At 73.2% G+C, this 56191-nt stretch carries 49 protein-coding genes (2 of these 49 cut by a window edge); 20 read left to right on the top strand and 29 right to left on the bottom strand.

What is annotated here, in order from left to right:
- On the bottom strand, positions 1-537 hold the 5' portion of the coding sequence (locus NLX94_RS23540; protein WP_254385002.1) for an amidohydrolase family protein. 465 nt of this gene lie to the left of the window's left edge; the window shows 537 of its 1002 coding nt (coding positions 1-537); the start codon lies at positions 535-537; the stop codon falls past the left edge of the window.
- 223 nt (positions 538-760) lie between these two features.
- Here NLX94_RS23540 and NLX94_RS23545 point away from each other — a divergent pair, with 223 nt between their 5' ends.
- Positions 761-2434 carry an AMP-binding protein gene (locus NLX94_RS23545; protein WP_308402502.1) on the top strand — a complete coding sequence of 558 codons (1674 nt, stop codon included), beginning with the start codon at positions 761-763 and terminating at the stop codon, positions 2432-2434.
- Between the two features lie 102 nt (positions 2435-2536).
- Here NLX94_RS23545 and NLX94_RS23550 read toward each other — a convergent pair whose 3' ends face one another.
- Complete coding sequence (locus NLX94_RS23550; RefSeq protein ID WP_254385003.1) at positions 2537-3235, bottom strand: hypothetical protein; 699 nt, start codon at positions 3233-3235, stop codon at positions 2537-2539.
- A gap of 132 nt (positions 3236-3367) precedes the next feature.
- On the opposite strand from NLX94_RS23550, the gene NLX94_RS23555 reads away from it, so the two are divergent.
- Positions 3368-4045, top strand: coding sequence for a response regulator transcription factor (locus tag NLX94_RS23555; RefSeq protein WP_254385004.1), 678 nt, complete (start codon positions 3368-3370; stop codon positions 4043-4045).
- Entirely contained in the window at positions 4038-5450 is a 1413-nt protein-coding gene (locus tag NLX94_RS23560; protein WP_308402503.1) for a HAMP domain-containing sensor histidine kinase, read from the top strand. Before NLX94_RS23555 ends, NLX94_RS23560 begins: the two co-directional genes overlap by 8 nt.
- A gap of 31 nt (positions 5451-5481) precedes the next feature.
- Here NLX94_RS23560 and NLX94_RS39415 read toward each other — a convergent pair whose 3' ends face one another.
- From NLX94_RS39415 to NLX94_RS23580, 4 genes are all read right to left on the bottom strand, one after another.
- The gene (locus tag NLX94_RS39415) at positions 5482-6081 is read right to left on the bottom strand and encodes a 5'-nucleotidase (RefSeq protein WP_308402505.1); all 600 of its coding nucleotides are present in this window, start codon (positions 6079-6081) and stop codon (positions 5482-5484) included.
- A complete protein-coding gene (locus tag NLX94_RS23570; protein WP_254385005.1) occupies positions 6078-7424 on the bottom strand; it encodes a bifunctional UDP-sugar hydrolase/5'-nucleotidase in 1347 nt (448 codons plus the stop codon). The genes NLX94_RS39415 and NLX94_RS23570 overlap by 4 nt, the downstream gene beginning before the upstream one ends.
- A gap of 175 nt (positions 7425-7599) precedes the next feature.
- A complete protein-coding gene (locus NLX94_RS23575) occupies positions 7600-8286 on the bottom strand; it encodes a TetR/AcrR family transcriptional regulator (RefSeq protein WP_254385006.1) in 687 nt (228 codons plus the stop codon).
- Between the two features lie 100 nt (positions 8287-8386).
- The gene (locus NLX94_RS23580; RefSeq protein WP_254385007.1) at positions 8387-9217 is read right to left on the bottom strand and encodes a hypothetical protein; all 831 of its coding nucleotides are present in this window, start codon (positions 9215-9217) and stop codon (positions 8387-8389) included.
- Between the two features lie 124 nt (positions 9218-9341).
- Here NLX94_RS23580 and NLX94_RS23585 point away from each other — a divergent pair, with 124 nt between their 5' ends.
- From NLX94_RS23585 to NLX94_RS23600, 4 genes are all read left to right on the top strand, one after another.
- Positions 9342-9833, top strand: a complete 492-nt coding sequence (locus NLX94_RS23585) for a GNAT family N-acetyltransferase (protein WP_254385008.1) — start codon at positions 9342-9344, stop codon at positions 9831-9833.
- Positions 9834-10342: 509 nt separating this feature from the next.
- Entirely contained in the window at positions 10343-12220 is a 1878-nt protein-coding gene (locus NLX94_RS23590) for a galactose oxidase early set domain-containing protein (RefSeq protein ID WP_254385009.1), read from the top strand.
- Positions 12221-12326: 106 nt separating this feature from the next.
- Complete coding sequence (locus NLX94_RS23595) at positions 12327-14336, top strand: peroxidase (protein ID WP_254385010.1); 2010 nt, start codon at positions 12327-12329, stop codon at positions 14334-14336.
- A gap of 9 nt (positions 14337-14345) precedes the next feature.
- Positions 14346-15305: an aldo/keto reductase family oxidoreductase gene (locus NLX94_RS23600; protein ID WP_254385011.1), complete on the top strand. Its 960-nt coding sequence runs from the start codon at positions 14346-14348 to the stop codon at positions 15303-15305.
- Positions 15306-15313: 8 nt separating this feature from the next.
- Here the strand turns inward: NLX94_RS23600 and NLX94_RS23605 are convergent, their stop codons facing one another.
- Positions 15314-16204, bottom strand: a complete 891-nt coding sequence (locus NLX94_RS23605) for a triacylglycerol lipase (protein ID WP_254385012.1) — start codon at positions 16202-16204, stop codon at positions 15314-15316.
- A gap of 163 nt (positions 16205-16367) precedes the next feature.
- Between NLX94_RS23605 and NLX94_RS23610 the strand changes: the two genes are divergently transcribed.
- Positions 16368-17690: a CdaR family transcriptional regulator gene (locus NLX94_RS23610; protein ID WP_254385013.1), complete on the top strand. Its 1323-nt coding sequence runs from the start codon at positions 16368-16370 to the stop codon at positions 17688-17690.
- 24 nt (positions 17691-17714) lie between these two features.
- On the opposite strand, the gene NLX94_RS23615 is transcribed toward NLX94_RS23610, so the two are convergent.
- On the bottom strand, positions 17715-19001 hold the full coding sequence (locus tag NLX94_RS23615; RefSeq protein WP_302170402.1) for an Ig-like domain-containing protein: 1287 nt from the start codon (positions 18999-19001) through the stop codon (positions 17715-17717).
- Positions 19002-19369: 368 nt separating this feature from the next.
- Positions 19370-19900 (bottom strand): FBP domain-containing protein, encoded by a 531-nt coding sequence (locus NLX94_RS23620; RefSeq protein WP_254385015.1) that lies wholly within the window; start codon positions 19898-19900, stop codon positions 19370-19372.
- Positions 19901-19971: 71 nt separating this feature from the next.
- Here NLX94_RS23620 and NLX94_RS23625 point away from each other — a divergent pair, with 71 nt between their 5' ends.
- The 3 genes from NLX94_RS23625 (at position 19972) to argG (ending at position 23367) form a co-directional block, all read left to right on the top strand.
- Positions 19972-20562 (top strand): TetR/AcrR family transcriptional regulator, encoded by a 591-nt coding sequence (locus NLX94_RS23625; RefSeq protein WP_254385016.1) that lies wholly within the window; start codon positions 19972-19974, stop codon positions 20560-20562.
- A gap of 43 nt (positions 20563-20605) precedes the next feature.
- Positions 20606-21784, top strand: a complete 1179-nt coding sequence (locus NLX94_RS23630) for a GDSL-type esterase/lipase family protein (RefSeq protein WP_254385017.1) — start codon at positions 20606-20608, stop codon at positions 21782-21784.
- Between the two features lie 134 nt (positions 21785-21918).
- Positions 21919-23367, top strand: coding sequence for an argininosuccinate synthase (argG, locus tag NLX94_RS23635; protein WP_254385018.1), 1449 nt, complete (start codon positions 21919-21921; stop codon positions 23365-23367).
- An 84-nt stretch (positions 23368-23451) separates the two neighbouring features.
- On the opposite strand, the gene NLX94_RS23640 is transcribed toward argG, so the two are convergent.
- On the bottom strand, positions 23452-23691 hold the full coding sequence (locus tag NLX94_RS23640; RefSeq protein ID WP_254385019.1) for a DeoR family transcriptional regulator: 240 nt from the start codon (positions 23689-23691) through the stop codon (positions 23452-23454).
- A gap of 179 nt (positions 23692-23870) precedes the next feature.
- Here NLX94_RS23640 and NLX94_RS23645 point away from each other — a divergent pair, with 179 nt between their 5' ends.
- The 3 genes from NLX94_RS23645 (at position 23871) to NLX94_RS23655 (ending at position 25331) form a co-directional block, all read left to right on the top strand.
- Positions 23871-24647 (top strand): GntR family transcriptional regulator, encoded by a 777-nt coding sequence (locus NLX94_RS23645; protein ID WP_254385020.1) that lies wholly within the window; start codon positions 23871-23873, stop codon positions 24645-24647.
- A 100-nt stretch (positions 24648-24747) separates the two neighbouring features.
- On the top strand, positions 24748-24954 hold the full coding sequence (locus NLX94_RS23650; protein ID WP_254385021.1) for a hypothetical protein: 207 nt from the start codon (positions 24748-24750) through the stop codon (positions 24952-24954).
- 23 nt (positions 24955-24977) lie between these two features.
- Positions 24978-25331, top strand: a complete 354-nt coding sequence (locus NLX94_RS23655; RefSeq protein WP_254385022.1) for a VOC family protein — start codon at positions 24978-24980, stop codon at positions 25329-25331.
- A 9-nt stretch (positions 25332-25340) separates the two neighbouring features.
- Here the strand turns inward: NLX94_RS23655 and NLX94_RS23660 are convergent, their stop codons facing one another.
- The 6 genes from NLX94_RS23660 to NLX94_RS23685 form a co-directional block, all read right to left on the bottom strand.
- Positions 25341-26666, bottom strand: a complete 1326-nt coding sequence (locus NLX94_RS23660; protein ID WP_254385023.1) for an MFS transporter — start codon at positions 26664-26666, stop codon at positions 25341-25343.
- A gap of 58 nt (positions 26667-26724) precedes the next feature.
- Entirely contained in the window at positions 26725-27273 is a 549-nt protein-coding gene (locus NLX94_RS23665; RefSeq protein ID WP_254385024.1) for a hypothetical protein, read from the bottom strand.
- Between the two features lie 202 nt (positions 27274-27475).
- The gene (locus NLX94_RS23670; RefSeq protein ID WP_254385025.1) at positions 27476-28309 is read right to left on the bottom strand and encodes a hypothetical protein; all 834 of its coding nucleotides are present in this window, start codon (positions 28307-28309) and stop codon (positions 27476-27478) included.
- A gap of 35 nt (positions 28310-28344) precedes the next feature.
- Positions 28345-28959, bottom strand: coding sequence for an RNA 2',3'-cyclic phosphodiesterase (gene thpR / locus NLX94_RS23675; protein WP_254385026.1), 615 nt, complete (start codon positions 28957-28959; stop codon positions 28345-28347).
- Between the two features lies 1 nt (position 28960).
- A complete protein-coding gene (locus tag NLX94_RS23680) occupies positions 28961-29473 on the bottom strand; it encodes an isochorismatase family protein (RefSeq protein WP_254385027.1) in 513 nt (170 codons plus the stop codon).
- Between the two features lie 35 nt (positions 29474-29508).
- Positions 29509-30417, bottom strand: a complete 909-nt coding sequence (locus tag NLX94_RS23685; protein WP_254385190.1) for a GlxA family transcriptional regulator — start codon at positions 30415-30417, stop codon at positions 29509-29511.
- A 139-nt stretch (positions 30418-30556) separates the two neighbouring features.
- Between NLX94_RS23685 and NLX94_RS23690 the strand changes: the two genes are divergently transcribed.
- From NLX94_RS23690 to NLX94_RS23700, 3 genes are all read left to right on the top strand, one after another.
- Positions 30557-31186 carry an MBL fold metallo-hydrolase gene (locus NLX94_RS23690; RefSeq protein ID WP_254385028.1) on the top strand — a complete coding sequence of 210 codons (630 nt, stop codon included), beginning with the start codon at positions 30557-30559 and terminating at the stop codon, positions 31184-31186.
- Between the two features lie 144 nt (positions 31187-31330).
- The gene (locus tag NLX94_RS23695) at positions 31331-33862 is read left to right on the top strand and encodes a discoidin domain-containing protein (RefSeq protein ID WP_254385029.1); all 2532 of its coding nucleotides are present in this window, start codon (positions 31331-31333) and stop codon (positions 33860-33862) included.
- Between the two features lie 103 nt (positions 33863-33965).
- On the top strand, positions 33966-34445 hold the full coding sequence (locus tag NLX94_RS23700) for a diadenosine tetraphosphate hydrolase (RefSeq protein ID WP_254385030.1): 480 nt from the start codon (positions 33966-33968) through the stop codon (positions 34443-34445).
- Between the two features lie 30 nt (positions 34446-34475).
- Here NLX94_RS23700 and NLX94_RS23705 read toward each other — a convergent pair whose 3' ends face one another.
- Positions 34476-35546, bottom strand: a complete 1071-nt coding sequence (locus tag NLX94_RS23705) for a S9 family peptidase (protein WP_254385031.1) — start codon at positions 35544-35546, stop codon at positions 34476-34478.
- A complete protein-coding gene (locus NLX94_RS23710; RefSeq protein WP_254385032.1) occupies positions 35543-36466 on the bottom strand; it encodes a zinc-binding dehydrogenase in 924 nt (307 codons plus the stop codon). Before NLX94_RS23710 ends, NLX94_RS23705 begins: the two co-directional genes overlap by 4 nt.
- Positions 36467-36555: 89 nt before the next feature.
- Here NLX94_RS23710 and NLX94_RS23715 point away from each other — a divergent pair, with 89 nt between their 5' ends.
- The gene (locus tag NLX94_RS23715; RefSeq protein WP_254385033.1) at positions 36556-37524 is read left to right on the top strand and encodes a LysR family transcriptional regulator; all 969 of its coding nucleotides are present in this window, start codon (positions 36556-36558) and stop codon (positions 37522-37524) included.
- A 33-nt stretch (positions 37525-37557) separates the two neighbouring features.
- On the opposite strand, the gene NLX94_RS23720 is transcribed toward NLX94_RS23715, so the two are convergent.
- The 5 genes from NLX94_RS23720 to NLX94_RS23740 form a co-directional block, all read right to left on the bottom strand.
- Entirely contained in the window at positions 37558-38814 is a 1257-nt protein-coding gene (locus NLX94_RS23720) for an MFS transporter (protein ID WP_254385191.1), read from the bottom strand.
- A 157-nt stretch (positions 38815-38971) separates the two neighbouring features.
- Positions 38972-42340 carry a S8 family peptidase gene (locus NLX94_RS23725; RefSeq protein ID WP_254385034.1) on the bottom strand — a complete coding sequence of 1123 codons (3369 nt, stop codon included), beginning with the start codon at positions 42338-42340 and terminating at the stop codon, positions 38972-38974.
- A 168-nt stretch (positions 42341-42508) separates the two neighbouring features.
- Complete coding sequence (locus NLX94_RS23730; protein WP_254385035.1) at positions 42509-42832, bottom strand: putative quinol monooxygenase; 324 nt, start codon at positions 42830-42832, stop codon at positions 42509-42511.
- Positions 42829-43902 carry an oxidoreductase gene (locus NLX94_RS23735; protein ID WP_254385036.1) on the bottom strand — a complete coding sequence of 358 codons (1074 nt, stop codon included), beginning with the start codon at positions 43900-43902 and terminating at the stop codon, positions 42829-42831. Before NLX94_RS23735 ends, NLX94_RS23730 begins: the two co-directional genes overlap by 4 nt.
- Positions 43903-44033: 131 nt before the next feature.
- The gene (locus tag NLX94_RS23740) at positions 44034-44732 is read right to left on the bottom strand and encodes a TetR-like C-terminal domain-containing protein (protein WP_254385037.1); all 699 of its coding nucleotides are present in this window, start codon (positions 44730-44732) and stop codon (positions 44034-44036) included.
- Between the two features lie 117 nt (positions 44733-44849).
- Between NLX94_RS23740 and NLX94_RS23745 the strand changes: the two genes are divergently transcribed.
- The gene (locus NLX94_RS23745; protein ID WP_254385038.1) at positions 44850-46274 is read left to right on the top strand and encodes a cytosine permease; all 1425 of its coding nucleotides are present in this window, start codon (positions 44850-44852) and stop codon (positions 46272-46274) included.
- Positions 46275-46306: 32 nt separating this feature from the next.
- Here the strand turns inward: NLX94_RS23745 and NLX94_RS23750 are convergent, their stop codons facing one another.
- The 4 genes from NLX94_RS23750 to NLX94_RS23765 all read right to left on the bottom strand — a co-directional run bounded on the left by NLX94_RS23750 (position 46307) and on the right by NLX94_RS23765 (position 51229).
- Entirely contained in the window at positions 46307-47746 is a 1440-nt protein-coding gene (locus tag NLX94_RS23750; protein ID WP_254385039.1) for a GH1 family beta-glucosidase, read from the bottom strand.
- A gap of 58 nt (positions 47747-47804) precedes the next feature.
- The gene (locus NLX94_RS23755; protein WP_254385040.1) at positions 47805-48734 is read right to left on the bottom strand and encodes a carbohydrate ABC transporter permease; all 930 of its coding nucleotides are present in this window, start codon (positions 48732-48734) and stop codon (positions 47805-47807) included.
- Between the two features lie 4 nt (positions 48735-48738).
- Positions 48739-49701 carry a carbohydrate ABC transporter permease gene (locus NLX94_RS23760; protein ID WP_254385041.1) on the bottom strand — a complete coding sequence of 321 codons (963 nt, stop codon included), beginning with the start codon at positions 49699-49701 and terminating at the stop codon, positions 48739-48741.
- A 154-nt stretch (positions 49702-49855) separates the two neighbouring features.
- The gene (locus NLX94_RS23765; protein WP_254385042.1) at positions 49856-51229 is read right to left on the bottom strand and encodes an ABC transporter substrate-binding protein; all 1374 of its coding nucleotides are present in this window, start codon (positions 51227-51229) and stop codon (positions 49856-49858) included.
- 446 nt (positions 51230-51675) lie between these two features.
- Between NLX94_RS23765 and NLX94_RS23770 the strand changes: the two genes are divergently transcribed.
- Positions 51676-52728: a LacI family DNA-binding transcriptional regulator gene (locus NLX94_RS23770; RefSeq protein ID WP_254385043.1), complete on the top strand. Its 1053-nt coding sequence runs from the start codon at positions 51676-51678 to the stop codon at positions 52726-52728.
- A 127-nt stretch (positions 52729-52855) separates the two neighbouring features.
- On the opposite strand, the gene NLX94_RS23775 is transcribed toward NLX94_RS23770, so the two are convergent.
- Together NLX94_RS23775 and NLX94_RS23780 are read right to left on the bottom strand one after the other, a co-directional pair.
- Positions 52856-54667 carry a glycoside hydrolase family 6 protein gene (locus NLX94_RS23775; protein WP_254385192.1) on the bottom strand — a complete coding sequence of 604 codons (1812 nt, stop codon included), beginning with the start codon at positions 54665-54667 and terminating at the stop codon, positions 52856-52858.
- Between the two features lie 17 nt (positions 54668-54684).
- Positions 54685-56191, bottom strand: partial view of a cellulase family glycosylhydrolase gene (locus tag NLX94_RS23780; protein WP_254385044.1) — the 3' portion only. It continues 17 nt past the right edge of the window; the window shows 1507 of its 1524 coding nt (coding positions 18-1524); its start codon lies off the right edge, out of view; the stop codon is at positions 54685-54687.

A 56191-nucleotide genomic window follows, 5' to 3' on the forward strand; every position in this document is an offset into this window, starting at 1 on the left:
GCTGCCGGCGCCCTCGCCCGCCGGGTGGACGTACAGGACCGCGCCGCGCCGGTCGAGCTCCTCGTACAGGGGGTGGAAGAGCGGGTCGGCCAGGGGCAGGCCGCGCACGGTCGTGGTGACGGCGGCGCCCACCATGCCGAGTTCGTCCAGGGCGTACGAGAGCTCGCGCAGCGCGGCGTCCACGTGCGGGAGCGGCAGCGCGGCGAAGGCCCGGAGCCGCCCGGGCCAGCGGGCGACCAGCCCGGCGTAGGACTCGTTCACCGCGCGGGCCAGCTCCACCGCGTCGGCCTCCCGGGGCAGGTGCGGCGACTGCGGGGGCACGGAGAGCACCTGGAGGGAGATCCCCGTCCGGTCCATCAGGGCGAAGCGGTGCGCGAGGTCGGCCGGTGTGTCGTCCGCGCCGATCCCGCGCTGGGTGTCCGTGCCGGTCAGGCCCAGCCGCTCCAGCCGGTCCAGGTAGGAGGGGGTCCAGAGGTGGGCGTGCACGTCGATGCGCCCGACCGGTGGCGCGGGCGGCGGCGCCGTTGAGGGGCTCACCCTTCGATGGAACGCCCTGCCCGCGGGCCCGGCCAATCGGGGCCGCCGCACACCGCCCCTGCGGGGGCTGGTCCCGGCCGCGGGCCGCGTGGATCATGAGGAGGCGCCGGAGCGATGGGGCCCCGGTGCCCGCCACCGAGCCCTGGGGGTCCATGTGCCGTCCGTGCCGCCGTCCGAGTTCGTGCCCGCGTCGTCGTCCGTGCCCGTGCCCGCGTCGTCGTCCGTGCCCGTACCCGCTCTCGTGCCGTCGTCGTCCGTGCCGCCCGCGTCCTCCGCCGAGCCGAGCTACGCGTCCGGAGCGTCCGAGGTGCCGCTGCTGGGCGACACCATCGGCGAGAACCTGGACCGCGCCGTCCGCGCGTTCCCCGGCCGCGACGCCCTCGTCGACATGGCCTCCGGGCGCCGGTGGACGTACGCGGAGTTCGCCGCCGACGTGGACGCCCTCGCCCTCGGCCTGCTGGACCTCGGGATCGCCAAGGGGGACCGGGTCGGGATCTGGGCCCCCAACCGCCCGGAGTGGACGCTGACTCAGTACGCCACCGCCCGGATCGGCGCGGTCCTCGTCACCGTGAACCCGGCCTACCGGTCCCACGAGCTGGAGTACGTCCTGCGCCAGTCCGGGATCCGGCTGCTGGTCGCCGCGGACCGGTTCAAGACCTCCGACTACGCGGCCATGATCGAGGAGGTCGGACCGCGCTGTCCGGACCTGGAGTTCACCGCCCTGCTCGACGGCCCGCTCTGGAACTCCCTCCAGGAGCGCGGCCGATGCGCCGACCGGGCCGGACTGCTGCGCGCCCAGGCCGCACTGAGCCCGGACGACCCGATCAACATCCAGTACACCTCGGGGACCACCGGCTTCCCCAAGGGGGCGACCCTCTCGCACCACAACATCCTCAACAACGCCTACTTCGTGGGCGAGTTGCTGCACTACACCGAGCAGGACCGGGTCTGCATCCCGGTCCCCTTCTACCATTGCTTCGGCATGGTCATGGGGAACCTCGCCTGCACCAGCCACGGCGCGGCCATGGTCATCCCCGCACCCGCCTTCGACCCCGGCGCCACCCTGGCCGCCGTCCAGGCGGAGGCCTGCACCTCGCTCTACGGGGTCCCCACCATGTTCATCGCCGAGCTGGCCCACCCGGACTTCGGGAGCTACGACCTCTCCAGCCTGCGCACCGGCATCATGGCGGGCTCGCCCTGCCCGGTCGAGGTGATGAAGGAGGTCATCGACCGGATGGGCATGCGCGAGGTGTCCATCTGCTACGGCATGACGGAGACCTCCCCGGTCTCCACCCAGACCCGCGTGGACGACTCAGTGGAGCGCCGCGTCTCGACCGTGGGCCGGGTCGGACCGCACCTGGAGGTCAAGGTGGTCGACCCGGCCACCGGCCGGACCCTCCCGCGCGGCGAGCCCGGCGAACTGTGCACCCGGGGGTACTCGGTCATGCTCGGCTACTGGGACCAGCCCGAGCGCACCGCCGAAGCCGTCGACGCGGCCCGCTGGATGCACACCGGAGACCTCGCCGTCATGGACGGGGACGGGTACCTCAGCATCACCGGCCGGATCAAGGACATGGTGATCCGCGGCGGCGAGAACCTGTACCCGCGCGAGATCGAGGAGTTCCTGCACGCCCACCCCGACGTCATGGACGTCCAGGTGATCGGCGTCCCCGACCCGAAGTACGGGGAGGAGCTCATGGCATGGGTCCGGATGCGCGAGGGCGCCGAGCCGCTGACCGCGGCCGCCGTGCGGGCGTTCTGCGAGGGCCGGCTCGCCCACTTCAAGATCCCGCGCTACGTCCACGTCGTGGAGGAGTTCCCCATGACCGTGACGGGCAAGATCCGCAAGGTCGAGATGCGGGAGACGGCGGCCCGGCTGCTCGGCCAAGTGCTGTGACGGGCGCTCACCGGCGGCCGGCCCGCCCGGTGTCCCGTACCGCGGTCGAGGCCGCAGCCGCGGTCGCCGCGGTACGCGGCACCGGGCGGGTGCCGCAGCCGCTCAGCGGGCCGCTCCGGCGCCCCTCCCCGCGACCGTGTTGCCCGTGACCGTCCCGTCGGTGCCGGACAGGGTCACGGCGTGCCGGACCCCGTCGGAGCCGAGGACCACCACGCGCCAGGCGCTCCCGCCGCCCTCCTGGGCGACCACGCGCAGCGCCTCGGCCTTGCCGCCCGGCACGGCGGCCTCCGCCTTCGCCAGGGCCTGGGCCGCAGGCAGCGCGGGCAGCGGTACGGGGGCCCGGCCGGGCCCGTCAGCAGCGAACCCCTCCCCGCCGTCGGGGAGTCCCGGCGGCACCGCTCCGTCCGGCGGGAAGGCGTACCGCTCGCCCTTCTGACCGCGCAGGCCGGGCTTCCCGGGTTCGCCCGGCTTTCCGGGGCGCGCGGGAACCGGAGCCGTCATCTCGCCGCCGCGCTCCCGCTCGACGTCGAAGCGGTCCCACACCCGCTCCGCACGCGTGCGGCGCACATCGTGCTCGTGGCCCGCCGCGGCCCCCACCGCGACCCCGGCCCCGGCCGACGCCACCACCACGAGCCCGAGCGCCACCCAGCGCCCGCGCCCCTCACGGGCGAACCGGGTGAAGCGGGCGATCCGGGCGCCGCGCCCCGCCGCCTTGCCCGCCGGGCCGCCGCCCTCGCCGTTGCCCGCGGGGGACACGGCGGCCGGGGGGTATTCGGGCGGCTGCGGACTGGAATCGGTCATCTGGATGCTCCTCGCGTTCTCCGGGCGACGCGCCCGGCTCGGCCGATCCTGCGAGCAGGATGCTGAAGCCCCGCTGAAGCGACCTGAAGAACCCTTCAGCAAGCCGGCGGCGCGACCTGAGAACCTTGCCCCATGCGCGTACTGGTGGTCGAGGACGAGCGGCGGCTGGCCGCCGCCCTGCAACGGGGTCTGCGGGCCGAGGGCTTCACCGTGGACACGGCACACGACGGCCCGCAAGGCCTGTGGATGGCAGGAGAACACGACTACGACGCCATCGTGCTCGACATCATGCTGCCCGGCCTCAACGGCTACCGGGTCTGCGCCCGGCTGCGCGCGGCCGGCTGCGAGTCCGGCATCCTCATGCTCACCGCCAAGGACGGCGAGTACGACGAGGCCGAGGCCCTGGACACCGGGGCCGACGACTTCCTGTCCAAGCCCTTCTCCTACGTGGTCCTCGTGGCCCGGCTGCGGGCCCTGATCCGGCGCACGGGCCGCCGCAGCCCGCAGGTCATGGAGTTCGGCGACCTGGTCGTCGACCCGGCCCGGCAGCGCTGCACGCGGGGCGGCGTCGAAGCCCGGCTGACCGCGCGCGAGTTCGCGGTGCTGGTGCACCTGGCGCGCCGGGCCGGCGAGGTCGTACCCAAGCGGGACATCCTCGACCACGTCTGGGACACCGCCTACGAAGGCGACCTCAACGTGGTGGAGGTCCACGTCAGCGCCCTGCGCCGGAAGATAGACGCGCCCTTCGGGCGGGCCGCCGTGGAGACCGTCCGGGGCGCCGGATACCGGCTGGCGGCCGACGGTGGCTGAGACCGGCCCGGACCGCCCGCGCGGGGCGGCGCACCGGCTGCGCGCGGCCCTGTCCCGGCTCCGCCCGCGGTCCGTCCGCGCCCAGGCGACCCTGGGCGCGTCGGCCGTGGTGGCCCTGGCCCTCGGCGTGGCCTCCTTCGCCCTGCTCGGGGCCCTGGAGACCAACATGACCATGAGCGCCCAGGAGGATGCCGAACGGCAGGCCGTCAGGGTGGCCGCGCTGGCCGCCACCGGCCGGCTGGACCCCGTACCGCCCCCCGGCCGCGGCACGGACTTCGTCCAGGTCGTCGATGCGCAGGGCCGCGTCCTCGCGGCCAGCCCCAACCTCATCGGCCGCCCCGCCCTCGTCCCCCGACCACCCGTCGCACCCGGCACGGTCCGCGACACCTGGAAGGGCGGCCGGGTCCGCCAGGAACACCGCCAGCGCGTCGTGCAGGTCACCACCGTCACCGAGAAGGGCCTGGTCACCGTCTACGCCGGCACCTCGCTCCGGGACGCCGACACCGCCGACGCCACCATCATGGCGGTGCTGGCCGTCGTGGTCCCGCTGCTCGTCCTGGTCGTCGCCCTGATCACCTGGCGGGTCACCGGGTGGGCCCTGCGGCCCGTCGAGGCGATCCGCGCCGAGGTCGCCGAGATCGGCGACCGCGAACTGCACCGGCGGGTGCCCGTTCCGCCCACCCGCGACGAGGTGGCCCGGCTCGCCGTCACGATGAACGCCACCCTGGACCGGCTGGAGGCCGCCGGCATCCGCCAGCGCCGCTTCATCGCGGACGCCTCGCACGAACTGCGCAGCCCGATCACGGTGCTCCGCACCCAGCTGGAGGTCGCACAGGCCCATCCGGATCCCGAGCTGTGGGGCGAACTGGTCAGCGGCGCCCTGGAGGACACCGTACGGCTCCAGGACCTGGCGGCCGATCTGCTCCTCCTGGCCCGCCTCGACACCTCGGAACCGCCGCCGGCCGCCGCCGTCGACCTCACCGGGGTGGTCCGCGAAGCGGCCCGTACGCGCAGGGGGGAACGCGTCCCCGTCCGTGCGGACATCGCCCCCGGGATCACGGTCCGCGGCAGCAGCATCTGGCTGTCGCGGCTCGTCACCAACCTGCTGGACAACGCCGGCCGCCACGCCGAGGAGTGCGTCGGCCTCGTCCTGCGCGTGGACGGGCCCCGGGGCGAGGCCGTCCTCGAAGTGACCGACGACGGGGCGGGCATCGCGCCCGCCGACCGCGAACGGGTCTTCGAACGCTTCACCCGGCTCGACGACGCCCGCGCCCGCGACGAGGGCGGCACGGGCCTGGGCCTGGCCATCGCCCGGGACATCGCCCTGCGCCTCGGCGGCACGCTCGCCGTCCGGGACTCCCCGAAGGGGGCCCGGCTGGTCGCCACGCTCCCGCTCGGCCCCTGACGGCGCCCGGGACCCCGGCAGCGGAGCCCGCTCAGCAGACCGGCCGGCGTCCCGCGTCCCGGGCGGCCTCCTCCTCCGCCGCGACGGGCGCGGGCAGCCCCGGGACCGGATCGGCCGGTGTCACCAGCAGGCCTTCACTGCCCGGGGGGCCGAAGAGCGGGGCGGGCTTCACGGAGACCCGGCCCGTGGAGACGGCCACCAGGGTGCCGAGGGCCGCGACGTACGCCGGGAAGCTGTCCGTGTCCCGCCGGTGGCGGGCCGGCTCCCGGTAGTCGCCGAGGGCCGGGTACCCGTCCTGCCCGGTGAGCGTGTACGAGGTGGTCACGACCCGGTACGAGGCCTCCTGCCGCAGCGGTGCACCGTCGACGAACACGTCGCCCGGCGCCACCCGGTCCCCGACGGGCCCCGCCGCGTCGAAGGAGTACCGGACGTTGCCCGACACCGCGAGCGGGGCGTAGGTGAGCACGCCGGAGGAGTCCAGGGCCCACTGCTGCTCCAGGGCGTCGTGCAGCCGGCGCCCGGTCACCTCGGCGCTGACCAGCGGGCATCCGTAGCCGACGGACCGCCAGGCCCGCTCGAAGCTGACCGGGTCGTTCAGGGCGGGGCCGGCGAGCAGATCGGTGTTGATCACGCTGCGGCCGACGCGCGGGGCGACCGCGATGAGCGCCAGGTCCGCGCCGGCCGGGGGCTGGTGTCGAAGGAGTCGGGCGCCTGGCGGGCGGCCCACAGCGCCCAGTCGGCGACGAGGTTGCCCATGGTGGACTCCCCGGCCGCGGAGAGCCGGCGGCGGAAGGAGGCCCGCTGGCGTGCGATGACGGCCGCCCCGTGCTGCTGGGCGTAGCCGGCCCAGTGGTCGACGACCTCCTTGAGTACCGGATCGGGGGTCACGTCACGGGTGTTGGGGTGGTTGACGGAGCTGGTGAGCGCGCGGACGACCGTACCGGTGTCGGGGTCGAGCCGCAGGGTGATCTCGCCGATGATCTGCCCGTGGCAGCCGGCCTCGACGAAGGGCCGCGGCCGCCCGAGGGGATCCGGGAGCATCATGTTGAAGGCGCAGTGCCAGTGGCCGGTGACGATCGCGTCGATGTCGGGGGAGACGCACAGCGCCAGCTCGTAGGCCGGACCGCTGGGCTCGCTCCCGGAATCGAACTCGCTGCCCGCCACGGCCCCGTCGTGCATGCTGAGCACGATGGCGCCCACCCCGAGCTCCTTGAGCCGGGCGGCGCAGAGGTTGGCGGAGGTGAGCTGGTCCAGGGTGGTGAGGCCGGGCTGGAAGGAGTTCCCGAAGGACTCCGTGCCGACGACCGTCAGGTGGATGAACCCGATGGGCAGCCGCCGCCCGTCCGGGGCGTCCACCCACTCGATGTGGTACGGGGGGAGCACGCTCTCCCCGGTCTCCGTGGCAACGGCGTTGGCGCTGTACCAGCGGAACTCGGCGCCGTGGAAGGGGGCGCCCGTCGAGTCCGGGAACGAGTTGGTGAGACCCGCCCCGTCGTAGGGGAGCCCCTGCTCCATGTGCCGGCGCAGGAAGCCGGGCGTGCGGTCGAACTCGTGGTTGCCGGCGGTCGCGAAGTCCAGGCCGAGCCGGTTCAGGGCCTCGACGGTCGGCTCGTCGGCGAGGGTGAAGGCGGGGAACTCCCAGCCGGAGAGGAGGTCGCCCGGCGCGAAGAAGAAGGAGTTGGCCCGGCCGGCCCGCAGCCGGGCGAGATGGGTGGCCATGTAGGCGACCCCGCCGACCGCGTACGTACGGCCGCCCGCGCCGGTGATGACGGAGTCCCGGGCCGGGGCGGCGGAAAGGTAGCCGTGCAGGTCGGTGATGTGCAGCAGTTGCACGTCCACGTACCCGGCCGCGCTCGCGGCATCGCCCGCCGCGCCGGTGGCGGCCGCCGCGGTGCCGGTGAGCGCCTTGAGACCGACGGCCCCGGCGGCCCCCGCGGCCCGGGCCAGGAACCGGCGCCGGCCGAACTCCTCCATCTGCGCCCCCGTTCCGCCGGCGGGCCAACTCCCGCACGCTCAGCAGCAGTCTGTGCGCGCCCGGTGACCGTCCGTAGCGCGGCATTCGTCACCGCGGCGAAATTCCGGGGAACTTCACCCTGTCGGCGAAGGGTCCCGCTCCGTACGGCACGGAGCGGGGCGCGCGGCGGCGCGGTCACGGAGCGGCGTAGCGGGCCAGGAAGAGGTCGACTCCCGAGGTGACGACGCGGGTCAGCTCCGCCGGGTCGGGCGCGGTGCCGGGCGCGAAGGTGTGCACCAGCTGCGGGACGCCGACGGTGGCGGCGACGAGCTGGCGGACGGCGAGCTCGGGGTCCGGGACGCGGAGCCTTCCGCGGCGGCCCAGTTCGGTGACGGCCTCGACGAGGGGCCCGTCGTACAGGTCGTACGTGATCCCGTACCAGAGCCGGCCGATCTGGGGGAAACGGTCGGCCTCCCCGATCACCAGGCGGCGCAGCCGCATGATGTCGGGGCGCAGCAGGAACGCGGACCGGTCGCCGGTGAGGCCGATCAGGGCGTCTCGGAGATCTACGGCCTCCACGAGGGCGGGGCCACCGGGTGGGAGGGCGCCGGGCCCGAGGCCGGCGCAGGCTTCGCGCACGCTGCCGCCGATGGCGGCGAGGAACAGCCGCTCCTTGGTGCCGAAATGTTTGTAGACCGTCGCCTTGGAGACTCCCGAGCGGCTGGTGACCGCGTCCATGGAGGCGGCCGCGTACCCCTCGGCGAGGAACTCCGCGACGGCCGCCTCGAGGATTGCCCGGCGCTTGCGCAGGACGGAGCCGGAGGACGCGGGGACGACCGGGATGCCGTACTCGTCGGTGGCGTTCGCCGTCTCGGCTTCCATGGGGGAGTCCTTCGTACCCGTGGGGCTGCACGCGGGGGAGGTGCGTACCGGGCTCAGTGTATGAACCGCGCCGCCCGGTACGCACCGCGTGCGGCGCGCGTCAGCCCTGCGCGCCGCCGCCCTCCCTGACGGCCTCGGTGATGTCGGCCGTGTCGGCGGCCGGCGGGACCGCGATGTCCTTCGCGACGCCGAAGGACAGGAAGTCGATGTGGACGGTGACGTTCCCGAAGACCTGGTTCAGCCGCGAGGGCATGCCCTTGTCGTCGACCCACACGTCCGAGACGAGCTCGGTCGCACCGCCCCCGTCCGCCGTGCCGAACACCGCCTTGGCGTCGCCCATCTTCTCCGCCGGGACCGTGGCCCGGTAGTGCACGGAGCTCTTCCCGTTGACGTCCTCCCGGCCGACCTCGGTGACGTTGCCGGCCCACTTCAGCGACTTCAGCCCGATCGTCGGGTCGTTGTTGCCCGCGCTCATCGCGGCGGCGCCCTGCTCGCCGAGCACGGCCGAGGCCTCGATCTTCAGCCAGGTCTTGCCCGCGAAGGGGCCGCTGGTCGCCGGATCGATGCCGTAGTAGTACGCGCCCTGGACGAGCCGGTACGTGACCGTGCCATCGGCGACCAGGTCCTGCATCTCGAGGTCCGCGGCCGGCATCTCGGCTTCCATCGCGAGGCCGTTGCCCCAGGAGTAGGTGCCGTTCACCTGGACCGGTTTTCCGCCCGTGCCGGGCATCGTCACGCTCATCTCGACCTCGGCCGAGCCCGCCTTGGAGGCCTCGTCGGAGGCCTTCGTGAGCTTCGCGACCAGGGCCTCCGCCGAGTCCGCCGCCTTCTCGCCCACGGAGGCGCCGGCGGTACACCCGCTCAGGCCCGCCGTCACGATCACGGCCGCCGCGATGCTCGCCCCGACCGTCCCTACTGTCCCTGCCTTCATTTCCCCACCCCTTGGTCCCTCGGTTCCTTGGTCGGTTGCGCCGGTCCCAGTCCCCCCGGACGGGACCCGAGGCCGGCGGAAATGTGCGGGCACACGTCCGAACGGCCTGTATATCCTGCCCGGCATGCTGCGAGTCGAACGCCTGCGGGCCGATCACGAGGAAGCCCTGCTGGCCTTCGAGCGGGACAACCGGGCCTACTTCGCCCGCTCCGTACCGGACCGCGGTGACGCCTACTTCGCGGAGTTCGCCGCCCGGCACCGCGCGCTGCTCGCCGAACAGGACACGGGCGCGTGCCGGTTCCACGTGGTGCTGGACACCGCCGGGGAGCTGATCGGACGCGTCAACCTCGTGGACCTGGCGGACGGTGCGGCCGACCTCGGCTACCGGATCGGCGAACGGGCGGCGGGCCGCGGCGCGGCCACCGCCGCCGTCCGGGAGATCTGCCGACTCGCCGCCACGGAGTACGGCCTCGAGGCCCTGACCGCCTCCGCGGCCGTGGCCAACCCGGCATCGGCGGCAGTCCTGCGCCGAACCGGATTCACAGTGACGGGCGAGACCCTCCTGGACGGCCACCCCGCCCTGACGTACCACCGATCCCTCACCCCCGACGCCTGACCCCGCCCGCCTCCCGGCCCCGGGGCTGGTGCGTACGGGTGACGGTCCGACAGAGGCTGATCACCCCATCGGGGTCCTCGGCGCGCGCGCACGGCATTGATCACCGAGTGTGTTGATCACCGGCAGCGCGCGCTGCCCGTCGGCCCCCGCACTGAGGAGTCCCCGTCCCCATGGCTGTCGCCGCCGCAGTCCCCGCAGTCCGCGTAGTCCGCGCCGCCCTCGGCGCGCTGATAGGTCGTGGGCTCGCGGCCGGACCGGTGGCCTGCCTAATCCTGGTAGGTCGGTAGGTCGGTAGGTCGGTAGGTCGGTCTGCCGGGCCTGCTGCGCGGCCCCCCGCACGGCCGCGCCCGGCGGCATCCGCCGGACGACGTCGGGCCGGCCCTCCGGCCCGATCACGCCCACGCCCGCGAACACGCGGGCCACGCACGGCGTAGTGACCGCGCAGGGCCACGGCCACCCGAGGCACCCGTCAGCGCACCCCCTCCCTTCCCCCCACGTAAGGGTTCCCCATGTCCCGTCCCGGAGTCGCCCGCGCCCTGGTCGCCGGCACCCTGCTCGGTCTGCTCCCCGCGGGCCCCGCGGCCGCGCACGAAGCCCCGTACGATCCGGGTGCCGTCCGCCCGGCAGCGCCGTACGCCGCCCCCGAGCGCGTGCGCCGCGAGATCCGCGCGGACGAGCGGCGCACCCTCGGTGAGGACCACGCCGAGGAGCACGCCCGGACCCGCCTCGCGCTGCGGGACGCCGCCGACTACCCCGACACCACCCGGCGCGCCCGCCTGAAGGCCCTCACCGAGTCGCAGGCCGAGGCCAATGCCGGTCTGGCGCCCGAGAAGTACGGCGTGTTCAGGGAGTACTTCGACTCCCCGGACTTCGCCGCCCACATCGCGCTGTTGCCCACCGGCAAGGTGCTGCTCTTCTCCTTCGAGCGGATCGAGACCAACCCCACCAAGGAGCCCGCCCCCACCAACATCATCGGCGCCACGAACGCCGGCCGCGCCTTCCTCTGGGACCCGGCCAAGGGCACCGGCGCGGAGGCGTTCACGAAGGTCACTCCGCCGGTGGTGGACATGCCGGACGGCACCGGCTCCCCGCGCCCCGCGCCGTTCTTCTGCTCCGGGCACTCCTTCCTGCCCAACGGCATGCTGGGGGTCTTCGGCGGCAACCTCGGCTCCAACGGAGGCAGCGGCGCCAAGCTCTCGCTGGTCTTCGACCCGTGGACGGAGACCTGGAGCCGCAACCAGGACATGGCCACCGGGCGCTGGTACCCCTCCGTGGTGACCGCCGCGGACGGCCGCCAGCTCATCATGTCCGGCCAGTCCGAGCTGGGCTGGGGCACCCCGACCCCGCTCGTGGAGCGCTTCCCCGCCCTCGGCCACCCGGTGCCCCGGGAGAAGGAGGACGTCCCGCGCGACGTCCCGGTCGGCGGGTTCAGGGCGAAGGCCCCCTTCACCCGCGACTACCCCCACCTCTTCTCGCTCCGCGACGGCCTGGTCTACGGGCTCGGCCGGGTCCACAGCGAACAGTGGGCCTTCGACCCCGCCGCCGAGTCCCGCACCGATCTGCCGCCCCGGCCCGACGGCAGTTCCCGGACGTACGGGGGAGCCGTGCCGCTGCCCGGCGGGTACGAGGGTCCCAAGGCGGCCCTGATCATCGGCGGGGACCGCACCGACCCGAACACCTACAAGCTGTCCGGGGACCGCTGGACCGTCGACAAGCCCCGGGCCTTCGGCCGCACCCAGGACAACACGCTGCTGATGCCGGACGGGACGCTGCTGACGGCGAGCGGCGGATTCGACATCCGCGACTACGGCAACGGGGTCCTGAACCCCAACGCCGACCTCAAGTACCGCCAGTTCGAGATGCGCGACCGGCACGGCAACTGGAAGCTCGGCCCCGCCCAGCGGCTTCCCCGCGGCTACCACTCCAACGCCCTCGTCCTGCCCGACGGCCGGGTCGTGGTCACCGGTGACGAGCTCCAGCAGCTCGCCAACGACGCCGACATCACGGACGGGATGAACGGCACCATCGAGATCTACGAGCCCTCCTACCTCCACCAGGGAGCCCGGCCCGCACTCGACGGCGCGCCCGCCGGCCCGGTCGGGTACGACACCCGCTTCGAGGTGACCACGAGCACCCCCGGCCAGGTCGAACGGGCCGTCCTGCTGGCACCCACCACCGCCACGCACGCGGTCAACACCAGCCAGCGGCACGTGGAACTGCGGATCAAGCGGCGTGCGGGCGACACCCTCACCCTGCAGGCCCCGCCGAACGCGGCCGCCGCGCCGTCCGGCTACTACATGCTCTTCCTCCTCGACGCCGGGGGAGTGCCCAGCGTCGCCCGGTGGATCAAGCTCGACTCCGGAGCACCCGCAGCGGCGCAGCGCTGAACGCGGCCGCCTTCGCTGGTTCCCACATACCCCCCGCGGTGCGCCGTTCGCGGCCCCGTTGAGCGTTCCCCCGTTCCCCCGTCCCTCTGTCGCTTGGAGCAAGCCGATGGCCCTCGCCCCGTCGCCGCCCCCGGGCTGCCCCCACACCGGACCCGCCCGCAGGACCGTGGTCCAGGCCGCGGCCCTCGCCGCCGCCGGTCTCACCGCGGGCCTCGCGCCCACCGCTTGGGCCGCCCAGGCCCCGGCCCGCCCGGCGGCGGCGGGCCCGGGCACGGAGCCCGCACGGACGGACACCGCCCCCGCACCCCTCCCGCTGCGCACCGACCCGCACTCCCAGGGCGATGTCCTCGCCGGGTTCCGCAAGGACCACGCCTGCTTCCTGTTCCTCCACTTCACCGACGCCGCGAAGGCCCGGCGCTGGCTGACCCGCCTGCTGCCCTCGGTCTCCACCACCGAGGAAGTGGCCCGCTTCAACCGGGCCTTCAGCAGGGCCCGCCGGCGCAGTGGCGGCATCGACCCCGACTCCATGGCCACCCTGTGGACCGGCATCGGCCTGACCCATCCGGGGCTGCGCCTGCTGGCGGGCAAGGAGCCCTTCCCCGCCGCCCCGCCCGGCTCCAGCGCCGAGGCCTTCAGCCAGGGCTGCGCCGCCCGCGCGCAGCAGCTCGGCGACACCGGCACCAGCGCCCCGCAGTCCTGGCTGTTCGGCGCCGAGGAGCCCGGCCGCGCGGTGCACGTGGTCCTCACGCTCGCCGCCGACCAGCCCGAACGCCTCGCCACCGCCGTCGCCGAACACCGCGCGGGTGCGGCCGCGGACGGCGCGACGGTCCTGTTCCAGCAGGACGGAGCCACCCTCCCCGGTGAACTGCGCGGGCACGAGCACTTCGGCTTCCTCGACTGCATCAGCCAGCCCGGCGTACGGGGCTTCGACGAGCCCGACCCGGCCGACCCCGGCGGCGTGCTCGGCAAGCCCGGAACCCGGCTGATCCCCGCGGGCGAGTTCGTCGTCGGCCTGGAGCGCGTGGGCAAGCGCCCCACGGGCCTGCCCGCCTGGGCCACCGGCGGCGCCTTCCAGGTGGTGCGCCGCCTCGCGCAGGACGTGCCCGGCTGGTGGACCCAGGTCGCCCTGCGCCTCGCCGAGCTGCAGCGCGCCGGCGCGGCGCCCGCCGACGCCGGCCGGGAGTGGCTCGGAGCCCGGCTGATGGGCCGCTGGCCGGGCGGCATGCCGGTCTCCCTGTGCCCCGCGGCGGAGCAACTGCCGGTGCCGGGCCGGCATCCCGACGCCGGACTCGACTACAGCCAGGACCCGCAGGGCTGGGAGATGCCGCTGTTCGCGCACATCCGCAAGGGGAACCCGCGCGACGGCCTCGTCCTCACCCCGGGCCGTCCCCCCGTGGCCCAGGCGGAGCTCGACGCGCGGCGCCTGATGCGGCGCGGAATCCCGTACGGCTCCGTCTACCAGCCCGAACTGGGGGAGGAGCACGGTCCGCAGGCCCCCCGCGGGCTGGTCTTCGTATGCCACCAGTCGGACCTGGTGGGGCAGTTCGAGCTGGTGATGCGCAAGTGGGTGAACGACCCCGAGTTCCCGGCCGGCCGCACCCCGCGCACCGGCTGCGACCCGGTCATCGGCCCCGATTCGCCCATCGCCTTCGAAACCCCCTCGGCGGACGGCACCGGCAGCCGGGCCAACACCCTCCACTTCGGCCGCTTCGTCCGCACCGAGGGATCGGTCTACGCCTTCAGCCCCTCCCTCCCCGTCCTGCGCGCCCTGGCCAAGGGCGAACTCGACGTCTCCATCGAGTTCCACACCGGCTCCGTGCTGCGCCCCGGTGACGTCCTCGACGCGGGGAAGGCCCGGCTCACCCTCGAAGCCTCGGGCGACCTCGCCCTGCTCGACGTCGGGGGCACCCGTACCTGGCGCACGTACACGGCCGGCGTCGGCCACGACGCCGTGCTCACCCAGGACGGCGAACTGGTCGTGCGCGACGCCGACGGCTCCACGGTCTGGTCCAGCGGAACCGGCCGCCACCCTGGCGCGCGCCTGCTCCTGCGTCCCTCCGGAGAGCTGGTGATCCTGGCCGGGACCCGGGTGCTGTGGAAGGCGTCCGCCTCGTAGGGTGACCGCATGGCGATCACGGAACCAGTGACAGACGACACCCGGTTGATCTACGGCTGCATGGCTCTCGGCGGGAGCTGGGAGCCCGGCCCGTACCAGGCCGAGGACATCGACGAGGCCGAGGCGGTGATCGAGGCCGCCCTCGACAGCGGCATCACGATGTTCGACCACGCCGACATCTACCGGCACGGAAAGGCGGAAGCCGTCTTCGGCGAGGTGCTCGCCCGCACCCCCGGCCTGCGCGAGCGCATCACGCTGCAGACCAAGTGCGGCATCCGGCTCGCCGAAGGCGACCGCCCCGGCATCTACGACCTGCGGGGCGCGAGCATCCTCCGCCGCGTCGAGGAGTCCCTCACGCGGCTGCGCACCGACTTCATCGACGTGCTGCTCCTGCACCGGCCCGACCCGCTGGCCGACCCCGAGGACATCGCCGGGGCGCTCGCCTCGCTCCACCGCCAGGGTCTCGTGAGGAAGTTCGGCGTCTCCAACATGAGCGGCGCGCAATGCGCCCACCTGCAACGCCACCTCGACGTCCCGCTCGTCGCCAACCAGCTGGAGATGAGCCTGCACCGGCGGGACTGGCTGGAGGACGGCGTGCTCGTCAACACCCCGGCCGCGGCGGCCGTCGGCTTCCCGGCCGGGACTGTCGAGTACTGCACGGCGCACGGAGTACGCCTCCAGGCCTACGGGGCCCTGGCCCAAGGACGCTTCACCGGACGGGAGTCGAGCGTCGGGGAGCACGCCACCGCCGAGCACCTGCGCGCCCTGGCCAAGGCGAAGGACACGACCCCGGAGACGATCCTGCTGTGGTGGCTGCAGCGCCACCCGGCCCGCATCGCCCCCGTCATCGGCACCGGGCGCCCCGACCGCATCAGGGCCTGCCGCGACGCCGCGCTGCGCGCCCCGGACCTCGGCCACGAGGAGTGGTACTCCCTGTGGCTGACGGCCCGGGGCGGGCCGCTGCCCTAGGACACGCTCTAGCCGGGGGAGCCGACCGCGCACACCAGGATCGGGGTGGCGCGGTTCGGGTCGAGGCCGTTGCGGACCAGGTGCCAGACGTTGAGGTCGTAGGCCTCGCCGATGTGGCCCACCGGGTCGAAGGGGCAGAAGTCCTGCACGTACTGGTTCCTGACCCCCGGCTCGCGGACGAACGCCGTCTCGGTCGGGGTCACCAGCTCGTCGTAGCGCGAGGTGATGATGGTGTACGCGATCCCGGGCTGGGCCACCGGACCGTCGTTCAGCGCGAGGATCGCGGGGCCGCCGGGCACCTCGTCGGCGAGCACCGGGATGCCGACGGTGGTCACGATCTTCTCCATGGTGGCCCGGCCGATCAGCTTGTCGCCCAGGTCCAGCAGTCCGGCGGCGTTCGTGCCGTGGGTCGGGGGAGCGATGGCCACGACCGCCTTGATGTGGGACTGGATGCCCTGCATCTTGGCGAGGTAGAGGGCTTGGAGCCCGCCTTCGGAGTGGCCCACGACCGAGACCTTGGCCGCGCCGGTCGCGCCGCGCACCTTCTCCACGTACTCCTTGATCTCCAGGTTCGAGACGGCCACCGGCTTGAGGCCTCCGACCAGCGGGAAGCCCTCGTAGGCGCCGTAGGTCAGGGCGAAGGTGCAGTAACCGCGGGCGGCCAGGTCCAGCTGGAGGAAGTTGAGGTCTTCGTACCAGGTGGCGAAGGTGCCGTGCAGCAGCACCACGGGCTCGGGGTGCGCGGCGCTCGGCCGGCAGGAGAAGTCGTTCACCCCGCCTCGCGCGGCGCCCTCGGTGGCGGAGTGCGCCGGGAAGGCGGCGCCGAGCAGCAGGGCCAGGGGGAGGGCGGCCCTGGCGAGCAGGGTGCGGGTGCGCGACGCACGGGTACGGCGGACCATACGACATCTCCTGACGGGGGGTCATGCGCGGGGCGTGCACGGGGTCGTGCGCGGGGGTGTGCACGGGGCGGAGTGCACAGAATGCTCCGGTGCGCCGCCCGTGTCCCCTGGCTGTACGCGCAGAATGCTTCCTCCCGCGTTTGTGCACGGCGACAATGCGGGGATGGACGATGCGGCGGGTGATGGTGTGGAACACGCTGCGGGGGTCGGGGAGTTGGCGGCCGCGCCGGAGAGCGCCGCCGCGCTGTTGCCCCGGGTGGCGGAGATGGCGGCCGAGACCGTCGCCCGGCTGACCGCCGACATCCCCGCCTACCGGCTGCTGCCCGACAGCGTCCTCGGCGGGGATCTCGTCGCGAACACCGAAGCCGTGCTGAAACTGTTCTTCACCACCGTCGCCGAAGGGCGGGCGCCGACCGGAGCCGAACTGGCGGCCCCCATCGCCTGGGGCGCCGAGCGGGCCCGGGACGGGGTCCCCCTGGAGGCGGTCCTACGGGTCTACCCGCTCGGCGCCCGCCGGGCCTGGGAGCTCGCCGCAGCCGGCCCGGAACCCGTGGCCGACCCGTACGCCCTGGTGACGGGCCTGCTGGCGTTCCTCGGCGAGGTCATGCCGAAGGTCGCCGAGGCCTACCTGCGCGAACAGGCCGACCTCGACTGGGAGCAGCGCGAGCACGGCCGCAACCTCGCCGGAGTCCTGCTCGCGGGCCGCCCGGCCCGGCGCGCGGCCGAACGGTACGGGCGCACCCTCGCCGAACGGTACGAGGTGGTCGTGCTGCGACTGCCCGAGGCGCCCGGTGGGGCGACGAACCGCATCCTGCGTGCCCTGCGCTCCGAACTCGACGGAAACCCCGAGGTGCTGGCCACCTTCAAGGGGGAGGGAGGCGTCCTCCTCGTCCCGCTGGCCCCGTCAGGTCCGTCAGGTCCGTCTGGTCCGCCCGGCCCGTTCGCCCAGGCCACCCCGTCGGTCCAGTCCACCCCGTCCGCTCCGTCCGCCCCGTCCGTCCCCCGCGCCCCGGACGGCGCGACCCGGCGGCTGCTCGCCCGGCTCGACACGGCGGCCGAACTGCGGTGCACGGCGGCCGCCGCCGTCGCCGAGGACCACGGCTCGATCCCGCGGGCCCAGGCGGAAGCCTCCGAGGTCCTCGCCCTGGCAGAGGACTTGGGGCGCCCGCCGGGTCTCTACCGGCTGGCCGACCTCGCCGTCGAGTACCAGCTCGTGCGGCCGGGCCCCGCCCGCGACGCCCTGGCCCGGGTCCTGGCACCCCTCGACGGCCAGCCCCACCTGATCGCCACCCTGCGGGAGTTCATCGCGGCCGGCTACCGGCGCGCCGAGGCCGCCGAAGCCCTCACCGTCCACCGCAACACCCTGACCTACCGCCTCGGACGCATCCGGCTGCTCACCGGCCACGACGCCACCGACCCCGCGGGGGCCCGCCACCTCGCGGCCGCCCTGACGGCGTACGGCGCGGCCCGCCGCACCGGCGGCTGAGCCCCCCCGGGCCGCCCACCCCTCTCAGGTGAGGGGGAGCAGCCGGGACGGTGCGTGCGCCGACGCGGGCGCGGCGACGGCGGAGGCGGCGGCCAGCGGGGCATCGGTGGAGGCGAGCGGGGCGTGGGCGCCGGCGCCCACCGCGCTGCCGGCCAGCCAGGCGTCCCAGTCGAGGTTCCAGTCCCCGAACCCGTTGGCGAAGGGGGCCATCGGCTCACCGCCGCTGTTCACCACCGACACCACGTCGCCCACCCGCACCGTGTCGAAGAACCAGGCCGCGTCGGCGGTGCTCATGCCCGTGCAGCCGTGGCTGACGTTCTCCTCGCCCTGCGCGTCGACCGACCAGGGGGCGGCGTGCACGTACTCCCCGCTCCACGTCACCCGGGTCGCGTAGAAGACGGGCAGGTCGTAGAACTCGCTCGTACCGCGCTTGATGCCCACCGTGTCCCCGCGCATCCGCACCTTGCGCTCCTTGCCGAGCACCACCTTGATGCCGGTGCGGGTCAGGAACCCGGCCTTGCCCGTGGTCACCGGGATGGTCCGCAGGATCCGGCCGTTGCGCCGTACGGTCATCTCGTGCGCGGCGGCGTCGGTGACCGCCTCGATCCGGTCCCCGACGGTGAACCGCAGGGACTCCGAGGGGCCGCCGTACTCCCCCTCCCCGACCTCGACCCCGTCGAGACCGCTGACCACGCGCACCACGGCGTGGGCGGGCCAGTACGTACGGGGCCGGTAGTGCAGCGTCGAGTCGTCGACCCAGTGCCAGGCCCCCTCGACGGCCGGCTCCGAGGTGACCTGCAGGGCCCGCTCCACCCGGGCCCGCGCGGCCGGGTCGGCGCCGGGGACGGGGCGGCTCAAGGAGGCCGTCACGATCTGTCCCGCCCCGTACGTGCCGGGCCGCGGCCCGAACTCGGCGGTGAGCCGGTCGTCCCGCGCCGCCTCCGCGGTCCGGAACGCCATGGTCACGCCGACGGGGGTGCCCGCCGCGTCCTGGGCGCCGACCCGGACGGTGTAGGTCTCACCGGCGCGCAGCGGCTCGGTGTTGCCCCAGTGGTGCCCACGGGCTCCGAGGGCGCCGCCCACGTAGCGGCCGTGCCCGTCGTGGACCGTCACATAGGTGAGCAGCCCCGGGCCGGCGAGGGTGATCTCCAGGGGGCTGGCCGCGTCGGTGGGCAGGACGACCGTGTGCGCGGCCGCCCGGGCCGCGCCGCGGGAGGCGGGATCGCGCACCACGGAACCCGCTCCGCTGGCGGTTGCCCGCACCAGCTGCTGCTCCAGCCCGCCGCACAGTCCGGCACGGAAAGCCTCCATCGCGCACTGCACGCCGCCGTCGTCCAGCACCCGGCCGACCAGCAGGTCCACGGAGCCCGTGCGCTCGCCGCCGGGCGGCCGACCGTCACCGGAGTGCGAAGCGGACTGCGGCGCGGCGGCCACGACGAAGACGGCTCCGGCCACCGCCCCGGCCACCTTCCACGTCCTGCCCCGACCCCGTCGCCGGAGTCCTCCACGGTGTGTCGATGACAGCATGCGCGCCACGCAGCCCTCCCAGATCGCCTTCGGCCGGATGGCAGCATCAAAACGATTTCCGGGCAGCCTGATGATCATGAACTCGGCCCGTGGGGCCGAATGGGCACAGAAGAGGGCTCGTACGGAGTAGGGGGGCGGGCGTCAGGGGTGCTTCAGGCCGTGGCCCTGGCGCCCGCCGTGGCGTCGGCGCCGGCCGTGACATTGGCGAAGAACGCGGCGAGGTTCGCGACCGTCCGCTCGATCTTCTCCTCCAGCGTCAGCGACTCCTGGAGCCGGGCGCCCGGGCCCGCGTCCTTCTTGCCCCGTACGTAGAGCGAGCAGGCGAGGTCGCCGCAGATGTAGGCGCCCACGGAGTTGCCCTGCTGCCCGGCCTTGCCCGCCTTCGGCGCGACCATCAGGGAGACGCCCCCGGTGTGGGTGGTCAGGCAGAGCGAGCACATGCTGCGCCGGGCCTGCGAGGGGGCGGCGGCGGCGGAGGAGCGCAGCGCGAGGGCGACCGGGCGGCCGTCCAGCTCGGTGACGAGGTAGGCGCGCTCGGGGGCCTTGGGGTCCCACCAGCCGAGGAAGTCCAGGTCCTCCCAAGGCCGTTCGGCCAGATCGCGGGGTACCGACAGGCGCTTGGCCTCGCCCTTGGTGCAGTTCACGAAGGCGGTACGGATCTCTTGCTCGGTCAGCGGCTTCATGAGAGGCAGGCTAATTTGCCTAAAGGTTTTAGGCAAATGCATAATGCTTATCGCCAGCTAGGAGGCAATTGATGGTTCGAGCAGGACTCAGCACCGAGCGGCTGACCCGGGCGGGCGCCGAGCTCGCCGACGAGGTCGGCTTCGAGCAGGTGACCGTGTCGGCGCTCGCCCGGCGGTTCGACGTCAAGGTCGCGAGCCTCTACTCGCACCTGAAGAACTCCCAGGACCTCAGGACCCGGATCGCCCTGTTCGCCCTGGAGGAGCTGGCCGACCGCGTCGCGGCAGCACTCGCCGGGCGGGCCGGGAAGGATGCCCTCGCCGCCTTCGCGGAGGCCTACCGGGAGTACGCCCGGCAGCACCCCGGCCGCTACGACGCCGCCCGGCTCCGCCTCGACCCCGAGACGGCGGCCGCGAGCGCGGGCGTCCGGCACGCCCGGATGACGCGGGCCATCCTGCGCGGCTACGACCTGGCGGAACCCGACCAGACCCACGCGGTCCGGATGCTCGGCAGCGTCTTCCACGGCTACGTCAGCCTGGAGCTGGGCGGCGGCTTCAGCCATACCGCCGTGGACCCGCAGGAGTCCTGGGACTGGATCGTGGACTCGCTCGACGCGATGCTGCGCAACCGGAGCACCGGATCCACCACCCCATCCACTACCTGATCCACCACCGGATCCCGATCCCCCCGAGGCTGAGGTCGAGGCGATGAACCCCGAGCGCGACCTGATCACCACACCCGTCACCGAGGACCTCCTGCGCGGCGCGGCCGACGTGGAACGCACCGCGCACGGCCTGCTGCCCCACCGGCTGCCCGCCCGGGCCCGGCTGCGGATCCCCGACGACCAGCTGGCCACGGCCGAGGCCCGCCCGTCCGGCGTGCGCCTGGTCTTCCGTACCAGGGCCACCGTCATCGAACTCGACGCCCTGCCCACGAAGAGGGTCTACCGCGGCTTCCCGGCCTCACCGGACGGCGTGTACGACCTCGTGGTCGACGGCGTGCTCACGGCCCGGGCCACCGTGCCCGGAGGCAGGGTCCGCACCCTCGACCTGGCCACCCAGGCGGTGGAACTGGAGGAGGGCCCGCCCGGGACCGCACGCTTCGCGGATCTGCCCGCGCGGGAGAAGGACGTCGAGATCTGGCTCCCGCACACCGAGATCACCGAGCTGATCGCGCTGCGCACCGACGCCCCCGTCGCGCCCGCGCCGGACAGCGGGCGCAGGGTGTGGCTGCACCACGGCAGCTCCATCAGCCACGGCTCGGACGCGGAGCGGCCCACCGGGACCTGGCCGGCCCTGGCCGCGGCGCGCGGCGTGGTGGACCTGGTCAACATGGGCTTCTCCGGCAGCGCCCTGCTGGACCCCTTCACCGCCCGCGCGATGCGCGACACCCCCGCCGACCTGCTCAGCGTCAAGATCGGCATCAACATCGTCAACCTGGACGTCATGCGGCTGCGCGCCTTCGGCCCCGCGGTGCACGGCTTCCTCGACATCCTCCGGGAGGGCCGCCACGCGGCGACGCCGCTCCTCGTGGTCTCGCCGCTCCTGTGCCCGATCCAGGAGGACACCCCGGGCCCCCTGGCCACCGACTTCAGTACCGGGACCCTGCGGTTCAGGGCGCTGGGCGACCCGGCCGAACGGGCCGCCGGGCGGCTGACGCTGAATGCCGTACGCGAGGCGCTCGCCGGGATCGTCGCGCAGCGGGCGGCCGAGGACCCGCACCTGCACTACCTCGACGGCCGCGGGCTCTACGGCCCCGCGGACCACGCCGAGCTGCCGCTGCCCGACGACCTCCACCCCGACTCCGCGGGCCACGTCCGCATCGCCGAGAACTTCGCCCGCCACGCCTTCGCCGCCGGGGGCCCCTTCGCCGCGGCGACCGGCTGAATCCCTCGACCGGCTGAAGGACCGCTCGCCGCCGCCCCCGCCGCGCGTCACAATGACGGCACGCGCGGCCGGGGGCGAGGAGCTCCACGGCCCGTCATTTTGCATGATCATGCATCATCGCGCATACTCATCCCATGTCAAAGGTTCTCACCTCCCTGCCCACCGGCGAGCGCGTCGGAATCGCCTTCTCCGGCGGCCTCGACACCTCCGTCGCCGTCGCCTGGATGCGCGACAAGGGTGCCGTCCCCTGCACCTACACCGCCGACATCGGCCAGTACGACGAGCCCGACATCGCGTCGGTGCCCGCGCGGGCCACGGCGTACGGCGCCGAGATCGCGCGCCTGGTCGACTGCCGTGCGGCGCTCGTGGAGGAGGGCCTGGCGGCTCTCGCCTGCGGCGCGTTCCACATCCGCTCGGGCGGCCGTGCCTACTTCAACACGACGCCCCTCGGCCGCGCCGTGACCGGCACGCTGCTGGTCCGCGCGATGCTGGAGGACAACGTCCAGATCTGGGGCGACGGGTCGACCTTCAAGGGCAATGACATCGAGCGGTTCTACCGCTACGGCCTGCTCGCCAACCCGCACCTGCGCATCTACAAGCCCTGGCTCGACGCCGACTTCGTCACCGAGCTCGGTGGTCGCAAGGAGATGTCGGAGTGGCTGCTCGCCCACGACCTCCCGTACCGCGACAGCACCGAGAAGGCCTACTCCACCGACGCCAACATCTGGGGCGCCACCCACGAGGCGAAGACCCTGGAGCACCTCGACACCGGTGTGGAGACCGTCGACCCCATCATGGGCGTCCGGTTCTGGGACCCCTCGGTCGAGATCGCCACCGAGGACGTGACGATCGGCTTCGAGCAGGGCCGCCCGGTCACGATCAACGGCAAGGAGTTCGCCTCCGCCGTGGACCTGGTCATGGAGGCGAATGCCATCGGAGGCCGCCACGGCCTCGGCATGTCGGACCAGATCGAGAACCGGATCATCGAGGCCAAGAGCCGCGGCATCTACGAGGCTCCGGGCCTGGCCCTGCTGCACGCGGCGTACGAGCGCCTCGTCAACGCGATCCACAACGAGGACACCGTCGCCCAGTACCACAACGAGGGCCGGCGCCTCGGCCGCCTCATGTACGAGGGCCGCTGGCTGGACCCGCAGGCGCTGATGATCCGCGAGTCCCTGCAGCGCTGGGTGGGCACGGCGATCACGGGCGAGGTGACGCTGCGCCTGCGCCGCGGCGAGGACTACTCGATCATGAACACCACGGGCCCGGCGTTCAGCTACCACCCGGACAAGCTCTCCATGGAGCGCACCGAGGATTCGGCGTTCGGCCCGGTGGACCGCATCGGCCAGCTCACCATGCGCAACCTCGACATCGCCGACTCCCGCGCGAAGCTCGAGCAGTACGCGGGCCTGGGCATCGTCGGTACGACCCACCCCGCCCTGATCGGCGCCGTCGAGGCGCCCGGCTCCGGCCTGATCGGCGCCATGCCCGAGGGCGGCGCCGAGGCGATCGCCTCGCGCGGCGAGGTCTCCGGCGACGACGAGCTGCTGGACCGCGCCGCGATGGAGTTCGGCACCGACTAGCAGGCACGGCAGGACGTGACGCGCCGCCCGTGGTCCCTACAGGGACCACGGGCGGCGTTTCCCATGGGGGCAGGTCCTGAGGCGTCAGGAGGCCGTGGTCATCCAGGGGGCGACCGCGCCACCGCGCACCCGGCGCACCTCGCCCCGGGAGTCCAGGAGCCGGAGGTCGCGGTGGACGGTCATCGCGCTGACGTCCAGTTCGCGGACGAGCCGCTCGAGGGAGACGTACCCCTCGCGGCACGCCGTCTCGACGATGTACCGCTGCCGGGAGGCGGCGGTCAGCTTGCCCGTCGCCAGGCTGATCCGGCGTACGCGGTCACTCACGGCAGCCTCCTTGTTCGCATGGACCAGATGTAGACCAAAACTAGACCACCTCACATCGGGGGAACTTGGCCGAAGGTCCCGGACTTCCGGGCCCGTGGACGGGGTGCGTCCCGATGCTGACTAGTCCTTCTGGTCCATTCCTGGTCCAGAAGGGATCGGCCGCGGTGAATACTGGAAGGGTGAATCAGCCCCTGGACCTGCGGCCCGTCCTCCGGGACGGGTCCGGGCCCGTCCACGTGCAGGCGCGCGACGCGATCGCCGACGCCCTCGCCGCGGCCGCCCTCGCCCCCGGCACGCGCCTCCCCTCCGAGCGCCACCTCTGCGAGCGCCTCGGGGTCAGCCGGGTCACGCTCCGCAAGGCCCTGCACGCGCTGCAGGAGGAGGGCCGGATCGGATCGGAGCAGCGGGCGGGCTGGCACGTCGCGGCCGCCCCCGGCGCCCTCCCGGCCTTCGAGCACACCTCCGAGCAGATCGGCGGGCTCATGGAGTACGGCCGCTGGCTCGGCTTCACCCCGACCGCGCGCGTACTCGCCGCCAGACTGCGCCCGGCGGATTTCGGGGAGGCCGACACCCTCCAGGTACTGCCCGGGGCGGGGATCTTCGAGCTGGACCGGGTGCGGCTCTTCGACGACGCCGTCATGTGCCACTCCGTCACCCTCGTCCCGGCGGAGCGCGCGCCGGGCATCGAGGGTCCCGACTACACGGCCGCATCGCTGTACACCGAGCTCGCGGCCCGCGGCATCGTCCCCACCCGTGCCGGCTACACCGTCCACTCTTCCCTCGTCCCCGCGGACGAGGCCCCCCTGCTCGAACTGCCCGAGGGCGCTCCCGTACTCCACATCGAGCAGCTCACCCGCGATCAGTTCGGCCGCCCCTGCGAGTACAACCGCGTGGTCTACCGCGCCGACCGCTACCGCTTCCACGCCACCCTGACGCCCGGTCCGGGCGGGGACTGATGGCGGCGGACCGGGGGCCGTTGGTCCCTTGTGGGGGTTCGAGGCAACCGTAGATTTGGACAAAAGGGATGTTCGATCGATCGGTGGAGAGGGTGGAGCGATGGCCGAGGTCCACTGGGAGGCCGGCCCGTACCGGATCACGGTGTCGCTGCCGGAATCGGACGCGCCGTGGGCGGCGGAGGGTACGAAGGGGCTGCGGGGGATCCGCCCCCTGTACCAGGGGCGGGGGCCCGAGCCCCGCCCGCTCCCCGAAGTCGAGGGCGGGATGAACCCTGTGCTGCTGGGCGCGCTCGGCAAGGGATTCTGACGGAGCCCTGGCAGGATCACGGCATGGAACGTGTGCTGGGGATCGGTGGATATTTCCTGCGGGCCGCGGATCCGGCGGCCCTGGGTGCGTGGTACCGGGACTGCCTGGGTCTGGACTCGGACGAGCACGGCCTGTGGCGCCAGGCCGCCGGGCCGACGGTGTTCGCGCCGTTCGAGTCCGGAACCGACTACTTCGGGTCCCCCGCCCAGCAGACCATGCTCAACTTCCGGGTCCGCGACCTGGACGCGATGCTCGCGCAGCTGCGCGCCCAGGGGGCGGACGTGGCGGGGGAGACCCAGGACATGGACGGTGTCGGCCGGTTCGGCTGGGTCACCGATCCCGAGGGCAACCGGATCGAGCTGTGGCAGCCCGCCTGAGCACGCCCCTCAGGCGCCGGCGGCGACAGCCGGCTCGCGGGCAGGAGTCCCGGGCCCCGCTGCCGGAGCATCGGAAGCCGCCGGGGTCGGCGGAGTGGCGTACACCGCCTCCGCCGGCAGGTGGCGCTCCAGCCGGGTCAGGGCGAACGCGGCGCCCAGCGCGGCGACGGCCAGGAAGGCCCAGGGCAGGCGCCCGTCGAGCGCGAGCAGTCCCGTGAAGAGCGACGGGGCCAGCGCGGTGGCCAGGGAGTACGACAGCTGGTACGTGGCGAGGTAGCGGCCGCGTACGGCCTCGGGCGCGGCCGAGACCGACAGGGCGCCGCCCGAGGGGCTGTGGACCAGTTCGCCGACCGTGTAGACCACCACGATGGCCAGCAGGGCGACCAGCGTCGCGGTCTGCCCGGGCCGGACCGTGCCGAGCACGATCTGCCCCACGAAGGCGGCGGCGAAGAGCAGTGCCCCGAGGGCCGCGGAGCGGGTGCGGCGGGCTCCGGAGCGGCGGACCCGGCTCGCGATCAGGACGCCGATTCCGGCGCAGAGGGCGGTGTTGACCGTGAAGGCCGCTCCGGTGAGCGAGTCGGGTCCGTGCAGCCAGGTGGTGATGTAGAGCGGGAAGAGGACGGAGAGGGCCGCGTAGCCGAGCGCGGTCAGGAAGTTGGCGGCGGTCAGGCCCAGGAAGGGCCGGTCGGCGAGCACCATCCGGTAGCCCGCGGGCGGACGCTTGGCCGAGCCGGGCTCGCCGTCCGCAGGATCCCGTACGACCGGCTTGACGCGGGTGACGAGCAGTCCGGCCAGCGCGAAGGCGACGGCGTTGCCCCAGGTGGTGTAGGTGAACCCGTCCGTCCCCCACAGGGCCAGCACTCCGGAGACGACCAGGGCGCCGGCGCCCATGCCCGCGTTCTGCAGGGCCCGGATGGAGGCCTGCAGCCGGTCCCGGGAGCCGCCCCGGGCCACTTCCCCGATGAGGGACTGCTGCACGATGGGGAAGGAACGGTCGGCGAGCGCCGTGACCAGCGCGACGGCGGCGAAGGCGGGGAGCGACCCGGCGAGCGGGTAGAGGGCGAAGCCGAAGGCGCGGACCGCGTAGAGCAGCAGGTTGACCTTCCTGGCCCCGAACCGGTCGACGGCCGAGCCGGCGAGCGGCATGACCGCGAGCCCGGCCAGGCCGGTCACCGTCAGCACGATGCCGACGAGGGCGAAGGAGAGGCCGGTGACGTGGTGGAAGAAGACGAGCGAGAAGGGGATGTACATCCCAATCCCGATCGCACTGATCCCCACCCCGAACAGCAGCGACCGCTCGCCCGCCACCCGTTCCTCGCGCATGCCCTTGCCCATGGTGCTCTCTCCCCCGATTAGGTTACAGGGGAGTAGCTTAGTGCTAAGCGACTTACCGTCAAGTCATTTCTTCGCGACCCTGCCCGCGCGTCCCCGTGCTCCATCCGGGCGGCAGTGCGGTGTGGATGCGGGCGATGGCCCGCAGCACGTCGTCGCGGTTCTTGGCCTGCTTCATCCAGGCGGGCAGGCGGGCCACCACGGTCATCTTCCGGCCGTGGTCGTGCCAGGGGATCCCTTCGCGTAGCGATGCCCGGACGAATCGTGTGATCAGGTCCAGGTGCTCCAGGTCGTAGGCCCACACCCACCCGTGCCGGGTCTCGGCCTGCAGCCACAGGCGGATGCCGAAGTGCGGATCGGTGGCGGGTGCGTGCGGGTCCCGGTGCAGGGACACGGATCCACGGTTCCGTTCCTTCGCCGTCCCGCAGTTCCGGCAGACGAGACGCCTTGGTGCGAAGAGGCCCTGGTCGTTCACTGCGGCCGGGTCCGGTGCCGGCCCGACGCGCGCGACCCCGCCGCAGCCCGGGCAGCGCACGAGGACGGACGAGAGGAAGTCGTACTTCGTGGCGCGGGTGTCCCGGAACCGATGGTGTGGGGAACTCGTGCTCATCGGAGCAGTATGCGGGCCGGGCTGAACGGTGGTGCCGTCGGCCCGGATCCTGGCACGGCTATGCCCGTTCGGCGGCGCTGCTCTCCAACGCGACCGCAACCCGCAGGAACGAGGTCGGGGAGGGGCACGGCCCGCGCCCCCTGCCGGCATCGACGACCCGCGTGTTTCACGCACCCGCGCACGCTGTGCCTCCGGGGCAGGATCAGGTGGCGGTTGCTCGGGCCGAGCGGGGCTGGGCGCGGAGGGAGGGGAGCCGGGCTTGGTCTTCGGCTTCGGCCAGGCTTTCGCCCAGGGCCAGGAGGGAGAGGAGCCGCACCGGCCGTCCGGCCGTGGCGGCGGCCTCCAGTTTGTGGTGACCGTCGAGGAGGAAGTGGGTCAGGCCCCAGTGCGCGAAGTAGTCGTCACCCAGGTCGATGGCGGGCTGGCACACGTCCAGCGTGGAGATCGCCACCGCCGTGGGGACCGTTCCCTGTTCCATGAGCGCGATGTACTCCTCGACACGCCCCCTTTCGTTCCAGGTCGGGGGAACCATGGGCACGACGAATTCGTAGAGGTGGGCGTCCGCATCGACTGCGGTCTCGAAGGTCCGGTAGTACGGGGTGGCAGGGTACTGCGGGAGGCCCCAGAACTGGTCGATTCCCCACGTCGTGACCTGCTCGTCGCTGAAGTAGTCACCGGCCTTGCCCGGGATGGTCAGCCGGGGTTCCAGGGTCAGGAGCAGCGGAAGGTACTCGCCCTCCGGCAGCAGCACACCGAACGCGTCGATCACGCCGCCGTCGTCCGGATCGGCCAGTGGTCCCCTGAGTCGCTCCTGCACGCTCTCCAGGGACAACTTCTCCTTCGCGGTGTCCAGCCGGCGGAACAGGAGCGGGCAGGTTCCGCAGTGGAAGCTCAGCTCGAAGGCGGGCTCGTCGTCGATCATGAGCAACCGGTCCGCCGGTCGGCGGCTGGGCTCCTGCTGCTCCCTCCCGAAGTGCAACCGCGCTTCGGAGGATGGGACGCCGAGCCTGCGGGGTTCGCCCGTTCTGATCATCATGGACCGACCGTACGGGGAAGCCGCCGGGTCGGAGCTCAGGCCTCTCCGTCGCCGAGGGTCCAGGCCTCGATGTCGCGGTAGTGGATCGGTCCCGGGCCACGGCCGATGTTGCTGCCCACCAGGTGCAGGCGCTCCGTCCGCCAGCGCCGGCCGGTGAAGCCGGCGAGTCCGGCGGCGGCCTCCACCGCCGAGGAGGCGTCGTGGCGGCGGGCGCGGGCCAGGGTCAGGTGCGGTCGCAGCGGCCGGTCCTCGAAGGAGATGCCGCACTCCTTCACCACGGTGCGGACATCGGCGGCGAGCCGGTGCAGTCCGTCGAGGTCCCCGTCGATCCCGCTCCACAGCACGCGCTCGGCGAAGTGGCCGCCCCCGTGCAGGGAGAGGCGTACGGGACCGCGCGACGCCGCGAGTTCGGCGAGCGGCGGCCGCAGGAGCGGTACGGTCCCGACCGGAAGCTCGCCGAGGAACGCCAGGGTGATGTGCCAGTCCTCGATGCGGTTCCACCGCATGTGCGGGTACGCGGCGTACGCGGGAGCCAGCTCGCGCGCGAGTTCGTCCTTCGCGTCGTCGGGCGGGGCGAGGGCGATGAACACGCGAACGGTCGCGGGCCGGGCCGGTTCGGCCACGTCGTTCGCGTCAGTCGCATCGTTCACGTCAGTCACAGGAGGCTTCGTAGTCCGCCGTGTTGCGGACCTCGCCGAACCGGGGAAAGATCCGCTCCACGGTGAACTCGTGCTCGTCGGCGGTGAAACCGGACATCGCGTCGGCCACGAACTCCAGCTCGTACCCGTGATCGCTCGCGGCCCGCGCCGTGGACTCGACCCCCATCGTGGTGACCAGTCCGGCGAGCACCAAGGTGTCCACGCCCAGGTCGCGCAGCCGGTCGTCCAGCCCGGTGCCGTGGAAGGCCCCGACGGTCTGCTTGACGACCAGGACGTCGCCCGGCCGCACCAGCCCGTCGGCGAACCCGCTCCCCGGCGGCTGCTCCGCGACGCCCGGCCGGTCCACCCGGACGAGCACCACCGGGCGTCCGCCCGCCCTGAAGGCCGCGGCCAGCCGGAGGCACCTGGCCAGGACCTCTTCACCTGAGTGAGGGGCGACCGGCATGCCGATGATGCGGGGCATCAGGTCGATGAGGATCAGCGCGGAAGTCACGGGAAGGATCATAGGACAGGGCCCACGGGCCCACGGAGGCCCACGGCCTAGGGCGTGGCCGTGAAGGAGCGCCGGTAGGACCGGGGCGGAACTCCCCTGCGTCGCACGAACTGTTCGCGCAGGACCGCCGCGCTGCCGTAGCCGACGCGGCGGGCGATCTCCTCGACGGGCAGGTCGGTGCTCTCCAGGAGCTCCTCCGCGCTGCTCAGCCGCAGGTTGCGGAGCCAGGCGTGCGGGGTGGTGCCGGTCGCGGCGGTGAAGCGGCGGGCGAAGGAGCGTTTGCTCATCACGGCGCGGCGGGCCAGCTCCTCGACGGGGAGCGGCTCGTGGAGGTGGTCGCGGGCCCAGGCGAGCACCTCGGAGAGCCGTTCGTCCCGGCAGTCCTCGGGGACGGGCGCGGCGAGGTACTGGGCCTGCCCGCCGTCACGGTGCGAGGGCAGCACCATGTCCCGGGCGACTCCGTTGGCCATCGCGGCCCCGTGCTCCCGCCGCAGCAGATGCAGACACAGATCGAAGCCGGCTGCGGCTCCGGCGCCCGTGACGATCCGGCCTTCGTCGATGTACAGGGCGTCCGGTTCGACGGCGACGTCCGGGTGGTGGTGGGCCAGCAGTTCGGCGAACCGCCAGTGCGTGGTGGCCCGCAGCCCGTCGAGCAGCCCGGCCTCGGCGAGCGCGAACGTACCGACGCAGTGGGCGGCGAGCACGGAGCCGTTCTCGTACGCGCGGACCAGTGCGGCGAGTACCGCCGGGCCGGGCGGCGTACGGAAACCGGCACCCGGCAGGGCGATGACCAGATCGGCGTCTGCCAGCCGGTCGAGGCCGTGCTCGATCGCGAGCGGCACACCGATGTCGGTGGGGACCGGCCCCGGCCGCTCGGCGCACAGCGCGAAGTCGAAGCCGGGCAGTCCCTGCCCGTGCGGGCCGAAGACCTCGGAGACGATCCCGACGGCGAGCATGCCGGCACCGGGCGGGACGTACGCGGCGACGGTCGTGAAAGGGGGCACGGGGGCAGTCTGCCAGCCCTGGCACGAATCCTGCGATCACTGGCAGGTGTGCCACTCGTACGCTTCCCGGCGGCGCGGAAGGATTGCAGCCATGACGAACACGAACGCGAACACGAAGACCGAGCCCCGCACCGACGCACCGCTCGGCCGCACCGCCGTCTACAAGGTCCTGACCACCGGTTACGTCGGCTCCACCGGCCCCGGGGTCGCCGCCACCGTCTCCTACGTCTCCGATGCCGGACGGCACTTCATCTTCGACCCGGGCATGGTGGCGAGCCACGCGGACATCCTCGGCCCGCTCGCGGAACTGGGGCTGGGCCCTGAGGACATCACCGACGTGGTGCTCAGCCACCACCACCCGGACAACACCATGAACGCGGGCCTCTTCGGCCGGGCCCGGGTGCACGACCACCAGGTCGAGTACCGGGGCGACCAGTGGACGAACCGGGACGCCGAGGGGTACGAACTCACCCCCTCCCTGCGCCTGATCCGCACCCCGGGGCACAGCCACGAGGACATCACCCTGCTGGCCGGCACGGATTCCGGTGTGGTGGCGTTCGCCGGGGACCTGTGGTGGCACGCGCAGGGCCCCGCCGACGACCCGGTGGCCCCGGACCGCGAGGTACTGCGCACCTCCCGGCTGCGGGTACTGGCCGCGGCGGACCTGATCGTCCCCGGCCACGGCGGCCCGTTCGCCTCCGACGGCGCCGTGCCGCTCTAGGGGGAGGCGGCCTGCTGGTCGGGCCGGGCTCCCGGATCGCGCCCGGTGCATGCGGTTTTGCGTCAACTCTCCTCTGATTTGGGTGAGTTGCAGCCCTGCTGACCTATCTTCCATGGGGCATACCGGTCGTCCCAGGAGGTCAGATTGCAGTCCAGGCGCTTCCTCGCCCTGTCCCGAGCGCTCCGCAGATCCCGGCTGCTCATCGCCTTCGGACTCGGCGCGCTGCTGATCGGCTTCACACCGTGGCTCGGGGTCGCGAGCCCCAGGCCCACACCCCCGCCCGCCCCCTCGGGCGAGCAGGCGGCGAAGCAGTCGCCGCACCACGGCGTCGCGCCGGCGAACGCCATGGAGCCGACCGCCCCGGTCCTCGACCGCACCGGCTGGACGGCCGTGGCGAGCGACGAGGAGACGGCAGGCGAGAACGGCCGGGCCGCCCACGTCCTGGACGGTGACACCGGGACCATCTGGCACAGCAAGTGGTCGGGCACCGCGGCCCCCCTGCCGCACAGCATCACCATCGACATGCACCGTACGGCGGTCGTCTCGGCACTCGTCTACACCCCCCGCACCAACGGGGCCAACGGGCGGGTCGGCGAGTACACCCTCAGCCTCAGCACGGACGGAACGAACTGGCCGGCCCCCGTCGCGAGCGGCACGCTCGCGGACGACGGCAGCGCCAAGACGCTCGGCTTCGCCCCGCAGGGGGCCCGGTTCGTACGGCTGACGGCGCTCACCGAGGCCGGCGGCCGCGGCCCGTGGACCTCCGCCTCCGAGATCAACCTGCTGGGCGATCCCGGTACCCCGGAAGCCACCGTGGACCTGGCGCGGACCGGCTGGACGGCCGTGGCGAGCGACGAGGAGACGGCGCGCGAGAACGGCCGGGCCGCCCACGTCCTGGACGGTGACACCGGGACCATCTGGCACAGCAAGTGGTCGGGCACCGCGGCCCCCCTGCCGCACAGCATCACCATCGACATGCACCGCACGGCCGCGGTCTCCGCGCTCGTCTACCACCCCCGCACCAACGGCCCCAACGGCCGGGCGGGCGCCTACACCGTCACCACCAGTACCGACGGAACCGCCTTCGGTGCACCGGTGGCCGCGGGCACCTGGCGGGACGACGACACCGTCAAGACCGCCACCTTCACCCGTACCGCCGACGCCCGGTTCGTCCGGCTGACCGTGACCACCGAGGCCGGCGCCCGCGGCCCCTGGACCTCCGCCGCCGAGATCCGCCTGAGCGGGCCCGCCAGCCCCGCCGTCCACGGATCCTGGGGCAGGATCACCGGATTCCCCCTGGTCCCCGTGGCCACCGCCGTCCTGCCGGGGGACAAGCTGCTGGCCTGGTCCGCGTACGCGGTGGACCGCTTCGGCGGCAGCAACGGATACACCCAGACCGCGATCCTCGACCTGAAGACGGGCAAGGTCACCCAGCGCCGCATCGACAACACCGGGCACGACATGTTCTGCCCCGGCATAGCCATGCTGGCCGACGGCCGCGTCCTGGTCACCGGGGGCAGCAACGCGGAGAAGGCCAGCATCTACGACCCCGCCACGGACGAATGGTCCGCCACCAGCAGCATGAACATCCCGCGCGGCTACCAGGCCATGACCCTGCTCTCCACCGGCGAGGCCTTCGTCCTCGGCGGATCCTGGAGCGGACCCGCGGGCGACAAGGCTGCCGAGGCCTGGTCGCCGGAGACCCGGACCTGGCGCGGGCTCCCGGGCGTCCCCGCCCTCCAGGCCTCCACGGCCGACCCGGCCGGCCCGTACCGCGCCGACAACCACATGTGGCTGCACGCCACTTCGGGCGGCAAGGTGCTGCAACTGGGGCCGAGCAAGCAGATGAACTGGATCTCGACCACCGGCACGGGCAGCATCACCCCGGCCGGGAACCGGGCCGACAGCGCCGACGCGATGACGGGCAACGCCGTCGCCTACGACATCGGCAAACTGCTCACCCTGGGCGGCTCGCCCGCCTACCAGGACAGCCCCGCCACCCGCCGCGCCTACACCGTGAGCATCGCGGGCAGCCAGGTCGAATCGGCCCGTACCGGTGACATGGAGTACGCCAGGGCCTTCGCCAACAGCGTGGTCCTGCCCGACGGCAAGGTGATCGTCTTCGGCGGACAGAGCTATCCGGTGCCGTTCAGCGACGCGACCTCGGTCATGACCCCCGAGCTGTGGGATCCCGCCACCGGCCGGTTCAGCCCGCTCGCCACCATGGCCGTCCCGCGCAACTACCACAGCGTGGCCAACCTGCTGCCGGACGGTCGGGTCTTCTCCGGCGGCGGGGGCCTGTGCGGCGACTGCGCCACCAACCACGCCGACGGGGCCGTCTTCACACCGCCGTACCTCCTCAACCCGGACGGATCACCGAAACCGCGCCCCGAGATCACGGGAGACGTCCCCGCCAGGACGCAGCCCGGCACCACGCTGACCGTCTCCACCTCCACCCCGGCGGCCTCCTTCGTCCTGATGCGGGCCGCCGCCGCGACCCACTCCACCGACAACGACCAGCGACGCGTCCCCCTGGTCTCCACACCCACGGGCACGGGCAGCTACCAGCTCTCCGTACCCGCCGACCCGGGCGTGGTCCTGCCGGGGAACTACATGCTCTTCGCCCTGGACGCCCAGGGAGTACCGAGCACGGCCCGGTTCCTCACCATCTCCTGACCCGCGTACGCAGCCCCGCCGGCCGGCGCCCCCGCCCCGGCCGGCGGGCCCCGGTCATGGCCACCGCCCCCGGGGACGGCCGAGTCGCCACTAGCCTCTTCCCATGGCTGACGACTGGCGGACTGACCGGATCGGGAGCGCGCTGCGGGGCGAGAACCCCACGGTGCTGCGGCGTTTGACGGCGGGGTTCGCCGTGATCGGCGACGTGCAGTTCCTGCCGGGCTACTCGGTGCTCCTGGCGGACGCCCCGCACGTCGAGAGACTGTCCGACCTGCCCAGGGCAAAACGGCTGGCCTTCCTCTCCGACATGGACCACCTCGGAGAGGCCGTCGAGCGCGTGTCCCGCCGCGCGGATCCGGCCTTCCGGCGGGTCAACCTGGAGATCCTGGGCAACACCGACGGCTTCCTGCACGCCCACGTATGGCCACGGTTCGGATGGGAGCCGGCCGATGTGGTGGGCAGACCGGTGTGGCTCTACCCCCGCGACCGCTGGAGCGACGCACGGTTCGCCCTCGGCCCGCGGCACGACCCGCTGCGCAGGGCCATCGCGGACGAGCTGGCTCACCTGCACGCCGAGGACTGATCCCGCGCCCGCCCGAGCGGGTCGCACGGCCTACGCGGCCGGGGCGGCGGCAAGGGCCTTGGTGAGCCAGTCCGCGGTGGCGGGAAGCCAGTCCGGCTGGGCGTTGCCCAGGAGGTGATCGCCCTCGGGGACCAGCAGGTAGGCGCCGCGGGGCGCCCGGCGGGCCAGCTCGGAGCCATTGGTGACGCCGGGGACGAGGTCCCGGCCGCCGTCCACCACCAGGAGGGGGCAGCGGATGCGCGGCGCGAGCACCGACAGATCGACCTCGGCGGTGAACTCGCGTGCCGCGCCGGGTCCTCCGGCGCGCTGGGCGATCAACTCCCGCAGGGCGGGCGGCAGTCCCTCCCAATCGAGCAGGTAGGGGCCGCTCACCACCGCCGCGGCCGCCACCCGGGGATCGAGCGCGGCGCTCCGCGCGACGTAATAGCCGCCCAGGCTGAGGCCGATGAGGCCGACGCGGTCCAGGCCGAGGGCGTCGACGGCCTGGCCGATCACCTGGTCGTAGTCGGCGCGCAGCGTCGTGGTGGCCGCGAGTGCCCCCTGCCCCGGGCCGTCCAGGGCGAACACGGCCGAACCCCTGCGCAGCAGGGCGGCGGTGACCCGGTGGAACTCCTCCTTGCCGGAGTCGAGCCCGGGGACGACGATCACGGTGGACGACGCGTCGGCGGGACCGCGCAGCCAGCCGGTGAAGGAGGGGCCCTGGATCCGGCGGGCTCCGGGCTCCAGCAGGGCCAGGGCGCGGCCCATGGCGGCGTCGGCCTCCGCCGCCGCGTGCGCGTGGTGCGCGGAGTCGGCGGCGGAGGTGCGCGGAGCCAGGGTGGCGAAGTGGAACCACCGCGCCGCCGCCTGCTCGTACGCACCCGCCGAGACCGCCGACCCGGAGGCGGCCGCCTCCCGTGCGCGGTCGGCGTACTCCCGGGCGGTACGGACCAGGGCTTCGCCCCATGCGCCGGGAGAGGCGGCCCCGCCGGTGGCGCGGAGGTACACGTGCGGATCGAGCCCCGCTCCGGTGGCCCGGCTGAACTGGGCAGCGGCGAAGGCGGAGACGGGGTCGGGGAGGACGGGGCCGGGGGAGCCGGGTTCGGTGGACGGCGTGCTCATCGTGCCGCTCCCGTCGTCAGGACGGCCTTGCCGCGGATCCGGCGCTCCCGCAGGTCCACGAGGGTTCCGGCCGTCCGTGCCCAGTCGTCGACCCGGCCGATCTCCGGATGCAGCCGCCCGCGCTCCACCAGGCGGACCAGGGTGGCCAGATCCTCACCGTACGGGGCGCCGGCGTAGTGGAAGTGCCGGATCGAGGCGCCCTCGGGACCGGCGAAGAAGTCGAAGAAGTCGAGCGTGACGGGCGTCCGGCTCGCCTGGCCGAACCAGATCAGCGTGCCGCCCGCGGCCAGCCGGGCCAGCGCCTGCGGCAGGGCGGCGCCGCCCGTGGACTCCAGCACCAGGTCGAACGGCCCGCGGGCCTCCGCGGCATCCCGCACGACGGAGGTCGCGCCCCGCGCGAGCAGCCGCTCCCCGCGCGCGGCGGTGGCGGTCACGGCGGTGACGTCCGCCCCCGAGGCGGCGGCGAGTTCGGTCAGGTAGTGGCCCACCCCGCCCGCCGCGCCGGTCAGCAGGACGCGCCGGCCCGCCACGCTGCCGGCCGTGCGCAGCAGCCGCAGGGCCGTGATGCCGGCCAGCGGCAGGGCCGCGGCCCGGACGGCGTCGATGCCGTCGGGGAGTACGGCCAGGGAGTGTGTGGGCACGGCGGCGTACTCCGCCCAGCCGCCCCGCGGCGGATGGCTCACGACGCGGGCGCCGATCGGCGGCCCGGACCCGTCGGCCGCCGCCTGCACCACGAGCCCGGCGAGGTCCTTCCCGGGAAGCAGCCCCGGACGCGGGTCCTCCAGCAGGAAGGTCTCGCCGCGGTTCGGCGCGAAGGCCTCCACCCGGACCAGGGCCTCGTCCGCGGCCGGGACGGGCTGGGCATCGTCGGCGAACTCCACCGGACGCGCCGGATCGCCTGTGGGAATCAGTCTCTGCATGCGGATCATGGAAGCGGCCGCATCCGCACACCGTCCAACAACGCCCGGGACCATCCGACAACCAAAGGTTGTCGCCTAAGGTGAGGGGCGTGGATCTGGACCTCGCACAGGTGCGTGCCTTCGTACGGACCGCCCAGGAACTGCACTTCGGGCGTGCGGCCGCGACCCTGTCGATCTCTCAGCAGGCCCTGTCGAAACGGATCGCCCGCCTGGAGTCGGGGCTCGGCACCGACCTGTTCCACCGGGGCGGCCGCGGCGTCCGGCTCACCGAGGCCGGCCGGCGCTTCCTGGAACCGGCCCGCGCTGCCCTGGCCGCCGCCGACCGCGCCGTGGCCGCCCTGCGGGACGCCCGAGGTCCGCTACGGGTCGACGTGTGGGGCCACCTGTACGCGCCGATGCGGACCCTGGCCCGGGTGGCCGCGCGCGCCCCCGAACCGGACCTGGAACTCGGGCACGGCCGCGACCTGCCCGCGGTGGCTGCCGCGCTGCTCCACGGGGACGTGGACGCGGCCTTCGGCCGGGTCCACCCGCCCCTGCCCGACGGGCTGACGTACCGGCTGGTGCGGCTGGAGCCTGTGGACGCGGTCCTCGGCCCGGACCATCCCCTGGCGGGAGAGGCCGCGCTGCGGCCCGGTCAGCTGGGGGAGAGCGTGCTGTGGACCCCCGGCGCCCTCGACCGGCTCGACTTCCTGCACCGCTTCGCCGAGCGGTTCGGCATCCGCGAGCACGCCGAGGGACCGAACCTGGGGGCGGAACACTTCCTGGCCGGCCTGTCCGGGGACGTACGCCGCTTCGCGCTGATGCCCGCCGACGCGCCGCTGCCACCGGTCCCGGGCATCAGGTCCGTCCCGCTCGTGGACCCCACGCCCCTCTACGCATGGTCGCTCCTGTGGCGCGGAGACGGCGGGCCGGGGGAGGGCGGTCCGGTAGGCGGCGGGCACCCCCGGCTGGACGCCCTGCTGGAAGCCTTCGCCGCGGAGGCCGGGCGCTCCCGCTGGCTGGAGTACGACCCGGCCCGCGACTGGCTGCCCGAACCGGATTCCGCCGCCACACCGTGACACCGCTGCCCCGCCGGCCGCCCGCTCCGCGGCTCAGCCCGGCGGTGCGTCCCGGTTCTTGCTCGGCGTGCGGTCGCGGCGGGGGAGCAGGAGCGGGGTCGTCATGGCCAGCAGACCCGCGGCCGCGAGGGCGGTGCGGGGGCCGGTGAAGGCGGCCAGCAGGCCCCACAGGGCGGTCAGTGCGGCGATGGACGCCTTGCTGGTGACCGACCAGGCCGACAGGACGCGGGCCACCCGGTCCGGCGGGGTCAGGGTGAGCCGGCGGGTGGCGAACACCGGGTTGAACACGCCCATGCAGGTGATCAGCCCGAACTCGACGGCCATGACGAGCACGAGCCCGCCGGGCCCGGAGTGGACGAAGGCCAGCCAGGGCAGCCAGCAGGCCCGCAGCACCCCGGAGGCGATCATGACCCGGTGCCGGCCGAACCGCTGGACGAGCCGCGGCGCCAGCCGGGAGCCGAGGAGGCCGCCGACGCAGGGGACGGCGAAGGCGAGCCCGTACTGCCAGGGCGCGAACCCGAGCGGGCCGAGCATGAGGACGGCGAGCAGCGGCGAGGTCGCCATGATCAGGCCGTTGACCAGGATCGTGTTGGCGAAGAGCGGGCGCAGCTCGGGGTCGGCCAGGATGAACCGCCAGCCTTCGAACAGGTCGCCGAAGCGCAGCCGCGCCGGAGCCCCGCCGGCCGCGACGGGGGGTCGCTCGGGCTGCGGCTCCCCGCCGCCGATCGCGCGGATCCCCGCTGCCGACAGCAGGTAGCTCACCGCGTTGCCCACCACCGTCATCACCGGCCCGAACGCGGCGACCACGGCCCCGCCGAGCGGGGGCCCGAGCAGGGTGGCGGTCCAGGTGGTGGATTCGAAGCGGCCGTTCGCGACGAGCAGGTCCTCCGGCCGTACGAGCGCCTTCAGACAGGCGCCGCTCGCCGCCGTGAAGGCGATGTCCGCCGCACCGACGAGGACCGAGACGACCGCGAGCTGGGTGAGCCCGAGCCCGCCGAACGCGAAGGCCGCCGGGACGCTCATCAGTGCCGCGAACCGGACCAGGTCCATCGCGATCATCACCGGCCGCTTGCGGCGGAACTCCACCCACGGGCCGAGCGGCAGCGCCACCAGCGCGGCGACGGCGGGCCCGGCAGCCGCGAGCGCCGAGACCTCGGCCGGCCCGGCGTGCAGCACGATGATCGCGATCAGGGCGAAGGCGTCGAAGGCGAGCCAGGTGCCGAGCGTGCTGACCGCGTACGCCGCCCAGAGCCACCCGAACGGCCGCCCCAGAGACCTCCTGGTCCTCACGATCGGCATGGTCGGCGCAGTCCTCGCTCTCTCGCACACAAGCGTACGAACCTACGCGACGCGGCCGGAGCAATCAAAGCGGGAGGCCCGGACACGGCTCCGGCCCGGCACCCGCGCGATGCGGGGCCGGGCCGGAGCCCCGTACGGCCGTCTCACCTCACGGCGCGAGCCGGTACGCGTTGGTGATCGTCTCCCGGACGGTGTTGCCCGCCTTGTCCCTCAGGTCCACCCGGAACGACACGGCCTTGGCCGACGCCGGGTGCCGCACGATCACCGACCGCGCCCCCTCCGGGTCCGTCGCCACCGCGAGGAGCCGCCAGGTCGCGCCCCCGTCGAAGGAGACCCGGACCGTCAGCGCGGCCACCTGGCCCGCGGCGGCGGCCGCCCCGCCCAGCCGCAGCGGCACCTTCAGCGCACCGCCCGCAGGCGCCGTCCCGCTCAGGCTCAGCTTCGGCGCGAGCCGCACCGTGGACAGCGGTAGCGCCACCGGCTCGTCGCCGGCCGGGCGGACCGAGGTGAACGTCCAGACCGCGCTCACCTTCGTGCTGGTCGAGGTGTCCGCGGCGGCGCGGGTCGCCTCCTTGGTCAGCCGGTACGTGGCCTTGCCTGCCGGAACCTCGGCGCTCAGCCAGCCGTTCGGCGGCGTCTCGACGATGACCCGGCCTCCGGACTCCAGCCGGGTGAAGCCGCCCGTGGTGGACGAATAGCCCTGGTGCCCGGCGCCGTCGTTGAACAGCCCGATGTTGAAGTCCACGTAGTCGCCGGTCCGCGTCGCGGCCTGCTCCTTGCCCGCCTCCAGATCGGGGCCGACCACTCCGGTGTTGAAGTTCAGCGTGTACCGCCGGCCCCCCTGGTACGAGCGGAGGTCGTGCGTGTAGATCATGCGCGGCTCCCCTCCCGCGTTGACCTGCGAGGCGACCCAGGACCAGCGCACCCCGCCCCCGGTGCTGACGTACTGGGTGCTCGCCAGCGGCAGGGACTGCTCGGAGGGGTCCTGCACTCCGGAGGTGTAGCCGTCGGCGCCCGTCGGTGTCGCGTGGATGAGGCCCTTCGCCCCGGTGACCGAGGCACCGAACCCGAGCTTCACCTCGGCGACGTCGGCCTTGGTGAGCTTGCGGTCGAGGCCGGAGAACCAGGTGCCCGTACGGTTGAAGGCGAGCCGGTAGTCGATGTTCCTGCCCGCCGCCCCCGGCGTCTTCCACAGGCCGTTGTACTGCGCCCGCAGCGTGGGTGCGGCCGGGCCCAGGTGCTGGGTGAGGATCTTCGTCGCCCCGTCGGTGGCCCACATGTCGGAGACCATCGCGGCTTCGTCGTAGAACCCGGCGTAGGCGCTCACCAGCTTCGCGGACGGGTCCGGCGGGGTGACGGCGAACGGCTTGGCCTTGCGGGAGTCGAAGGAGACCGTGGTCGTCCCGGTGAGCTTCAGCAGCGGCTGGACGAAGAACCCCAGGGTGGAGTCCGGGCCCCAGACGACGCCCTCCAGCAGGTAGTTGCCCTTGGGCAGCCGCTGGACGACGGTGCCGCTCGGGTCGTACGGGACCTCGAAGCGGCCCTCCATGCCGGTGCCGAGCTTCGTGACCGTGGTGTAGTAGGTCGCCGGGTTCCCGCCGTTGACGTCCAGGTGATTCAGGGTGACGTCGTACGACTCCACCTCACGCTCGACCACGAGGCCGGTGCGCACCTCCTGCCCGCCCCCGGAGGCCAGTACGGTGCCGCCGAAGGCGCCGTCGACCGTGCCCTTGCGGGTGTCGGCGGTGACGGCGGTCGTCGCGGTGCCCCCGGCGGGGACGGTGAGCTGAGCGTCCTTCACAGTGAACATCCCGGCCGGCGCCGGACGGCCGGACGGGTCGGTGCCGGACGTGGTCAGCTTCAGCGTGACCGGCTTGGCCCCGTGGTTGCGGTAGGTGAGGGACTTGGACACCGGCTTGTCGTCGGCGTGCGGCCAGAGCTGCGTACCGAAGGCCAGGGAACCGGGCGTGGAGGTGACCACGGCCTGGGAGGCACGGACCAGGTCGGTACGGCCCGCGCCCTGCTGGTAGGCGTTGAGCTTCGGGTGGGGCGTGGCCGAGCCGGTCAGCAGGGCCTTGAGCCGGGCCGGGCTCCAGGCCGGATGCTGCTGCTTGAGCAGCGCCGCAGCGCCCGCGACGTGCGGGGTGGCCATCGAGGTGCCGTCCATCGCGACGTAGCCCCCGGGCGGCCCGGGCTCCGTGCCCTGCGTGGTCGCGGCGGCGGTGATGTCGACGCCCGGGGCGGTGATGTCCGGCTTGGTCAGCCCGTCGGCGGTCGGACCGCGGCTGGAGAAGTCCGCGAGCCGGTCCTGCTTGTCCACCGCGCCGACCGTGAGCGCCGCCGCGGCGCTGCCGGGCGTGCGCAGGGTGGCGGCCTTGTCGCCCTCGTTCCCGGCGGCCACCACGAACAGCGCCTTGCCCGAGAGCTGGGCGACCGCTTCCTCCATGGGGTCGACGCCGGGCTGGTCGGGAGAGCCCAGGCTCATGTTGACGACCGTCGCGCCCTGGTCCACGGCCCACTGCATACCGCTGATGATCTCGGAGTCCGAGCCGAACCCGTCGTCGCCCAGGACCTTGGCGTCCAGGAGCTGCACATCGGGCGCCACGCCCTTGTAGAGGCCGCCCGACCGCGCGCCCGAGCCGGCGATCGTGGAGGCCACGTGCGTCCCGTGCCCGTAGCGGTCCTTGGAGTCGGGCGAGCTGCTGAAGTTCTTCTGCAGCGTCTCGACGCCCTTGAGGTCCGGGTGGGTCTCGTCGACCCCCGTGTCCAGGACCGCCACCTTGACGCCCTTGCCGGTGAAGCCCGCCTTCCACATGGTGGGCGCGCCGATCTGCGGCACGCTCTTGTCCAGCGCGGCGCTCACCTTGCCGTCCAGCCACAGGTGCGCGACGGGCGGCACCGGCGGGGCCGCCAGGGTGCGGGCGTCCGTCCGGCCGGTGACCGCCGTCCAGAGGGCCGCGGCGTCGGCCTTCCGCGCGGTGAACGCCTCGCCCGCCACCGAGGGCAGCGGGCGGCGGTCGCGGGCGACCGCCGCCAGAGTGTCACCGGCGGCCCCGAAGGTCTGCGCCCCCGAGGCGTCGCGCCGGTAGCCGGCTATCAGGGGCAGCGTGGTGCGGTGCGCGTCGTCGTACCCGTTCCTCACCAGCTCGGCGACGTCGAAGAGGCGCCGGTCGAGCACCCCGTCGGCGACCAGCCGCAGGGCGTCCTGCGGAATGACGTACGTGTGCGCGCCCTCGCGGCGCACCGAGAAGGCGGTCCCCTCACGGCCCGCGCCGCGGATCAGCTGCTCGACGCTGCCGTCGCCCTTGACGAGGACCCGGTCGCCGGTGATCAGGGTCACCGTCGCCGACGGCTTCGACTCCTTCTTCGCCCGGCCGGCGGCCGGACCCCCCGTGCCGTCCTGCGCGGTGCCCGCTGCCGGCGCCGGCGTGGCACCGGCCGACACCGTGCCCGCGATCAGCGTCCCCGTCACCGCGACGGCGAGCGTCGCCGCCCGGGCCTTCCTCGTGAATCCCACCCGTGTTCCCCCACGTTCGTGTACATGCCCATGCATGTGGTGTGGGGTATCACGCCGGGCGGGCCCGTTCGGTTCTCCGTGGACGCGGGGAATATCAACTCGCGCACGAACTCGGCAGCGGGGGACACCGGGTGACGGGAACGCGCGCCAACGGGCCGCGGCCGGCCGTCAGTCGACCTGGAGCTCGCCCATCCGGCTCCAGCCGGTCGCGCCCTCGATGGTGGTGCTGACGATCTCCGGCGTCCGGGTGACCAGGGGCCGCATGGTCTCCAGGGCCGCGCGGAAGTGCGCGGAGGTGACGTGCGCTTCCGCGGCGTCGTCCTGGAAGGCCTCGACCAGGACGTAGGTGTCCGGCTCCTCCAGGCTGCGGGACCACTCGAACCACAGGTTGCCCGGCTCGGCGCGGGTGGCCAGGGTGAACTCCTCGACCAGCTCGGGCCACTGGTCGACGTACTCGGACTTGACGGGGAATTTGACCACAATGAAGATCATTCGAGCATTGTAGGCGCGGGCCCTGCTCCTGCTCCCGATCCCTCTCCCGGTGCCGCTGCCGGGAACGCGGTGGCCGTGAGCGCCGCCGCGAGGTTCTCCTTGCGCATCCGCTGGTCCACGTAGAGCAGGGCGATGACCAGCTGCGGGAAGCTGTACTGGAACAGCGAGCTGATGACGCCGTCGATCAGTACGACCAGTGCGTAGACCAGGAACCCGGAGATCAGCGGGCCGGGATCCGGCGCGGGATCGCCCGGCTCCGGCAGGTTCGGGAAGAGGGAGAACATGCCGACGAGGCCGAACGGCGTCTGGATGGCGTACCCCACGGCCCCCGCCACGAGGTGCCCGAGCACGGAGATGCCGAGCACCCGCCACCAGCCGTCGCGGACCAGGTGCGAAGAGCGCCGCAGGGCCGCCACGGGACCGAGCCCCTCGCACACCGCCGCGGCGGGCGCGAGGCCGAACCGGGTCATGAGCCAGACCGAGAAGGGCAGACACAGGAACGAGCCCAGGAGGAGCAGGGCGAAGAGGCCGGCCGGAGGGCCGGAGCCGTCCAGGTCCGCGGACATGACGATGAGCGGCACGCAGATCGCGTACAGCAGGACCACCGGCCCGCCGGCGATCAGCGCCGTGAGCAGGACGGTGCCGAGCACCGCCGGCAGCCGGGACCGGCCGCGGCGCCACAGCGAACCGAAGGTCACCGGGCGGCCCAGCACCGCCTCCTGGACCAGCGCGGGGCACACGGCGCCGATCATCGCGGCGCCCACCGTGATCGCGACGAGCGCGACCACGCCCGCCGGTACGAAGGACAGGAAGAGGTCCGCCACGTCCGACCCCTCGGGGCTCTGCCCCGGCGGGAGATCGAAGACGGCGGAGAACCGGTCCTGGACGGCGGCGAAGGTGATCGCGAGCGCGGCGGCGACGAGCAGGATCCCGATGCCCTGTACCGCGGCCATGACTCCGATCAGGGGCTTCCAGTACCGGCGGAAGACCCCGAAGGCCCCGTTGAGCACCTCGCCCGTGCCGAGCGGGCGCAGGGGTATGACGCCCGGCTGCGGTGCGGGCGGCGGCATCCAGCCGCCTCCCCACGGCGGCGGCACGGGCTGACCCGGATGCTGAGCCGGGTACGGACCGGGGTGCGGACCCGGATGCTGATGACCCCACCCGGTGTGGTGCGACATTGCTGTTCCCCCTCGATGGAAACTCAGTGGGCGTCCCCGTCCAGGGGGACCACCAGTCCGATGCCCTCGGCCGCCACGGCGATCGCGTAGTCGAAGAACGCGGACTCGTCCCGGACGCTGTCGTGGGTACGGCTGAAGACCTGGAACACGAGCAGCCCGATCAGGCTGCTCCACAGCACGATCCCGCGCTCGATGACGTCCGAGAACGGCGCCGGGGGCAGGCCCCCGAAGGCCTCGACGGCGGCCGGCAGCAGCAGGGGCGGCCCGGGCACGGCCCGCCGGGGCGGGGTGAGTTCGCCGCCCTCCAGTGCCGCTCCCACGATGCGGGCGAGGACGCCGGGCGTGCGCGAGGCGGGCAGGACGGTGTCCTGCGGGGCGTGGTAGCCGGGTACGGGTGATCCGTAGATCAGCGTGAACTCGGCGGGGTGGTCGAAGGACCACTGCCGCAGGGCCCGCGTGACCGCGAGCAGCCGCGCGCCCGCCGAAGCGTGGGCGCCGGCGGCGGACTCGTCGGCCCGCTCCATCGCGGCCCCGGACGCGTCGTAGGCATCGACGACCAGTGCGGTCAGCAGGTCGTCCCGGTGCGGGAAGGCCGCCCGCACCTCGGCGAAGGTACGACCGCAGTCCTGCGCGACCGCTTCCAGGGACAGCCCTGCGCCGCCCAGCTTCACCAGGTGCGCCCGCGCAGTGTCCTTGATTGATGTGGTCGTGTCATCGTCCATGTCGGAACCGTACCCGTCCTCCACAACCGGGTTGGTCGCGGTGCCCAAGTGCGCTGATGTCGCCGTACGCCGCTCCTCCGCGGTGAGCGAAGATTCGGACGAGAGACGGAGGGCTCCATGGAATCCACGGGCAGGGGCGCGGGCACGGACACGGACCGTCCCGGCCGGATCGAGGCCCACGGCATCGACCACGTGCCCGACCGGGAACGCCACGGCCGGGCCCGCGAGCTGTTCGGGGTCTGGGCGGCGGCGAACGTGAACTACCTGAGCATGGTGGTCGGCGCCGCCCTGGTCCTCATGGGCCTGAGCCTGGGTCAGGCCGTCGCCGTCATCGTGGCGGGCAGCATCTTCTGGGCGCCGATCGGTCTGCTCGCCGTCTCGGGACCGGCCTCGGGCACCCCGAGCGAGGTCGTCGCGCGGGCGATGTACGGGATCCGCGGCAACCGGGTGAACATCGCCGTCAACGGCTGGCTGCTCTGCATCTGTTACATCGCCCTCAACCTGGCCGCCGCCGCGGTCGCCGCCTTCGTCCTCGTGGAGAAGGCGGGCATCGGCACCGGCGCCGGAGTCAAGACCGCCGTCGTGATGGCCATCGCCGGTATCACCGTCGCCATCGGCGTCTACGGACACGCCACCATGGTGAAGCTCTACCCCCCGATCGCGATCGCTCTCACGGTCACCTTCGCCGTCGTCGCCTGCTACGTGTTCGCCCACGCCGGCCCCGGCCGCCCGGCCGCGGAACCGCTGACCGGCGGCGTCCTGTGGGCCACCCTCGCGGCCGGCGTCACACTGGTCGCCTCCGGGCCGCTCTCCTATACCAACAGCGCCGACTTCTCCCGCTACCTGCCGCGCACGATCTCCCGGTGGGCCGTCGCCGGCTGGACCGCGCTCGGCGGGTTCCTCCCCGGGGTCCTGCTCGCCTCGCTGGGCGCCCTCGCCGCGACCGTCGTGGACATGGCCGAACCGCAGGCCGGACTGGAGGGCATCCTGCCCGCCTGGTTCTCACCCGTGTTCCTGTTGGCGATCGTGCTCGGCACGATCGCCAACAACGCCATGACCGCCTACAGCTCCGGCCTCGCCCTCCAGGCCGCCGGAGTCCGCGTCCGCCGCTCCCTCGGAGTCCTCGTCGACGGCGCGCTCGGGGTCGCCGCGACCCTGTACGCGCTCCTCGTCTCCGACTTCCTCGGCACGGTCGAGAACCTCCTCCAGCTGACCGTCGTCGTCCTCGGCCCCAGCACCGCCGTCTACGCGACCGACATCCTGCTGCGCCGCTGCCGCTACGACGGCCCCGCGCTCACCGACGAGACCCCCGGCAGCCCCTTCTGGTACACCGGCGGCGTCAACTGGGCGGGCGCGCTGGCCCTGACGGCCGGCATCGCGGCATCCCTCCTCTGCGTGGACACCCTCTACACCGGCCCCGTCGCCCGGGCCCTGGGAGGCGTGGACCTCTCCCTGCCCGCCGGCATCATCGTGGCGGCCTCCCTCTACTGGCTCCTGATGCACCGCTCCCTGCGGGGCCGGGCCGCCGCGCCGGCCGCCTGACCGGGCAGCCGGCGCCGGGAGCCCCGTACCGGCTACGACGGAGGAGCGTGCAGCTCCCCGCTCCGCGCCACCCGGGCGTACCAGCGCGCACTCGACTTGGGGGTCCGCTCCAGGGTCTCGTAGTCGACGTGGACCGCCCCGAACCGCTTGGCGTACCCGTACGACCACTCGAAGTTGTCGAGCAGCGACCAGAGGAAGTAGCCGCGCACGTCCACCCCGTCGGCGATCGCCCGGTGCACCGCGTCCAGGTGGTCGTGGACGTAGGCGGCGCGGAGCGGATCGTGCACCGTGCCGTCCGGACCGACCTCGTCCTCGTACGCCGCGCCGTTCTCGCTGACCACGAGCGGCAGCCCGGGGTAGCGGGCGGCGGTCCGGGTCAGCAGCTCGTACAGGGCGTCCGCGTCCACCGGCCAGCCCATCGCCGTACGCTCGCCCGGTGCCCGGTGGAAGGCCACGCCCTCGGCGCCGGGCCAGGGGGAGTGCTCGCTGGCGCCGTGCCCGTCGTCCTGCGGCACCGCCGAGCCCTCCGCCGCCCGCGAGACCACCGTCGGGGTGTAGTAGTTCACGGCGAGCAGGTCCAGGGGCTGGTGCGCCGCGGCGGTGTCACCGTCCCGTACGAAGGACCAGTCGGTCAGCTGCGCGGTGTCCGCGAGGAGGTCGTCGGGGTAGGCGCCCTCCAGCATCGGGCCCAGCCAGATCCGGTTGCCGACGGCGTCGATGCGCCGGGCCGCCTCCCGGTCCGCGGCCGACGGGGTCAGGGGGCGTACCTCGTGCAGGTTGAGGGAGACCGCGACCCGGCCGTCCCGGGGCAGCGCGGCCCGCAGGGCCTGGACGGCGAGGCCGTGGCCGAGGTTGAGGTGGTGGGCCGCGCGCAGGGCGGCGACCGGGTCGGTCCGGCCCGGGGCGTGCACGCCGGAGGCGTAGCCGAGGAACGCGCTGCACCAGGGCTCGTTGAGGGTGATCCAGTGCTTCACCCGGTCCCCGAGGGCGTCGGCGACCAGCCCCGCGTACTCGGCGAACCGCTCGGCGGTCGCGCGCTCCGGCCAGCCGCCCGCGTCCTCCAGCTCCTGGGGGAGGTCCCAGTGGTAGAGGGTGAGGGCGGGGGCGACGCCGGCGGCGAGCAGCTCGTCGACGAGCCGGCGGTAGAAGTCCAGGCCCTTCTGGACCGCCGGGCCCCGGCCGGTCGGCTGGACGCGCGACCAGGAGACGGAGAACCGGTAGGCACCCAGGCCCAGTTCGGACATCAGCCGGACGTCCTCGGGGAAGCGGTGGTAGTGGTCCACCGCCACATCACCCGTATGGCCTTCGAAGACCTTGCCGGGGGTGTGGGAGAAGGTGTCCCAGATGGACGGGGTCCGGCCGTCCTCACGGGCGGCGCCCTCGATCTGGTACGCGGCGGTGGCCGTGCCCCAGAGGAAGCCGGGCGGGAAAGAGCGGACGGCGGTGAGCGGCCGGGTCTCGGACGCGGTCATAGGAGAGCGCTCCCAACGCAGGTGTGGATGAAGTGGTGATGGTGTGGTGCGGAGCCGGTCAGTTCTTGACGGCGCCGGCCGTGATGCCGCCCACGATGTGCTTGCCGAGCACGGCGAAGACCAGCAGCAGCGGCAGCGTGGAGATGAGCGCCCCGGTCAGCACGACGGCCTGGTCGACCGTGTGGTTTCCCGCGCCGAGACCGGCCAGGGCGACCTGGAGGGTGGGATTGCCGTCCGGGGTCAGTGCGATGAAGGGCCAGAAGAAGTCGTTCCAGGCCTGGACGAAGACGAGCATCCCGAGGACCGCCATCGCGGGCCGGGCCACCGGGAAGACCACGTGCCAGATGATGCGCAGGCTGTGCGCGCCGTCCATCCGGGCCGCTTCCACCAGTTCCACCGGCAGGGCCTCGATGAGGTACTGCCGCATGAAGAACACGCCGAAGGCGGCGACCAGCGAGGGCAGCACGACCGACTGCAGCTGATCGACCCAGCCGAGATCGGTGATGATCTGGTAGAGCGGGATCACGCTGAGCTGCGGCGGGATCGTCATGGTCGCCACGACCAGTGCCAGCAGGGCGCCGCGGCCCCGGAAGGGCAGCTTGGCGAAGGCGAAGCCGGCCAGGGTGGAGAACAGGACGGTGGACAGGGCCACGAGCCCGGCGACGATGGTCGTGTTGACCAGGGCCTCGCCCATGTCCACCTGGTTCCAGGCGAAGGCGAGGTTGTCGAAGAGCCGGGGGCCCGGCAGGAGCGGGGCCGGCGCCTCGACCACGCGCTCGCCGGTGTGGGAGGCGGCCACGAGGTTCCAGTACAGCGGGAAGAGGGAGACGAGGGCGGCCAGGCCCAGGAGGACGTACGTCAGCGGTCCCGCGTGGTGCTGGCGGCCCGCCGACTGGCGCAGCAGCCTGCGGCGAGGCGGCGATTCGGGGGCCAGGGCTGTGGCGGTCGGTGCGGGTGTGGGTGTGGGTGTGTCGAGCGTGCGGGCCATGAGCTCAGCTCCCCGGCTTCTTGCGCTTGTGGGTCGAGCGGGTGATCAGCATCCGGATGCCGCCGATGAGCAGGAGGAGCAGCAGCATGACCCAGGCGATGGCGGAGGCCTGGCCCAGCGCGCCGGTCACCCACCCCTTCTCGTACATGAGCAGGCTCAGCGTCTGGAACTGGTTCCCGCTGCCCCCGCTGATGCCGACGCTGCCGCCGAAGAGCATCGGCTCGCCGAAGAGCTGGGTGGCGCCGATGGTGGAGACGATGACCGTGAAGAGGATCGTCGGCCGGATGGAGGGGATGGTGACGCTGAGGAACTGGCGCCAGCGCGAGGCCCCGTCCAGCGCGGCGGCCTCGTACAGGTCCTGCGGTACGGCCTGCATCGCCGCCAGGTAGATGAGCGCGTTGTAGCCGGTCCAGCGCCAGGTCACGATCGTCGAGATCGCGATCTGGGCGGGCCACTTGGAGGACTCCCAGGACACCGGGTCGAAGCCGGCCCAGCCCAGGACCGTGTTGATCAGCCCGTAGTCGGTGTTGAAGAGCTGGGCGAAGACCAGGGTCGCCGCCGCGATCGAGGTGGCGTACGGGGCGAGGACCGCGACCCGGAAGAAACCCCGGGCGCGGAGCCGGTAGTTGAGCAGGTGCGCGAGCCCCAGCGCCAACAGCAGCTGGGGAACGGTGGAGATCACGCCGATGGTGAAGGTGTTGGCGAGCGCGTTCCAGAAGAACTCGCTGGTCGCCAGCGCGCTGTAGTTGTCCAGCCCCTTCCACTGTGCGCTGCCGCCGAGTTCGACCCGGTGGAGCGAGAGCCAGCCCGTGTAGATCAGGGGGAAGAGGCCGAAGGCCGCGAAGGTGAGGAAGAAGGGGGCGACGAAGACGTAGGGGACGGCCTTCAGGTCCAGGCGGTAGAGCGTGCTGCGCAGGCCGGCGGGCGGCGGGGAGCCGCCACTCGTCGCCCGTACGGAGGTGGCCACGGGGGCGTCCTTCCGGGTCGGTGCGTAGGGGAGGGGTGTACGCGGCAGGCGCGTACGGGGAGATGCGTACGCGCGGCGCGCGCAAGGGGAGGGTGTGCACGGCGGCGGCCCGCCGCCCGCGGGCGGCGCGACGGGCCGCGACGCGCGGCCTCCGCTACTGGTCGATCTTGTCCTCGACCAGCTTCCTGACGTTCTCCCAGGCCTTCGCCGGATCGGTGCCGCGCTGCTCGATGTCGAGGATGCCGTTGTCGGTGAGGAAGGTCTTCACCTGGCCGTCCCAGCGGCTGATCGGGGCGGGGGTGATGCCGGCCGCGGCCTCCGAGTAGATCTTGCCGACCGGGGTGTCGCCGAAGTACGGCAGCTTGGCGTCCTGTACGGCTGCCGAGGTGAGCGTGGACTTGGTGGAAGGGATGTTGCCGTTCACGCCGAAGACCTTGGCGTGCTGCGCCGGCGCGGTGAGCCAGGCGGCGAGTTCGGCCGCCTCCTTGGCGTGCTTCCCCGACTTCGGCACGGCGAGGAAGGAGCCGCCCCAGTTGCCGGCCACGGGAGGCGCGGCGATGTCCCACTTCCCCTGGTTCTCCGGGCCCGCCTGGTCCTTGATGATGCCCGTCATCCAGCTGGGGCAGGCGACGGTGGCGAACTTGGCGTTCTTGAAGGCGGCGTTCCAGGTGCCCTTCTCGTCGAACTGGCGCAGCTTGCCGGTCAGTTCGCCCCTCGCCGCCGCTACGGCGGTGTCCCACGCCTTCTTCACGCCCGGGCTGTTCTCGTAGTCCAGCTCGCCCTTGGTGCTGGCGTACTGGACGGGCTGGCTGGAGATCACCGCGTTGAACAGGCCGCTGGCGGAGTCGTGGAAGGCGGTTCCGGCCGGCGCCTTCTTCTTGTACGTCTCGCCGGCCTCGATGAACTTCGCCCAGTCGCCCGCCCACAGCTTGGCGACCTCGGTGCGCTCCGTCGGGAGCCCCGCCTGGGCGAAGAGGTCCTTGTTGTAGCAGATGGCCATCGGGCCGATGTCCGTGCCGAGGCCGATCACCTTGCCGTCGCCCGTGGTGGCCTGCTTGACCTTCCAGTCGAGGAACGCGCCGAGGTCGGCCCCGCCCGTCTTGCCGAGGTCGGTCCACTTGTCGGCCATGGCGGGACCGGTCGCCTCCGCGATGTAGCCCACCTCGAGGGCCTGGATGTCCGCGAGGCCGCTGTCGCGGGAGAGCCGCAGTTTGAGCGTGTCCCAGTACTTCTGGCCGTCGGCGACGTTCGACTCTTCGATCTTGATGTGGGGGTGGGTCTTCTCGTACTCGGCGTAGAGCTTGGCGCCGGTGGCGTTGTCGTAGCCGAAGGAGCCGAAGGTTCCGATCCGCAGCGTGATCTGCTCGCCGCCGGCCGCGCCGTCCGCCTTGCCCTTGCCGCTGTCGCCGTCGCTGCCGCAGCCGGTGAGCAGGGCCGTGCCGGTCGCCATGACGGCGACCGCCGCCATCGCGTTGAGCGCGGTGCGGCGTCCGCGCCCGCGTCCGTGTCTGCTGCTGGAAGTGCGCATTCCACTCTCCTCGTCCAAGGTGGTGCTCGTCGTGCGCCAGGGGGTCCGGCGGGCTGTTCGCGGCTCGGCGAGGGCCCTGCCAGGACCTGATGGGAAGGTCGTTCTCGCACCCCGGGATGGGAGCGCTCCCACGTCGTTGCCGGAAGGTTGCTGCTTGGTGGGTGCGGGTGTCAAGAGATGAACGCGAATTCGTGGCGCGGCGGCGTTCGGCGCCCACCAAGGTCCGCTTCCCGGCGCGGCCCCGTCGGCTTCTGAATGCGGCCATGGCATCGAGCGTGGGACGCAGGTAATGTGGGAGCGCTCCCATACGGGCTCGCGGTCGCCGGACCGGCGTAACGTGTTCCGCGTGAGATGGGGGCGGGATCCGCTTCTTACCTGATCAGCCGCGCCCGGCCCGGTACGCACCGGCCCGGGGCGCGGCAGCGCGCGAGGGGAGTTCGAGCATCGTGAGCGGACGGCAGAACGGCAGACCCACCCTGGAAGAGGTGGCGGCCCTGGCCGGTGTCGGCCGGGGCACGGTCTCCCGGGTGATCAACGGCTCGCCGCGGGTGAGCGGGCAGGCCAGGGATGCCGTCGCCCGTGCCGTGGCCGAGCTGGGGTACGTACCCAACCAGGCGGCCCGGGCCCTGGCCGGGAGCCGGACCGACGCGGTCGCCCTCGTCATCCCGGAGACCGAGGCCAGGCTGTTCTCGGAGCCGTACTTCCTCGACCTCATCCGCGGGGTCAGTGCCGAACTGGCCGCGGCCGACAAGCAGTTGCTCCTCACCCTGGTCCGGACCGAGGCCGAGCGCAGGCGGTTCGAGGACTACCTCGCCGCCCAGCGGGTCGACGGCGTACTGCTGGCGTCCGTCCACGGCGACGACCCGCTGCCGGACCGGATCGCACAGCTGGGGCTGCCGGTCGTCATGAACGGACGGCGCTCCGAGGCCGAACCCGTCGCCTACGTGGACTCCGACAACATCGGCGCGGGCCGCGCGGCCGTCGCCCACCTCGTGGGGCGGGGCCGGAGCAGGATCGCGACCATCAGCGGGCCGCTGGACATGTACGTGGCCCGGGCGCGCCTGGGCGGCTACCGGGCGGGGCTCGCCGAGGCCGGGATCCTGCCCGACGAGTCGCTGGAGGCGACCGCGGACTTCACCGAGGAGGGCGGCCGGCGGGCGATGCGCGAGCTCCTGGAGCGCGCCCCCGGCCTGGACGCGGTCTTCGCCGCCTCCGACGTCATGGCGGCCGGCGCGCGCGGGGTGCTGCGCGAGGCCGGCCGGCGGATCCCCGAGGACGTGGCCCTCGTCGGGGTCGACGACTCCGCCGTGGCCCGCCTGATGGACCCGCCCCTGACGAGCGTGCGCCAGCCGATCGAGGAGATGGGCCGCACGATGACCCGGCTGCTGCTCCAGAAGATCGCCGACGGGTCCGGACCCGGCTCCGCGCCGGCGGAGGCAACGGGCGGGGAGCCGCGCGAGGTCCTGCCGACGGAACTGATCGTGCGCGATTCCTCCTGAGGCCGACCGCCCGGGGAGGTGCCGTCGGCCGCCCCGGGACGTGCCGCGGCCGGAGCCGTACGGAATCCAGGGATTTCCGTACGGCTCCGGCCCATGAGCGGGGTCCGCGCTCACCGGTGGCGGCGGGTCACAGCGCCGGGTGGGCGTTCTTCATGAGCTCCTGGAACTGGGCCGAGAACCACCGGCCCGACAGCGGTGAGTCCGGGAGGGAGCCCGACATGCTGTTGCCGTTGCGCGCATTGCCGGTGTACGTCGGGTCGCACATCCGGTCGAAGCCCTTGCCCTCGTCGTTCGGGATCTCCTTGCTCGCCCCGTCCGACTCGCCCGGCGGCTTGATCCACACGTAGGCGTCGATGCCGGCCGCCGGGGCGGCCTGCGGGCGTTCGCCGAGGCCGGCGCCCGCCTGGTTGCACCAGTTGCCGAGGTGGATGCGACGGTCGTAGCGGCCGCCGTTGACGTAGGTGTCCACGCTCGTCAGCGCGCCGGGTCCGGCCGGCCGCGCCGTGCCGCCCCAGCCGTTGCGGGAGGTGTCGATCAGCATGCCGAGGTTCGCGTCGAAGCCCAGGGAGACCAGCTTGGTCCGCATGGCCTGGGCGTACGAGAGCTCGTCCGTGTACCGGTTCCAGTCGACCCACTTGGACTGGCGTACGGAGGTGCCGTTGACGGAGTCCTCGATCTTGAAGTGGTCCTCCTTCAGGGCGCTGTAGTTGGCCGTGTTCACGATGAAGCCGTGCACCTTGGCGAGCGTGGCGCCCTCGGCGGTGGCCGCCTGCTTGAACATGTCCGCGGAGGCGCCGAAGTTGTCGTCCCAGCCGAGCCAGCCGTGGTGTCCGGCGTCCACGTAGTTGTAGACGTTGGCGATCGAGCCCAGCTTGTTCAGGGCGTAGCCGACCCCCTTGACGTAGTTGCCGTTGGCCTTCATCACATCGCAGTTGGCCGTGGCCGTCGGGCGCCCGGTGACGTTGGTGACCAGGTTCGGCAGCGAGTCGATCTCGACGGTGGTCACGATCCGCAGCCCCGCGTACTTGGTGTCGGCGAGGATGGCGGCGATCGGGTCGATGTACTGCGTCTTGTACTTCTCGATCTCGGTCGGGCCCAGCTCGCCGTTGGAGGCGAGCGCGGCGCAGTCTCGTCCGGGCAGGTTGTAGATCACCAGCTGGACGACGAGCTCGCCGCTGCCCTTCTGCGCCAGCGCCGCGTCCAGGTGGGCGCGCAGCCCCATCGAGCCGCCCGTCCCCGCGATGGCGGCGGTGCGGTCGAGCCAGACACCGGTGGGCTGGTTCGACACCCTGGTGCCGCCCGGCTCGGCGGCGGCCCTGGCGGACCACTCGGGGTTCACGTACACCTTGGCGCCGGCGTAGGGGTTGTCGGCCTTTGCGCCCGACGGCGGCGGGGTGGTCGGCGGCGTCGTGGGCGGGGTGGTGGGCGGCGTCGTCGGGGGAGTGGTCGGCGGCTGGGTCGGGTCGGTCGCCCCGTTGCAGGTGACGCCGTTGAGCCGGAACGTCGCGGGCACGGCGTTGGTGCCGGTGTGCGACCCGTTGAAGCCGAAGGAGGTCGAACCGCCCGTGGCCAGGCTCCCGTTGTACGAGAGGCTCCTGGCGGTCACCGCCGCGCCGGACTGGCTGATCGCGGCGTTCCAGCCCTGGGTGACCTGCTGGCCGTTCGCGTAGGACCATTCCACGGTCCAGGAGGCCACCGGGTCACCGGTGTTGGTGAGGACCACGTCGGCGCCGAAGCCGGTGTTCCACTGGTTGGTGATCCGGTACTCCACCTTGCAGCCCGGAGTGGCGGCGCCGGCGGAGGTGCCGAACACCGTGGCGGTGGCGCCGGCGGCGGTGACCAGGCCGAGGGCCGCCAGCAGGGCGGTGCGCCGGGTCGTACGGGACGTGGGGCGGGAAGTCGTTCGGGGGTTCGTCGTGCCGATCGGTGTGCGGCTCATCTTCTTGGCCATGCCTTTCAGTTCAGGGCGCGCAGGTGGTCGCGCAGCCCGGTGCCGAATGCGGTGGGGGTGCCGTCGTAGGAGGTGATCAGGGCCGGCCCGGAGTTGCAGTTCCAGGTGTTCCAGGTCCAGCCGAGGTAGGAGAGGGCGCGGTCGTCGAACCACTTCATGACGCGGTCGACGAAGCCGTGCGCGCAGGTGTTCTCGCCGATCTCGCCCGCCACGAGGGGGACCCGGGCGGCGACCGGGGCGAGGGTCGAGTCCCAGCAGGCCTCGCTGGAACAGGTGTTGAAGTTGTAGACGTGCCAGGCCGCGGCCAGATTGCCCGTCGGGTCGGTGGGGGAGTGGGTGAGCCACTGGCTGAGGTCGTTGGAGTAGGCGATGCCGGGGACGAGTACGAGATTGCGGGCGCCGGTCGCGCGGACGGCGTCCACCAGGTCCTGCATGCCGGCGACCTCGTAGCCGATGCCCGGACACGTGCCGCCGTCGCGCCAGCAGGTCCATGCCTGGGCGGCGGTGGGGGTGGCCCGGTCCGGATAGGGCTCGTTGAACAGGTCGAAGACGACCCGCCGGTCGTTCTTGAAGGTGTTCGCCACCGAGGTCCAGAACGCCGGGCCGTACTGGGCGTCCGGCATAGGCTTCTGGCAGGAGGCGTGCACGTCCGCGCACCCGGAGGAGTTGCCGGTGTACTGGCCGTACGTCCAGTGCAGTTCGACGACCGGGGTCATGCCGTGGGCGAGGACCCGGTCGACCAGTCCGCGGACGGCGTCGGTGTAGGCCGTGCCCCGGTACTCCGGCTTGATGTTGTCGAGGCCGAGCCAGCACTCCTCGTTGAGGGGGATGCGGACGGTGTTGGCCTTCCAGTCGGCGATGGCGCGCACCGAGGCGTCGTCGACGGGACCGTCGAAGATGCCGTGGCCCTGGACGCACATGAACTCGCCCCCGGAGCGGTTGACTCCGAGGAGGCGGCGGGTGGCGCCGTTCCGGTCGGTGAGGCGGTTGCCGGTGACGCTCAGTTCGGGCGCCCCGGGGGGCGGGTCGGTGGGGGTGGGTGTGGGGTCGGTGGGCGTGGGAGTAGGGGTGGGCGTGGGAGTAGGTGTCGGAATGGGTCCGGGCCCGGAGTCGGTGGTGCAGGCGGCTCCGTTGAGCGTGAACGCGCCGGGCGCCGTGTTGGCGCCCGACCACGAGGCGATGAAGCCGGTGGTCACGCTCGCGCCGGAAGCGAGCGCGGCGTTCCAGCTCTCGTTCGCGGCGGTGACGGCCGACCCGGTCTGGGACCACTTGGCGCCCCAGCCCTGGCTGAGGGCCTGACCGGCCGGGAAGCCGAAGCCGAGGCTCCAGCCGTTCAGCGCGGAGCTGTTGTTGGTGACGGTGACCGCACCCTGGAATCCGCCGGCCCATTGGCCGGCGACCGAGTACGTCACCGTGCACGGGGGTGGGGCCGCGGCTCCTGCGGCCGTACCCGTGACGGCGAGCGCACAGCTCACCATCGCGAGCGCTGCCGCTGTGAGCAGCGCGGACGTG

Origin of the sequence: Streptomyces sp. TBY4 (genome assembly GCF_024213195.1) — a bacterium.
Taxonomy (GTDB): domain Bacteria; phylum Actinomycetota; class Actinomycetes; order Streptomycetales; family Streptomycetaceae; genus Streptomyces.

Excerpts from the sequence above, each read along its gene's own strand:
- NLX94_RS23550 (WP_254385003.1), bottom strand. The coding sequence starts at position 3,235 with ATGACCGATTCCAGTCCGCAGCCGCCCGAATACCCCCCGGCCGCCGTG.
- NLX94_RS23555 (WP_254385004.1), top strand. The coding sequence starts at position 3,368 with ATGCGCGTACTGGTGGTCGAGGACGAGCGGCGGCTGGCCGCCGCCCTG.
- NLX94_RS23570 (WP_254385005.1), bottom strand. The coding sequence starts at position 7,424 with ATGGAGGAGTTCGGCCGGCGCCGGTTCCTGGCCCGGGCCGCGGGGGCC.
- NLX94_RS23575 (WP_254385006.1), bottom strand. The coding sequence starts at position 8,286 with ATGGAAGCCGAGACGGCGAACGCCACCGACGAGTACGGCATCCCGGTC.
- NLX94_RS23580 (WP_254385007.1), bottom strand. The coding sequence starts at position 9,217 with ATGAAGGCAGGGACAGTAGGGACGGTCGGGGCGAGCATCGCGGCGGCC.
- NLX94_RS23585 (WP_254385008.1), top strand. The coding sequence starts at position 9,342 with ATGCTGCGAGTCGAACGCCTGCGGGCCGATCACGAGGAAGCCCTGCTG.
- NLX94_RS23590 (WP_254385009.1), top strand. The coding sequence starts at position 10,343 with ATGTCCCGTCCCGGAGTCGCCCGCGCCCTGGTCGCCGGCACCCTGCTC.
- NLX94_RS23595 (WP_254385010.1), top strand. The coding sequence starts at position 12,327 with ATGGCCCTCGCCCCGTCGCCGCCCCCGGGCTGCCCCCACACCGGACCC.
- NLX94_RS23600 (WP_254385011.1), top strand. The coding sequence starts at position 14,346 with ATGGCGATCACGGAACCAGTGACAGACGACACCCGGTTGATCTACGGC.
- NLX94_RS23605 (WP_254385012.1), bottom strand. The coding sequence starts at position 16,204 with ATGGTCCGCCGTACCCGTGCGTCGCGCACCCGCACCCTGCTCGCCAGG.
- NLX94_RS23610 (WP_254385013.1), top strand. The coding sequence starts at position 16,368 with ATGGACGATGCGGCGGGTGATGGTGTGGAACACGCTGCGGGGGTCGGG.
- NLX94_RS23615 (WP_302170402.1), bottom strand. The coding sequence starts at position 19,001 with ATGGAGGCTTTCCGTGCCGGACTGTGCGGCGGGCTGGAGCAGCAGCTG.
- NLX94_RS23620 (WP_254385015.1), bottom strand. The coding sequence starts at position 19,900 with ATGAAGCCGCTGACCGAGCAAGAGATCCGTACCGCCTTCGTGAACTGC.
- NLX94_RS23625 (WP_254385016.1), top strand. The coding sequence starts at position 19,972 with ATGGTTCGAGCAGGACTCAGCACCGAGCGGCTGACCCGGGCGGGCGCC.
- NLX94_RS23630 (WP_254385017.1), top strand. The coding sequence starts at position 20,606 with ATGAACCCCGAGCGCGACCTGATCACCACACCCGTCACCGAGGACCTC.
- argG (WP_254385018.1), top strand. The coding sequence starts at position 21,919 with ATGTCAAAGGTTCTCACCTCCCTGCCCACCGGCGAGCGCGTCGGAATC.
- NLX94_RS23650 (WP_254385021.1), top strand. The coding sequence starts at position 24,748 with ATGGCCGAGGTCCACTGGGAGGCCGGCCCGTACCGGATCACGGTGTCG.
- NLX94_RS23655 (WP_254385022.1), top strand. The coding sequence starts at position 24,978 with ATGGAACGTGTGCTGGGGATCGGTGGATATTTCCTGCGGGCCGCGGAT.
- NLX94_RS23660 (WP_254385023.1), bottom strand. The coding sequence starts at position 26,666 with ATGGGCAAGGGCATGCGCGAGGAACGGGTGGCGGGCGAGCGGTCGCTG.
- NLX94_RS23665 (WP_254385024.1), bottom strand. The coding sequence starts at position 27,273 with ATGAGCACGAGTTCCCCACACCATCGGTTCCGGGACACCCGCGCCACG.
- NLX94_RS23670 (WP_254385025.1), bottom strand. The coding sequence starts at position 28,309 with ATGATGATCAGAACGGGCGAACCCCGCAGGCTCGGCGTCCCATCCTCC.
- NLX94_RS23680 (WP_254385027.1), bottom strand. The coding sequence starts at position 29,473 with ATGATCCTTCCCGTGACTTCCGCGCTGATCCTCATCGACCTGATGCCC.
- NLX94_RS23685 (WP_254385190.1), bottom strand. The coding sequence starts at position 30,417 with ATGCTCGCCGTCGGGATCGTCTCCGAGGTCTTCGGCCCGCACGGGCAG.
- NLX94_RS23690 (WP_254385028.1), top strand. The coding sequence starts at position 30,557 with ATGACGAACACGAACGCGAACACGAAGACCGAGCCCCGCACCGACGCA.
- NLX94_RS23700 (WP_254385030.1), top strand. The coding sequence starts at position 33,966 with ATGGCTGACGACTGGCGGACTGACCGGATCGGGAGCGCGCTGCGGGGC.
- NLX94_RS23705 (WP_254385031.1), bottom strand. The coding sequence starts at position 35,546 with ATGAGCACGCCGTCCACCGAACCCGGCTCCCCCGGCCCCGTCCTCCCC.
- NLX94_RS23710 (WP_254385032.1), bottom strand. The coding sequence starts at position 36,466 with ATGCAGAGACTGATTCCCACAGGCGATCCGGCGCGTCCGGTGGAGTTC.
- NLX94_RS23730 (WP_254385035.1), bottom strand. The coding sequence starts at position 42,832 with ATGATCTTCATTGTGGTCAAATTCCCCGTCAAGTCCGAGTACGTCGAC.
- NLX94_RS23735 (WP_254385036.1), bottom strand. The coding sequence starts at position 43,902 with ATGCCGCCGCCCGCACCGCAGCCGGGCGTCATACCCCTGCGCCCGCTC.
- NLX94_RS23740 (WP_254385037.1), bottom strand. The coding sequence starts at position 44,732 with ATGGACGATGACACGACCACATCAATCAAGGACACTGCGCGGGCGCAC.
- NLX94_RS23745 (WP_254385038.1), top strand. The coding sequence starts at position 44,850 with ATGGAATCCACGGGCAGGGGCGCGGGCACGGACACGGACCGTCCCGGC.
- NLX94_RS23750 (WP_254385039.1), bottom strand. The coding sequence starts at position 47,746 with ATGACCGCGTCCGAGACCCGGCCGCTCACCGCCGTCCGCTCTTTCCCG.
- NLX94_RS23755 (WP_254385040.1), bottom strand. The coding sequence starts at position 48,734 with ATGGCCCGCACGCTCGACACACCCACACCCACACCCGCACCGACCGCC.
- NLX94_RS23765 (WP_254385042.1), bottom strand. The coding sequence starts at position 51,229 with ATGCGCACTTCCAGCAGCAGACACGGACGCGGGCGCGGACGCCGCACC.
- NLX94_RS23775 (WP_254385192.1), bottom strand. The coding sequence starts at position 54,667 with ATGAGCCGCACACCGATCGGCACGACGAACCCCCGAACGACTTCCCGC.